The 49,547-nt window shown below is 35.9% G+C and carries 39 protein-coding genes and 1 pseudogene; 20 read left to right on the top strand and 20 right to left on the bottom strand.

Annotated elements, in window-relative coordinates; translation table 11 throughout:
* Positions 1-2,770: magnesium chelatase subunit H (locus tag F6K54_RS00505; RefSeq protein WP_293072980.1), on the bottom strand; the 2,770-nt coding region annotated here is incomplete at its 3' end.
* Between the two features lie 1,029 nt (positions 2,771-3,799).
* The gene (locus F6K54_RS00500; RefSeq protein WP_293072977.1) at positions 3,800-5,341 is read right to left on the bottom strand and encodes a response regulator; all 1,542 of its coding nucleotides are present in this window, start codon (positions 5,339-5,341) and stop codon (positions 3,800-3,802) included.
* A 243-nt stretch (positions 5,342-5,584) separates the two neighbouring features.
* On the opposite strand from F6K54_RS00500, the gene F6K54_RS00495 reads away from it, so the two are divergent.
* Both F6K54_RS00495 and F6K54_RS00490 read left to right on the top strand, forming a co-directional pair.
* Positions 5,585-5,758, top strand: coding sequence for a hypothetical protein (locus F6K54_RS00495; protein WP_293072974.1), 174 nt, complete (start codon positions 5,585-5,587; stop codon positions 5,756-5,758).
* Entirely contained in the window at positions 5,745-7,127 is a 1,383-nt protein-coding gene (locus F6K54_RS00490; RefSeq protein WP_293072971.1) for an IS200/IS605 family accessory protein TnpB-related protein, read from the top strand. Before F6K54_RS00495 ends, F6K54_RS00490 begins: the two co-directional genes overlap by 14 nt.
* 217 nt (positions 7,128-7,344) lie before the next feature.
* Here F6K54_RS00490 and F6K54_RS00485 read toward each other — a convergent pair whose 3' ends face one another.
* Positions 7,345-8,064, bottom strand: a complete 720-nt coding sequence (locus F6K54_RS00485; RefSeq protein ID WP_293072968.1) for a heme oxygenase (biliverdin-producing) — start codon at positions 8,062-8,064, stop codon at positions 7,345-7,347.
* 406 nt (positions 8,065-8,470) lie between these two features.
* Here F6K54_RS00485 and F6K54_RS00480 point away from each other — a divergent pair, with 406 nt between their 5' ends.
* Positions 8,471-9,523 (top strand): glycoside hydrolase family 10 protein, encoded by a 1,053-nt coding sequence (locus F6K54_RS00480; RefSeq protein ID WP_293072965.1) that lies wholly within the window; start codon positions 8,471-8,473, stop codon positions 9,521-9,523.
* Positions 9,524-10,043: 520 nt separating this feature from the next.
* Here the strand turns inward: F6K54_RS00480 and F6K54_RS00475 are convergent.
* From F6K54_RS00475 to F6K54_RS00465, 3 genes are all read right to left on the bottom strand, one after another.
* Entirely contained in the window at positions 10,044-10,718 is a 675-nt protein-coding gene (locus tag F6K54_RS00475; protein WP_293072963.1) for a YdcF family protein, read from the bottom strand.
* Positions 10,719-11,621: 903 nt separating this feature from the next.
* Positions 11,622-12,365, bottom strand: coding sequence for a Uma2 family endonuclease (locus F6K54_RS00470; RefSeq protein WP_293072960.1), 744 nt, complete (start codon positions 12,363-12,365; stop codon positions 11,622-11,624).
* Between the two features lie 266 nt (positions 12,366-12,631).
* Positions 12,632-13,438, bottom strand: a complete 807-nt coding sequence (locus F6K54_RS00465) for a hypothetical protein (RefSeq protein ID WP_293072957.1) — start codon at positions 13,436-13,438, stop codon at positions 12,632-12,634.
* A gap of 246 nt (positions 13,439-13,684) precedes the next feature.
* Between F6K54_RS00465 and ctpB the strand changes: the two genes are divergently transcribed.
* On the top strand, positions 13,685-14,992 hold the full coding sequence (gene ctpB / locus F6K54_RS00460) for a carboxyl-terminal processing protease CtpB (RefSeq protein WP_293072954.1): 1,308 nt from the start codon (positions 13,685-13,687) through the stop codon (positions 14,990-14,992).
* 450 nt (positions 14,993-15,442) lie between these two features.
* Here the strand turns inward: ctpB and F6K54_RS00455 are convergent, their stop codons facing one another.
* From F6K54_RS00455 to psb28, 5 genes are all read right to left on the bottom strand, one after another.
* Positions 15,443-15,952 carry a molybdenum cofactor biosynthesis protein B gene (locus F6K54_RS00455; protein ID WP_293072951.1) on the bottom strand — a complete coding sequence of 170 codons (510 nt, stop codon included), beginning with the start codon at positions 15,950-15,952 and terminating at the stop codon, positions 15,443-15,445.
* 158 nt (positions 15,953-16,110) lie between these two features.
* Positions 16,111-16,374: a transposase gene (locus F6K54_RS42535; RefSeq protein ID WP_366558001.1), complete on the bottom strand. Its 264-nt coding sequence runs from the start codon at positions 16,372-16,374 to the stop codon at positions 16,111-16,113.
* Positions 16,375-16,413: 39 nt separating this feature from the next.
* Positions 16,414-16,521: a transposase gene (locus tag F6K54_RS42530; protein WP_366558004.1), complete on the bottom strand. Its 108-nt coding sequence runs from the start codon at positions 16,519-16,521 to the stop codon at positions 16,414-16,416.
* A gap of 146 nt (positions 16,522-16,667) precedes the next feature.
* Positions 16,668-17,258 carry a transposase gene (locus F6K54_RS42525; RefSeq protein ID WP_366558000.1) on the bottom strand — a complete coding sequence of 197 codons (591 nt, stop codon included), beginning with the start codon at positions 17,256-17,258 and terminating at the stop codon, positions 16,668-16,670.
* Positions 17,259-17,529: 271 nt separating this feature from the next.
* Positions 17,530-17,865: a photosystem II reaction center protein Psb28 gene (psb28, locus tag F6K54_RS00445; protein ID WP_293072949.1), complete on the bottom strand. Its 336-nt coding sequence runs from the start codon at positions 17,863-17,865 to the stop codon at positions 17,530-17,532.
* 613 nt (positions 17,866-18,478) lie between these two features.
* Here psb28 and F6K54_RS00440 point away from each other — a divergent pair.
* Entirely contained in the window at positions 18,479-19,576 is a 1,098-nt protein-coding gene (locus F6K54_RS00440) for an ABC transporter ATP-binding protein (RefSeq protein ID WP_293072947.1), read from the top strand.
* A 311-nt stretch (positions 19,577-19,887) separates the two neighbouring features.
* On the opposite strand, the gene ltrA is transcribed toward F6K54_RS00440, so the two are convergent.
* Positions 19,888-21,576, bottom strand: coding sequence for a group II intron reverse transcriptase/maturase (gene ltrA, locus F6K54_RS00435; RefSeq protein WP_293072945.1), 1,689 nt, complete (start codon positions 21,574-21,576; stop codon positions 19,888-19,890).
* Positions 21,577-22,271: 695 nt separating this feature from the next.
* Between ltrA and F6K54_RS00430 the strand changes: the two genes are divergently transcribed.
* Together F6K54_RS00430 and F6K54_RS00425 are read left to right on the top strand one after the other, a co-directional pair.
* Positions 22,272-23,072, top strand: a complete 801-nt coding sequence (locus tag F6K54_RS00430) for an ABC transporter permease (protein ID WP_293072944.1) — start codon at positions 22,272-22,274, stop codon at positions 23,070-23,072.
* Between the two features lie 288 nt (positions 23,073-23,360).
* Positions 23,361-24,677: a hypothetical protein gene (locus tag F6K54_RS00425; protein ID WP_293072942.1), complete on the top strand. Its 1,317-nt coding sequence runs from the start codon at positions 23,361-23,363 to the stop codon at positions 24,675-24,677.
* Between the two features lie 200 nt (positions 24,678-24,877).
* Here F6K54_RS00425 and F6K54_RS00420 read toward each other — a convergent pair whose 3' ends face one another.
* Positions 24,878-26,263: a hypothetical protein gene (locus F6K54_RS00420; RefSeq protein WP_293072939.1), complete on the bottom strand. Its 1,386-nt coding sequence runs from the start codon at positions 26,261-26,263 to the stop codon at positions 24,878-24,880.
* Positions 26,264-26,865: 602 nt separating this feature from the next.
* On the opposite strand from F6K54_RS00420, the gene F6K54_RS00415 reads away from it, so the two are divergent.
* Positions 26,866-27,957, top strand: coding sequence for a hypothetical protein (locus F6K54_RS00415; protein WP_293072937.1), 1,092 nt, complete (start codon positions 26,866-26,868; stop codon positions 27,955-27,957).
* 44 nt (positions 27,958-28,001) lie between these two features.
* Positions 28,002-28,994, top strand: coding sequence for a hypothetical protein (locus F6K54_RS00410; protein WP_293072934.1), 993 nt, complete (start codon positions 28,002-28,004; stop codon positions 28,992-28,994).
* A gap of 77 nt (positions 28,995-29,071) precedes the next feature.
* Here the strand turns inward: F6K54_RS00410 and F6K54_RS00405 are convergent, their stop codons facing one another.
* The gene (locus F6K54_RS00405) at positions 29,072-29,905 is read right to left on the bottom strand and encodes a hypothetical protein (protein ID WP_293072931.1); all 834 of its coding nucleotides are present in this window, start codon (positions 29,903-29,905) and stop codon (positions 29,072-29,074) included.
* Between the two features lie 196 nt (positions 29,906-30,101).
* Here F6K54_RS00405 and F6K54_RS00400 point away from each other — a divergent pair, with 196 nt between their 5' ends.
* From F6K54_RS00400 to F6K54_RS00350, 11 genes and pseudogenes are all read left to right on the top strand, one after another.
* Positions 30,102-30,719 carry a hypothetical protein gene (locus F6K54_RS00400; RefSeq protein ID WP_293072928.1) on the top strand — a complete coding sequence of 206 codons (618 nt, stop codon included), beginning with the start codon at positions 30,102-30,104 and terminating at the stop codon, positions 30,717-30,719.
* A gap of 351 nt (positions 30,720-31,070) precedes the next feature.
* A complete protein-coding gene (locus tag F6K54_RS00395; protein ID WP_293072925.1) occupies positions 31,071-31,637 on the top strand; it encodes a Uma2 family endonuclease in 567 nt (188 codons plus the stop codon).
* A 690-nt stretch (positions 31,638-32,327) separates the two neighbouring features.
* Positions 32,328-34,070 carry a Gldg family protein gene (locus tag F6K54_RS00390; protein ID WP_293072922.1) on the top strand — a complete coding sequence of 581 codons (1,743 nt, stop codon included), beginning with the start codon at positions 32,328-32,330 and terminating at the stop codon, positions 34,068-34,070.
* 405 nt (positions 34,071-34,475) lie between these two features.
* The gene (locus tag F6K54_RS00385) at positions 34,476-35,237 is read left to right on the top strand and encodes a DUF4340 domain-containing protein (protein WP_293072919.1); all 762 of its coding nucleotides are present in this window, start codon (positions 34,476-34,478) and stop codon (positions 35,235-35,237) included.
* 90 nt (positions 35,238-35,327) lie between these two features.
* Positions 35,328-35,660 (top strand): annotated as a pseudogene (locus tag F6K54_RS00380) (Uma2 family endonuclease); the annotation flags it as partial.
* 459 nt (positions 35,661-36,119) lie between these two features.
* On the top strand, positions 36,120-37,268 hold the full coding sequence (locus F6K54_RS00375) for an ABC transporter ATP-binding protein (protein ID WP_293072916.1): 1,149 nt from the start codon (positions 36,120-36,122) through the stop codon (positions 37,266-37,268).
* A 27-nt stretch (positions 37,269-37,295) separates the two neighbouring features.
* Entirely contained in the window at positions 37,296-37,454 is a 159-nt protein-coding gene (locus F6K54_RS00370; RefSeq protein ID WP_293072913.1) for a hypothetical protein, read from the top strand.
* A 76-nt stretch (positions 37,455-37,530) separates the two neighbouring features.
* Positions 37,531-38,649: a PotD/PotF family extracellular solute-binding protein gene (locus tag F6K54_RS00365; protein WP_293072986.1), complete on the top strand. Its 1,119-nt coding sequence runs from the start codon at positions 37,531-37,533 to the stop codon at positions 38,647-38,649.
* A 659-nt stretch (positions 38,650-39,308) separates the two neighbouring features.
* Positions 39,309-40,223 (top strand): ABC transporter permease, encoded by a 915-nt coding sequence (locus tag F6K54_RS00360; RefSeq protein WP_293072909.1) that lies wholly within the window; start codon positions 39,309-39,311, stop codon positions 40,221-40,223.
* Between the two features lie 188 nt (positions 40,224-40,411).
* A complete protein-coding gene (locus F6K54_RS00355; protein WP_293072907.1) occupies positions 40,412-41,254 on the top strand; it encodes an ABC transporter permease in 843 nt (280 codons plus the stop codon).
* A 629-nt stretch (positions 41,255-41,883) separates the two neighbouring features.
* Positions 41,884-42,810 carry an Rpn family recombination-promoting nuclease/putative transposase gene (locus F6K54_RS00350; RefSeq protein ID WP_293072904.1) on the top strand — a complete coding sequence of 309 codons (927 nt, stop codon included), beginning with the start codon at positions 41,884-41,886 and terminating at the stop codon, positions 42,808-42,810.
* Between the two features lie 159 nt (positions 42,811-42,969).
* On the opposite strand, the gene F6K54_RS00345 is transcribed toward F6K54_RS00350, so the two are convergent.
* The 6 genes from F6K54_RS00345 to F6K54_RS00320 all read right to left on the bottom strand — a co-directional run bounded on the left by F6K54_RS00345 (position 42,970) and on the right by F6K54_RS00320 (position 49,327).
* Entirely contained in the window at positions 42,970-44,598 is a 1,629-nt protein-coding gene (locus tag F6K54_RS00345) for a response regulator (protein ID WP_293072901.1), read from the bottom strand.
* 11 nt (positions 44,599-44,609) lie between these two features.
* On the bottom strand, positions 44,610-46,562 hold the full coding sequence (locus F6K54_RS00340; RefSeq protein ID WP_366558003.1) for an ATP-binding protein: 1,953 nt from the start codon (positions 46,560-46,562) through the stop codon (positions 44,610-44,612).
* Between the two features lie 6 nt (positions 46,563-46,568).
* On the bottom strand, positions 46,569-47,891 hold the full coding sequence (locus F6K54_RS00335) for a 7TM diverse intracellular signaling domain-containing protein (RefSeq protein WP_293072898.1): 1,323 nt from the start codon (positions 47,889-47,891) through the stop codon (positions 46,569-46,571).
* Between the two features lie 352 nt (positions 47,892-48,243).
* The gene (locus tag F6K54_RS00330; RefSeq protein ID WP_293072895.1) at positions 48,244-48,726 is read right to left on the bottom strand and encodes a DUF3368 domain-containing protein; all 483 of its coding nucleotides are present in this window, start codon (positions 48,724-48,726) and stop codon (positions 48,244-48,246) included.
* The gene (locus F6K54_RS00325; protein ID WP_293072892.1) at positions 48,707-48,970 is read right to left on the bottom strand and encodes a UPF0175 family protein; all 264 of its coding nucleotides are present in this window, start codon (positions 48,968-48,970) and stop codon (positions 48,707-48,709) included. The genes F6K54_RS00330 and F6K54_RS00325 overlap by 20 nt, the downstream gene beginning before the upstream one ends.
* 180 nt (positions 48,971-49,150) lie before the next feature.
* On the bottom strand, positions 49,151-49,327 hold the full coding sequence (locus F6K54_RS00320; protein ID WP_293072889.1) for a hypothetical protein: 177 nt from the start codon (positions 49,325-49,327) through the stop codon (positions 49,151-49,153).
* Between the last annotated feature and the right edge of the window lie 220 nt (positions 49,328-49,547).

Genomic DNA, 49,547 nt, shown 5'->3' with positions numbered 1-49,547 from the left:
CGCCTCCGGGCCCGGGTAAAATATATTCCCCTTCCAACGCTCGTAACAAGGAACCTAACTCATTATCAGCACAAACCTGCTCTAAGCAAAATTCCAAATATTCAAACAGAGGTTTAATAACTTCCCCATCAACATCAGGAAAACCTGCTGCTTCCAAAGCTTCTATCCAAGGTGCTTTTTTCTTCATATTGAAGAAATTGAGTTTGCTGACCATAGAAACTCGACCATCGGCATCAGTTTGTTGGTGAACTAATGCAGCTACAGCACTGCGAGTCGCTTCAACAATTTTTTGCAGTAACTCAACATCGGCAAGAATACCCTTATTATTGTTTTGGTAAAGTTCCTCAATATCCCGATTGAGACTATTAGCAATAATCCGAGGTAAACCAGTTATCCCTTCCTCTTCTCTGTCTAGACTAGCAATATTTACCAAAGTAGCGATCGCCTCTTCAGAACTAGGAGGTTTACCAATAATATGCAAACCGCAAGGCAACAACCTGGACTCAATTTCCATCAACCTGCGGTAAACATCCCCAACAATGTTATCTCGTTCTTCAGCGCTCAACTCTTGAGCATCTTTTTCTGGCAAGGTAATATCTTGGTCTAAATTCACTATCCGGCATTTATCCATAATAGTGTTGACAATGGGAATACCTCGCCCACTATCTTTCAGAGTTTGATAGGAACCGATCAACTCGTTCAACTCCTGCAAACCCTTATATAAACCAGCATTTTCCGCAGGGGGAGTCAAGTAAGAAATAGTTTCGGCATAACTACGGCGTTTGGCAATAGTCGCCTCACTAGGATTATTCGCTGCATAATAATAGATGTTGGGAGTACTACCAATGAGATTATCTGGATAACAATCTCCAGACATTCCAATTTGCTTACCAGGCATAAATTCTAGGGAACCGTGAGTACCAAAATGCAGCACCGCATCAGCTTTCCAAATTTGTTCTAAATAGGTATAGTAAGCAGCAAAACCATGATGGGGACTTGCGGAACGGGAGAATAATAACCGCATGGGGTCGCCTTCATAACCAAATGTTGGTTGTACTCCAATAAAAACGTTGCCGAAACTCTTACCATAAATTAGTAAATTTTCCCCATCACTGTTGAGGTTTCCTGGAGGTGGTCCCCAATTTTCATGCAACCTTTCCGAGTATGGAGTCAAACGTTCGTATTGTTCTACTGACATCCGGTGAGCAATGTTCAACTCCGGACTTTGATATTGAGCAGTAGCATCGTGAATAACTTGCTTCATCAATTCTTCTGCGGAGTCTGGCAAGTCTTGGATATCGTAACCATTACCTTTGAGTGCCTTTACTACTTCATAGATAGATCCAAATACATCTAAATATGCAGCAGTACCCACATTTCCTTTATCTGGAGGGAAACTGAAAATAGTAATAGCAACTCTCTTATCTAGTTTAGGTTTGCGACGGAGACTTGCCCATTTCATAGCGCGTTGAGCAACAGCTTCGATCCGGTCTTGGAGAGCGATCGCTTTTCCGGTTGCCCCATCTCGCCCAGACATAATAATAGGTTCGATCGCTCCATCCAATTCGGGAATAGCGATTTGCAAAGCTACTTGTATGGGGTGCAGACCAAGTTCGCTTTCTTCCCATTCTTCGGTAGTTTGAAAAACTAGAGGCAAAGCTACCATATATGGCCTGTTCAACCGTTTCAACGATTCGATTGCTTTCGGATGGTCTTGTCTAGCAGGTCCCCCCACCAGTGCAAAACCTGTCAGGGAGATGACCGTATCTACTAATGGTGTTGGTTCAACTCCTTTAGCTGCAACTTCCCAGAAATAAGCATCGACTGGTTTAGAAAAATCTAACCCTCCGGCAAATACAGGTACAACTCGCGCTCCCATTGCTTCTAATTCTTGCAACATAGCAACATAGTGAGCATCATCTCCTGTAACTAAGTGGGTACGTTGCAATACTAACCCAACACAGGGAGCGAGGGGGTCTTTTAAATCTTCAGAAATGTCTTGGCGCTGGTTGTACCAGTTGAGATACTCTTTAACATCCTCAAACATTTTTGGTGCGAGGGGATGCCAGATACCCATGTCTGGATAAACTACTGGATCGACATATTGGAGAGAGCTATTTTTCTTGTCTTTGAAAACATATTTATCTGCCAACATCAGCAGGAAATTTTCCAGGTTTTCCGACGAACCCCCTAACCAATACTGGAAACTGAGCATAAAGTTTCTAGCATCCTGCGCCTTATCAATAGGCATATATTTCAAAACTTTAGGCAGAGTTTGCAGCAACTTCAGCATTCCGTCCTGGAAAGAAGAACCAGATTTTTCCTTCCGCTTCCGCATGAACTGAGCGATCGCGCTTTTGCTCTGACCTAGTTGTGCCATGGAAAAGCTACCCATTTTATTCAGGCGCATTACTTGTGGCATGGAAGGGAAAACAACAGCAGCGTCCAACTTATCTCGGTGAGGGGTTACAGCCTCCACTACTTTTTCGGCCAAGTCTTCAATGAAAATTAGGGAAGCGATAAAGATGTTAGCTTCAGAAACTTCTTTTTTAAAGTTTTCGTAATTTTGAGGGTCTCGTAATTCTTCTATTAAATAGCCACTTATTTCTATGGCCAAATTAGGATTTTTTTCGTTAATAGAGCGCACCGCTGTTGAGAGAGAACTCTGATATTGTGCTTCTAAAACGATATATACAACTTTTAAGAGCGATCGCCCTTTTAGGTCTTCTGGGACAATGTGGCGAACGGTGGGTTTAACGGATGTGAACATTTAAGTATTGCTCCTTGAGGATAATTGCTGATACTTAATGAGTATATTTACCAGAAAACGTTAATAAAAGGTAGAGTAAAGTCTTGATTTGATACAATTCGATAAGAAAGTCAAAATTTTTTGTTACATTGATTGACAAAATGCTGAATATGTACTATTGGAGGATGGCGGAAATAACTGACCAGTTATATCATGTCCGGTTGAATACTTATTATTAAGATAGTAGGGGAGTAGGGGAGTAGGGGAGTAGGGGAGTAGGGAAAATAGAAAGATTTACTGTTTAAGCACTCATGATAAGTTTTTTCCAGATCGCTCTTATCCGGACATGATATTACAAAATCCTAAAATAATGAGGGTTTGCGTATGGAAAGTCTTTTTGCTCTTTGTAGGGAGTAGGCAGTAGGCAGTAGGGAGTAGTTAAGAGGAGCGGATTTAGGGGAGTTGTAGAAGAGGTAGTCATTCAGGCGTTGCCCCTTAGTTTTTTTTCCATCATTACCCCAAAATCCTCACTTTTTTCCCTCCATCAACCGAAAAGCTGGTATTTCAGCAGTACCTAAAATTCTTCAAACCAATATCAGTCAATGCGCGCGATATTTAATCAGCAAGCCCTAATTAGGGTTTGCGTATGGAAAGTCTTTTTGCGCTCGACAGGCAGTAGGGAGTAGGGAGTAGTGAAGAGTCAAGAGTCAAGAGTCAAGAGGAATCAGGGGTTGTAGAAGACATACAAAGGAAAAATTATCCCAGGCCCAAGTCTACCCAATTCTTACTCAAATACTCAATTTTTGAGTATTCTTAGGGGAGTTCAGGGGTACTTTTTCACTACCTAAAAAGCCTAAAACCAATATCAGTAAAGACTTTTATATTTAATCAGCAAGCCCTAATTAGGGTTTGCGTATGGAAAGTCTTTTTGCTGGGGTAGGAGACAGGAGACAGGAGAAATGGGAATGAGCAAAGAGGTAATTATCAATTATCCATTATCAATTAATGTACTTCTATCCCTACTGCCTAATCCCTATTTTGTAGAAATATCTATTGAGCTAACAACCTTTGAATGGACGAGACTAACTGTTTGAGCCTAACTGGTTTACTGATATACAGGTTAGCACCAGCCGCTAGACAACGTTCTTGATCGTCTGCCATGGCAAAAGCTGTTAGAGCAACAATGGGAATGTTTTTAAGGTTTGAGTCTTGACGAATCCGCTGAATAGATTCGAGACCATCTAACTCTGGCATTTGAATATCCATTAAAATTAAGTCTGGATGGTGAGTTTGTGCCAATTGAATTGCATCAAGCCCATTTTTAGCCACAATTAGGCGATAGCCACGAGCCTTTAAGTAGAAAACCATTACACTAATATTCCTTTCGTTGTCTTCAGCTAACAAGATCAGAGGTAAATCTTTTGGTTGAACAGAAGATAGAGACAAATCAGGATTATAGGGAAGGTTGATACTAAAACAGCTACCCACACCGACTTCGCTCGTTAAACTAACCGTTCCCCCGTGAAGCTCAGTTATTTGTTTAATAAGAACTAATCCTAAACCTGTTCCGTTATATTTTCGATTTAGGGCACTATCAATTATGGAAAAAGGTTTGAACAATTTGGTGATTTGTTCTGGAGCAATGCCAATTCCAGTATCCGTTACACTGATTTTGATGTAGTTTTCAGCCGTCAATAGGCCAGACTCCCACACTAATTGATTTGGATTCTTGACTTTCTCAGATGGCTCTTGCGAGTCTAATGTTTGCCCATTTTTGTTCTGGCTATGACAACTCATCTCCAGAGTAACACATCCACCTTCAGGAGTGAACTTCACCGCGTTATTGAGTAACTTGCCCAAGCTCTGAAGGATGCGTCGCTTATCAATGAGCAGGTTTAGGGGATGGGGGGGGATAGTCGTATTGAGAGAAATTCTTTTTTTGACCGCTTGTTGTTTGACAAATGCCAGACTCGACTCACACAAATTACCAATATTAGTTACCTTTAAATCTAGTTCAACTTGTCCCGACTCAATTTTGCAGACATCCAGAATATCGTTGATTAGGTCGAGTAAATGGTAACCATTTCGTTCAATTGTTTTCAGACATTTGAGTTGCTTGTCTGTCAATGGACCAAAGATTTCCTCTTGCAAAGCTTCAGAAAAACCCAAAATGACATTAAGCGAAGTCCGGAGGTCGTTGCTCATATCACAGAAGATTCCTAATGCAGCCTTGTCAACTGCAAACTGGGTTTGGTGTATAATATCGTTAATTAGGTTTAGTAAATTGTTGCCACTTTGTTCAACTGTTTTCATACATTTGAGTTGCTCCTCAGTCAATGGACCAAAGACTTCATCCTGCAAGGCTTTAGATAAAGCCAAAATGGAGTTAAGCGGGGTCTGGAGTTCGTTGATCATATGACAGAAGATTTCTAATGCAGTCTTGTCAACCGCAAACTGGGTTAACTGGTGTAGCTGCAAATGGGTACGCACCTGTGCTAATAGTTCTGCTTCGTGAAAGAGCTTGGTTATGTAGTCTACGGCTTCGAGGGATAAGCCGGTGGTTATTTTTTCCGTATCTGAGAATACGGTCAAGAAAATAATTGGAATATGGGCCGTCTCAACATTATTTTTAATCTGTTGCTTGCTAACATCAAAAAATATGGACTATCCTAGACAAACATCTACAAAATGTCTAGGATATTACACAATGGCAAATAGGTAGAAAAATTAGGAACCAGACACGAAACTTGAGTTCATGTCAAAGCAAAGCGCAAATATTATTGACACAAAAAGGCAAGCTCTGCTAACCTTGAGTAAAGTAATTCAATGTGAGTAATGGCCAAATCTCACGGTTCCTTGACAGGAATAGAAGCTAAAATTGAATACCATCCCGTATTTGAAGAACTCGGAGCATTATATGAATCCTGGAAACGCTCTGCTGTTAACTGGATGCAAACTGAGAAATTATCAGAATCTGAACTAGAAAAGCGAAGTAATGAAAAAGTTTAACATTCAATGGGCTTATGCTGACTCAATTGCTACTGAAGCACGAACATGTTTAAACCAATTAAAAACAGCCAAAAAAAACCATATTTCTAAATTAGAGTTGCAATTAAGCGCCAAAACAACTGCGACAAAAAAACTCATCACCAAACTAGAAAAAACTTTAAAATTAGCAACAAAAAAAGGTTTTCCACATATACAAGCCCGAAATAAATTTTTTAATCAATTGCTAGGGTTAAAAAGTAAAATTCAGAAAATAGCTAGTCTGAAACAAAAATTAAAGCAGTTAAAAAAAACAGAACGTCTACATATTTGTTTTGGTTCACAGAAATTATTTAACGCTCAACATAATTTAGCAGAAAATGGATATAAAACCCGATCGGGATGGAGTGTAGATTGGAGAAAAAAACGCTCAGGCAGATTTTTCTGTGTGGGAAAATCTCAGCCAGGGGGTGGAACTATGCTCAAAGTTTTCCCATTAAAAGAGGATGGGTTATATCAACTACAAGTTCAACTACCTAGACCGTTACAGGATAAATATGGTCAGAAAATACAGCTAGAATTTAGTATTTCAGATAGGAATGGCAGATATAGAGCAACAGATTTAGATTATGCCATAAACAATTTAAAACCAATCACAACTTCTATTTTTCGTAGAGAACATAAACAGGATAATTGGTATGTACATCTTTCAACTTATGTACCAGAAATACCAGTAGTTCATACAAGAAAAAATGGTTGTCTTGGTATTGATTTTAATGCTGATTCAATTTCAGTTACTTATGTGAAGTGGGATGGTAACATTGAATATTTAGAAGAAATTCCGTATAAATGGAAAAATCAAACAACAGGACAACGACAAGCATCCATGAGAAATATTGTTTCTCAAATTGTTTTCTTAGCAGAATTTTTTGAATGTGCTATTGCCATTGAATCTCTAGACTTTAGTAAAAAAAAGGCCAAGATGAGCGAAGAAAGCAAAGTTTACAATGAGATGCTTTCCAACTTATCTACTGGAATGTTTAGAGAAACTTTAGAGTCACGTTGTAGAAGATTTGGGGTGGAATTAATTAAAGTAAATCCAGCTTTTACCAGCGTGATTGGGATGATTAATTATATGGCTAAGTATGGCCTAAATAGTGGCACTGCTGCTGCTTTAGTAATTGGCCGTAGAGCGTTAAAATTATCAGAAAAAATACCACACTGTTTGTTGAGACCAGAGGATGTCAACAAACATGATTGGAGTCATTGGAGGCGAGTTGCTAGTTTTATTAAACTACATCGTATCCGAAGGACTCAACTTTTTCAGTGGAGGAAAGCTCTTGAGGGTATCCTCACCCATAGTTTATGGGCGGAACATCAACTTTCACAGTAAGTACACATTGAAACGGGTGAGCCACGAAATCATTTGCAATCACCGATGGCAGATGTCTAGCTTTGTCTAGTTTTCAAGAAGGTGTCCTACTCCTGTTCAAAAGCAAAATGTTGGAGATTTGGTGACTCCTCTAGAGCCATCAAACCCCCAACATTTAATACAACTTAAAAGTGTTATACTTTCTACAAAGATGGAAATATTAACCAATTAACCGTTATTATTCAGCAGCAGGAGCTAACTCTGTACTACCTGAACTACGTCTTCTAGTTAAAGTATTGAACAACAACACACCGATCGCCTTAATTAAATTACCCTCTAGTTCATTGAACACTTTCATGTTCATGTCAAAAGCAGCATTCGCTTCATCAACCATTCTATCTGCTGTTGCCTGATCGATGGGTAAATCATTCATCGCCTGACGATACATATTCTTGAATGCCTTCTCATCAGAAATTTCTGTGAACTCATAGAAAGCAGTACCTTCCCCATCAGTTAAATTCATACCTCTCTGAGCAATTTTCTTGAGAATTTGACCGCCAGACAAATCTCCCAAGTAGCGAGTATAGGAGTGAGCTACTAACAATTCTGGTTCTTTTTCTGAAATTTCTCTAATTCTCTGTACATAAGCTTCACCCGCAGCAGAAGGAGCAATTTGATCGCGCCAACCAGCACCATAATAAAAGTGTAGGTCTTTCTCTAAACTCTGTTTACGGTTTAGCTCTGCAAAATAAACCTGGGAAAGGATGGGATGTTCCCGGTGGCGTTCCATCTCTTCTTCCATTGCGGAATAAACAAAGTAAAGATTCTTAACTAAATTCCGGTAGGACTTCTTTTCTACAACACCTTTTAAAAAACACTTGACAAAACCTACGTTTTCTGCATCTGTATGAGATTTTTTGGTTCCTTCACGCAATTGAGTTGCTAGGTTTACACTCATGTTAAATTTTCCTGACGAATACTAGATTATACAACTTGGCGTATCAATTCCTACAGAAATTTAGAAATTTATTGCCTATTTCTATAGATTAAAATGAATGGATCGGAATTTACATTAAGAATGATTAAGAAGCAACTGCTAGGATATATTAGACTTTCCCTAACTTCAGGAATAAGCAGTTGTGCATTTAAACTAAACTATACCTATGAATCGAGATATTAGCACTACAAAAACATGACAGTTTTGTTATATATAATTTAGATGTAAATACTTCACCTTACTTCTTCCTTAATTTATGGGATTATATCATGTCCGTTGAATTAGTGATAAAAAACTTCCTTCTTCTTCCCTCCTAACTCCTGACTTCTGACTCCTCCGTCGTTTATTTATAAGTATTCAACCGAACATGATATTACGCGGTATCTGGCTCACAAATGTTGATAGTAAAGTCCTCCATTCCAGAGATAATATCGCTGAAGCAATAGACTTTCTTGCTGAAACAGGATTTAATGTTGTATTTCCGGTGGTCTGGAATAAAGCATTTACTCTCTACCCCAGTCAACTGATGCAGACAATTTTTGGCAGAGAGATAGACCCCCAATACAAAGGTCGCGATCCCTTAGCAGAAGTAATTATAGAAGCACGGCGAGTCGGTATTAAAATTATTCCTTGGTTTGAATACGGGTTTGTCAGCTCTTACAAACAAAATGGAGGGTTACTTCTGGCAAAAAAACCAGAATGGGCAGCTCGTGACTGTAAGGGAAATTTATTGGTAAAAAATGGTTTTGAGTGGATGAATGCTTTGGATGAGCAAGTGCAGAATTTTCTGATCGATCTAGTATTGGAAGTTGTGAGAAACTATGACATTGATGGTATCCAGGGAGATGATCGAATGCCAGCATTTCCTTCAGAAGGTGGCTACGATGCTAAAACAGTGGAACGTTATCGTCAGCAATTTTCTTGTCATCCACCCCGAAACCATAAACATCACAAATGGTTACAGTGGCGTGCAGATATTCTGACAAATTTTCTAACTCGTTTACATCGGGAAGTGAAAGCAATTAAGCCTGAACTTTTGGTTTCAATGGCTCCCAGTTTTTACAAGTGGAGTTTGAATGAATACTTACAAGACTACCCCACTTGGATAAATCAAGGAATTGTGGATATTATTCATCCTCAACTTTACCGTCGTGATTTTGCTAGTTACAAATCTATTGTCCAACAGTTAGTGAAACAGCAGTTTATTTGTAGTCATTTAAGCAAAGTGTTTCCAGGGATTTTAATTAAAGTTGGCTCTTATCGAATTAGTGTAGATTATCTTTTGGAGGCGATCGCTTATAATCGTTCTGTAGGGATTAATGGAGAAGTGTTATTTTTCTATGAAGGTCTCAGAGAAAATGATTGTGCTTTAGCTAAAGCATTGCGAACAATTCCTTACAGCGGTTTTCCTGCACGGTAGACAACAGTAGGGACGTTCCATGGAACATCAATAACTTTTTAATCTTAATTGAGCGATCGCTATTGTAAGCATTCAGCTATTAGCCATCAGCTATCAGCAATAAGACCTTGTGCTTTACCGAAGAATTAATAATTAGGGTTTGCTGAAAAAGTCACGATGATACCGATGCGCATGGGCGCCTCCCTTTGCGGGGGACACCATCAGGCGCAGCGCGTTATAAGCTACTCGTTTATTAAAACCAGCCATTCTAGCAACCTGCATTTCAATCACTACAATAGAACCATCTCCCTCCCCTCCTGGGAGGGGCGAGGGGTGGGTTGTCTCCTGTCTCCTACCCCTACTAAAAGACTTTTGAGTGCAAACCCTAATTAATAATTACCTCAGCCTTAATACTAAGTATTTCAGAGGCTCAAGCCCAACTACAAACAAAAACTTTATTATAAGTGATATGATATTCGTTGGTATCGTTTTTGTAAACTCAAGGTTGAATATCTAAAGAAAATTGAGCTTTTTTTCTTTCTCAATAGCCTTCCTCCCTCTTCCGTCTCTCCTCTTCCCTCTTCCGTCTTCCGTCTTCCTTCTTCCTTTTTCCCCGACAAATTGACTTAGACTTCAATTTTGCTTGACGCTCGCAGCGAAAACCATGGTTGCACCATTGTGTCATATTTACCTGTGTAAGTTTTAGCACATCAGCACATCTTGGTTCTATTATCTTACTTCCCAAAGCCCAAAATAAACTACGAATTACATCCAAACCAGTCTTGAGAGTAGATTCTTTATTACCGGGCACACCTATTTCCTCAACAATATCAGTTTCTACCCATATCCCATTAGCACCCAGAATAATTTGTGCTAACCATTTAGCTCTAGGTAAATGACTAGCAGATGTCACAAGTTTAATATGCTCCACTCCCCATTTCTTGAGAATTGGCAAAGTAAAATACAAGTTACCAAAAGTAGATTTAGAGCAATATTCTAACCAAACCTTCTCTACAGGAGCATTTTCCCGTTGAAATAATCCCACAATACAAGGGTCTTGAGATCCACTAGAAATTAATATTGGGGTTTGAGGGTGTTGTTTAGCCACTTTAGCAATATACATTTCCCGTTTAATACTTCCACCTAAAACTAAATAAGTATCCACAGGAGATTTTGCTGCTGACTGGAGTGAAATAGTATTTCCAACTAGCCACACTAATAGACTAGAAAATATAGAAAAAAGGAACAACAACAGTATTTTCCTGATTTTATGATTGCCACGAATGTTTGGATTTCTGATCATAGAAATTATAGCGGGTTCTTTGAGCTTATCTCTAATCTGCCCACTGATCCTCCTGTTTCCTATTTTTTATAGAACTCTTATAATATCTTTGCATGCGGTATGTACTTTTGGCATAGGAGTAATATCATGTCCGGATAATTAGTGACAAAAAACCTTCTCCCTTTAAACCAATATTCCCTTCTGCCTTCTGCCCTCAGCATAGCTGCCTTCCTTCGTCCTAAGTATAACTATTCAACTGAACATGATATAAGTAGGGTTTGCGCTCAAAAGTCTTTTTGCTGAGGTAGGAGACAGGAGACAGGAGACAGCTATACTGGAGAAATGGGGAATTTAAAGGAGGCAGTAGAAAGAATTATCCCTTGATTTTTCTGCGATAGTCAACCCAAAATCCTAGCTTTTTGAGTTCCCTAGAACGAAAACCTTGTACTTTTTCAAGACCCAAAAAGGCACTTACCTTTATCTGTCAATGCTTTTATATTTATTCAGCAAGCCCTAAGTAGGGGCGTTAACGATAGTTATGAGTCAGCAAAAGGCCGTTTGCTAACGTAGAACTGCCACTTTACATATCGCGGAGCGTTAACGATAGTTATGAGTCAGCAAAACGCCCCTACAGAAGCCAGGAAATTCAGAAATATAATAGGGGGAAAAAGTGGATGCGACCCCGCATTGGTGTTAGACGCAAGCGGTAAGACCCCGCGTGGGTAGCAGACGCAAGGGAACGGGCACCAAGCAGGTAGAAAAATGCTCCCTACTCCCCTACTCCCTCACTTCTAGGCCGTAGTGCTATAACTATTGAATCGGATATAATTTCCCATATCAGAGCGAATTTGGATCGACACCCAAATCGCGTAATTTAGCAGCTAATTTTTCGGCCCGTTGCTTTTCCTGTTCGGCCCGTTGTTTTTCCTGTTCGGTTTGTTCGCTACTCCACAACAACAAATTTTCGGACTTATCCCACCATCTGAGCCAGCTAATATTTTGCCCTAGTCTTTCCCCTTGCCAAATTCCCAAGAACAACTCTAATTCCGGTATCCAAAAATGTCCATTCTCATTGGCTGAGGAAAAGCGATACTTTCCATTGTGCAAACTACGCACCTCTAAATTCCCTTCGTAGGGGTCATAAGTTATATAGGTTGGTACTTTGAGAATCTGTTCATAATAGTAAAGTTTGCCATATGGTGGAGTCGAACGCACTGATAGTTCCCCACATTCTGTTTCTGAGAGGAACTCCATCACTACAGCTACAGGAGCGCCTTCTAGATTGGGAGTGTAACTACGGCGAATGACTCCCTCTGCCACTGGTTGTACTTGGGGGACATAAAACCAATCGGGAGCTTTGACAACTATTTTGTTGTTGACGGTGGCTACTAATCCAAAATTTGAACCAATGAGCATTTGAGGTTGAATGAGCAATGCAGCTCCCAAAGCATCACTCAGAGCAGCAGCAAGGATAGGTTGTTGAATATTTTCCACTGGATCGTCTGGTAAGGTAAAGTCTGCTGGTAGTGCTTTCCAAGTTACAGTTGGTTCTGGTTTAGTGGGTTTTATTTGTAGAACCATTTTTAGTGTCTCTCTTATGACTAAGGGTGGACTGTATCTATATAATTATAGGGGTAATTAGGGGAATTTATAATTTGAAGTCATGTGAAATCTGATGGAAAAACTTTCTCCTACAATTGACATCTCCAATAATCAAAAATAAAATCAATTATTATCCATAGATGATCAATTATTCCCCTCCTGGGAGGGGTTAGGGGTGGGTTCCCTATTCCCTATTCCCTATTCCCTATTCCCTATTCCCTATTCCCTATTCCCTGTTCCCTCTTTTATTCAGAAGCTTCTGGCAAGACAAAACGAGTTTCTCCATTTTGATCGATTTCTACTTTCCCTCCAAGTTTGAGAATTTCTTTTTGAGCGCGATCGCGTACTCTTTGGTCTCTTGTTTGACCGTATACCCATAACCAAGCATTAAACTTGATTAATTTACTATCAGGGTCTTGCTTCAGAAATTTTGCTGTTTGTCTAAACAGAGATGTTAAGCTTTGATACGATGTATTTTCAGCCCATTCAGCTGCCATTTCATGAGAATCAATTGCTCCAGGAATATCACCTACTAACAGTAATTGATCTATACCTTTCCATCTCCATACTTGCCAAGCTTTCTGATCTATTTCTGGAGAAAGTACATCAGTACCACGAGTCATGTATTCTACAGCGACTTCTGGTTTACCTTCATATATAGATAAAGAGTTAGACACAAATAGATAGGTATCAACCCATCTTGGATCTAAGCGGGTGATGATATCAAAGTAATCTTCACTAAGAGAATAGCCTGTTTGATTTCTGGCAGAGTCGTCCCCAAAATATTGCAGAAATTGGAGAAACACCCAATCTGCAATCAAATTATCAAATCCAAAAGTCGGAGATGCCTTCAATAACTTTAGCTGTAGAGCTTCTTTTTCTTCAGCTTCTACTCTATCTGCCATGTCTGAAACGATTTCTTTTTTTAAGGGAGAATTTTCTGAGGGCCAGAATACCTGTAAAGTGACGATACTTCCTAAAGCTGTTATGAAAACTGCTAGATTTACGAATGAACCTAGCCAATTTGAAGTTTTGGCTTTTGTTTCCATCATGTCTTAAATTTTTATGTAAAGAAAACTACAGAAATTATCAATTCTTTCCCCCTATTCCCTACTCTATGCATGGAGGAAATGTCTATTTGACTGACAGTAAATTCCCTTGTCACTATAGATACAATAATCAATATATTCAGCTAATATTGTAGTATATTAGACTTCTTTCAAGAAAATATTATCCCATATATCATAAATTAGTGGGAATGTCAATATCAATAAATGTCCAACTACTAAAAAAATTCAATGAAATCAGCCTCAAAACGCAACTCCGTTCTTCAAGCCATTTTGTACAGTGCAGCGATCGCTACAACCACAGCTTTATCTTTATTGGCCCCTACCCTGAGTAAGCCTGCTGGGGCAAGCTTAGAAGATAGCCCGAAAGCAGTTCTGGATGAAGCATGGCAAATTGTCAATCGAGAATATGTTGATGGTAGTTTTAATCAGACAGATTGGCAAGAGACTAGGCGAACTTTGTTAGAGAAAAATTATACTTCTAGGGAACAAGCTTATGAGGCATTACGCCAAGCATTAGATGAACTTAATGACCCCTATACTCGTTTCCTAGATCCGGAACAGTTCAAAACTTTGACTAATCAAACATCTGGGGAAATGTCTGGAGTGGGAATGCAGTTAAAGGAGGATGAGCTGACCAAAGTAATTACGGTAGTGGACGTTGTAGAAAATTCTCCAGCTATGAAAGCAGGTTTATTACCAGGAGATCAAATCCTGGAAATTGACGGCAAACCTACTGCTAGTTTGAATGTCTCAGCAGCAGCAAAACTAATTCGAGGTGATGTGGGTACAGATGTTGTACTGCAAGTTATGCGTTCTGGAGAAGCAGAATTTGATGTAACTTTAACCAGGGCGAGAATAGAATTACAAGCAGTTCGTTACGAGCTTAAGCGTGAAGGGAATGAACGTATTGGGTATATCCATTTACAAGAATTTAGTGCCCATGCGGGAGAACAGATGCAGAAGGCGATCGAAAATCTGGATAATCAAAATGCTGATGGTTATGTTTTAGATTTGCGGGGCAACCCAGGGGGTTTATTGCGCATTAGTATAGATATTGCTCGGATGTTAATGGATAAAGGTGCTATTGTTAGTACCGTTGACCGAAATGGAGACAAGCAAGAATTGCGGGCAAACCGTTCAGCTTTAACTGATAAACCAATAGTGGTTTTGGTAGATGGTGACTCAGCGAGTGCTAGTGAAATTTTAGCAGGGGCACTGAAAGATAATGGTCGTGCTGTGATTATGGGAGATCAAACTTTTGGTAAAGCTTTGGTACAGTCAGTACATTCTTTATCAGATGGTTCGGGTTTAGCAGTAACTATTGCTCATTATTATACTCCGAAAGGAACTGATATTAGTAAAAAAGGTGTTACTCCTGATGTCAGTATAAATTTGACAGATTCTCAAAAACGACGTTTGTATAGGCAACCAGGGGCGATCGCTACTATATCAGACCCTTATTATTCTAGAGCGGTAAATCTCTTGAAAAATAAAATATTGTTACGTCCGTTAGTATTGCGGAACCAACAAAATTGAAGTCAGGAATGATGATTTGAGGCTGAGAAATTGCTCAAAAGAGCTATAAAAGTTGGAATTAGAGTAAATATAGTTATAGTTTTGTGGAATGGGCATCTTGCCCGTTCCTGATATTTTCATATCATGTCCGGTTTAAGAATTAGACTTTGGTGGAAGGAAGGCAGCTATGCTGGAGGCAGGAGGCAGAAGGTTTTCTCTTATTGTCACCTTAATTTTATACACGCTCCGATGCTACCGGACATGATATCATTCCCTGGCAGGGACAGGCAGGATGGAGACAGGCAGGATGCCTGCTCCCACTTATATGATGTTCGGTAGAACAGTTATAATTAAGCTCGTAGTTGGGCTTTAGCCCTAATAGTAACTATTGCAGAAGCTCAAGCCCAATTACAAACAAAAACTTTATTATCAGTAATTATCCGATAGTAGCGATCGCTAATTGTACTGGAATCAATCTCCACGCAACTGCCTTCTCAAGTGAACTATTTCTGGTAAAATTAGTTTTTCCATCCCTAGTCTGACTGCGTTACTAGAACCTGGAAGTGAAAACACTAATTTACCTTGATAAGTTCCAGCAACAGCACGAGAAGCGATCGCCCTGGAGCCAATTTCTTGATAACTCAGCCATCGAAATAATTCCCCAAAACCAGGTAAAGTTTTTTCTAATAAATTCTCAATAGCATCGTAAGTTGTGTCTCTGGGAGCTATTCCTGTACCACCATTCAAGATTACAGCATCTAGAAATTCTATCTGACATAGATGTTGCAGTTGTTTGACAACTTCCAATTTTTCATCTTTGATAATTATGTATGCTGCTACAGAATGACCAGCATTGTTCAACAATTCTTGGAGTAACTGACCACTTTTGTCTGTTTCTGGAGTGCGGGTATCACTAACTGTAATGACAGCACAACTTAAAGAAATATTTTCAGGAGTTGGATGAGGGATATCTATATCCATATCTATAAATTTTAGGAATTTCTCAAAATAACTTTATTCTAAATCCGTTCTTAGAAACCTACGATAATCTATAAAAATCTATGATGATCTGTTCCATTCCTGCTTCTACCTGGCAACGTCGGCGTTATCCAGTCCACAGGCTGACACGGACGTTCGCGTTAGCGTTGCGGAGCAAACTGCCCGCCATAGCTAAATTTAACGCTGCATTCAAATCTCGTTCGCGCTAGCGTTGCGGAGCAATCACAGCTAAAATTGCAGTGTTCACAGTTAAACACTCTTTCAGATAAAGACAGAGACTCTTTAACAAAACCACACCTACTGCAAGTCTTAGAGCTAGGAAACCATCTATCTACAACGGTGAGTTGAGAACCGTATAACTCACACTTGTACTCTAACTGTCTACGAAACTCATAAAAACCCATGTCAGCAACAGCCTTGTAGGGGCGATTCGCGAATCGCCCCTACTTGTGATTTGACATCATACCTGATACATTTAAGTCTTCTATTACTATTTGGCTGTGGTTTTTAGCCAAATAAGTAGTCAGTTTATGCAATGCATCTTTTCTGATGTTGGCTATCTTTGCGTGTAGTTTAGCTATTTCTAGTTGTGCTTTTTTCCAGTTAGAGCGAAAACTTGGTTTTATGTCTGTTAAGGTATTGAAGTTGTGATAGTTTAGATTCTAACTTTTTGTAAGATTTGGCACCAACAAAAACCTCAGAGCGTGGATAACGTAGCCAGAGATTTTACACCTAAATCTACACCAACTACATCTACTGATTTCTCAGTATTTATGGAAGCTGAGTCTATCTTAAAACTAACAAACCATCTATCAGCTTTTTTAGTTATAGTTACAGATTTAGGAGTAACATTATCTGGCAAGATTTCAAAGGTTTTTACCCAACCAATTCGAGGTAACTTTATACGATTAAAACCTAATGATATGGAACCATCTAAAGTGAAACTATCATCTCTACCTTTTTTCTTGAATTTAGGTTGACCAGAAATTTTGTTAAAGCAACGCTTCCAAGCTAGAGATAAATATCTTAAAGCATATTGAGGTGTACATTTAGACACTTCGTAGTACCAAAAGTTCTTAGGTTTAACCATTGCTACTAAAAGCTTATGCAGGTCGATTGCAGTAGGAAATTTAAGTTTACTATCAGGATTATTGGAATTATGACTAAGGATATTTCTAGTTAACCATAATCCCCAGTTCCAAGCATGACGAGCTACACCTGCGTGTTTAGCCAGTAATGTTTTTTGCTGCTTATTTGGGTGCAGTTCAGTTTTGAATCCAAGTAGCATAAACAGATAATACCAGATTTTTATAGATAATACCAGATTTTAGCCAACAGTTACAAGCCCCAGGTTTAAGAATTACTGACCTGGGGTTAAATAAGGCTTACTGAAAAATTTGAAGCTCTGATTATTTAAAGTAAAGTATTGAGAACTATTGAAAATTTCAAACAGTACAAGGTAAAGCTGTAAAGTCATGAAATTAAAGTAAGGCGAAAACTATTCCCTATTCCGGTGTTCCCTAACCTCACGCTTAGGACTTTTTCAGCCCCTAAATACATTAAGCTGGATTAAATTCTAAACCATAATCTTTAGCATAACGCTCCATGAACCGCATGAAGCGGTCCCAATCTTCTTTAGATTTCATCACATAAAGTCCCTCCAGCCCTTTCGGCTCACCATTAACAAATCTGGCCTTAACTTCGCGACTGCTAATTTGGCCTTCTTCATCAATCATATACATTCCTGTAATATTATCAGTAACATCCTGGCCTAAAGCCTTGGGATTCTCAAAAATAAACGTGGCCGTCCCCTGATTACCGCTACGAGAACGGGTTAGACGTACTTCTGGTATAGCCTCTTCATCAACACCTTGAATAAATTGAATTGCACTCATCAGTATCTTTTTAATCCTTAAGAAATCGTTAAAACATTATTATAAACACAATCCGATCAAGTTTCACAGAACATCAGTATCTAAAAAAAGTCAAGAAAAATATGGATTTGGCTAAAAACTTTAAATAACAATCATTTTAGATAAATCATTTAACTCTTATTAACAGAAAGAATTTATGACACTACTTCTGTTAGTTGGCATTAATAAAATTCCGATTTAATAACTCTAAAATATTTACCCAATCCTAGATTAGTTCTAAATGGTATAAATATCTTGATATTTAACTTTAAATATAGTGTTTTACCGAATAATTAATAATTAATAATTAAATAATTCTGGTTTCAAGCCGACCCTTTTAAGGGGAAAAAAGCGGTCGAGGGATGGATGGGTTTCCTAATCATATCCAATGGACCAAGAGAAGAAATAATATTTCCTTATATTCAATTCCATAACGGTTAAAACCCGAGGTAATTATCAATTATCCATTATCAATTATCAATTGTTCCCTGTTCTCTGTTATAATTAATAGCTGAATTTGAATGGAAATTGCTATTTTACCTATTGAATAGTTTATCATTAAAAGTTTATACTTAATAGCTTATTTAAGGTCATAATGATTGAAGTTGAGAAGTTAAGCAAAATTTATGGTTCAACCTCAGCAATTAAGGAGGTATCCTTTGCTGTACAACAAGGAGAAATATTAGGATTTTTAGGTCCGAATGGTGCAGGTAAAACTACAACAATGCGGATATTAGCTGGATATTTGCCTGCTACGAGTGGCACGGCTAAAATTGCTGGTTATGATGTCCATGAAGATTCTATGGCAGTACGACAATTGATTGGTTATTTACCAGAAATTCCGCCTTTGTATCCAGAAATGACTGTGGAAAGTTTTTTATTTTTTGTGACAAGAATTAAACGAGTTCCTGCGGGCGATCGCTCTGCTAGAGTTAAGTTGGCAATGAGAAGATGTGGCTTATTAAATAAGCAGAAAGTTTTGATTAGAAAACTATCGAAAGGATATAAACAAAGGGTGGGAATTGCTCAAGCTTTGGTACACAATCCGCAAGTAATTATATTAGATGAACCTACTGTGGGTCTTGATCCTAGACAAATTATTGAAGTGAGAAATTTAATTAAAAGTTTGGCTAATGACCATACAATTATTTTATCTACTCATATTTTGCCGGAAGTTAGTATGACTTGTAATCGAGTGGCAATTATTAATCAGGGGAAAATTGTGGCTACAGATAGTCCTGAAGAAATGAGTAATAAATCAGCAAGTGGGTGGGGATATGAAGTAGAAATTGAGGGAGAAAATCTGGCAATGGAAACAGGATTAAAATTATTAGCTGAAGTTCCGGGGGTTCAATCTCTAGAAAAAATTAAGTCAGATAATGAAAGTCGCTTCAGAATACAAATAAAATCTGAGCCAGATATGGAACCAGGAAAAGAAATTGCTAATACTATAATTTCTAATGGTTTGAGTTTATGCGAGTTGCGCCGAATTCGTGCTAGTTTAGAAGATGTTTTCTTAGGGTTAACTACAGGTGATATTCCTAAAAATTCATCGATTGAGGTATCGGCAAATTCTTTCATAGATAAAGTTAATAATGACCGAAATATTGAACTTCAGAAAAATCAAAACTTACTTCCCGATCCTTGGCAAGATGTGACAGAAACAGATGCTCAACAAGAAAAGAAAAATTGAGGCGATCGTTCAACAATTAATAATTAATAATTAATAATTAATAATTACCTCTCCTCCAAAAGAGTAGGGACGTTGCATACAATGTTCCTATAGGGAAATAATTGATAATTTCTGTGCCATATACGATAATTGATTGGATTTTTTATTATCGGAGATGTCTATTTAATCTCCCATCTCCCCAAATTCCCCTCCTGGGAGGGGGAGGGGCGAGGGGTGGGTTCCCTACTATTAATAGTCGAACCAGGATTACCCCTGGAACTCTACTTCAAAACCGGACTTGAGACTTTCACCTCATCCGGCTCCTCTCCTGCTTATCCGAGTCTGGAGCCATTCTCTCTCTTTTCTTTTATGTCCAGAGGAGTTTTGGTTTCGTGGCAATGTTTATGTACCAATTGAAGATTGCTCCATGTATTGGAACCACCGTTACATTTTGCTTTGATATGGTCTACTTCAATGGTGTCTGTAATTTTAAAGGGTTCTCCACAGATTGCACAGTTGCCCTTCTGTCTTTTGAGTAGATGTTTTTCTCTTTCAGTTAAGCAGTTATATTTGCTTAATCTTTGTCCCCAATATTTGGTGTCTCCATCGTAAGGACTTTTATCTCCTCTGACTTTGACGTGCCTTTCAATCTTTGTATCTCTATGCCATAACAAATTCCCAAAACACCAATTTCTATCCCCTTTCTTTTCAAAGTATTTTTCAACTATTTTCTTCGTTCCTGTTTTTGGACATTTGTAGTGTAGTATTCTCATAATTAGCTTGTGTACCATGTGGTCTAGCTTTGCGAATGCTCTTGCGCTGACCTGTTTTTGGTAATACTGACACCATCCTCTGATGATAGGATTCAAACCGGATATGATTGCTATTTTGGGAGCGTTCTTTAATTTTTGTGCCGTTTCTGCTAGACTTCTATAATGCTCTTGGATTGCTTTCTTTGTGGGTTTAATTAATATCTTGCATCCACTTTTGTTTGCGCGATACTTTCCAACTTTGTATGTCCTGACGTTAAACCCCAGGAAATCAAACCCTTCATTGAGCTTTGTCCATTTGGTCTTTTCCTGGCTTATTTCTAAACCGATAGGCTTTAGAGCTTCTTCTACTTTTCCCTGAATTCTTCTCTTCATTCTCTTTATTGGTCCGATACACGCTTTTTCACTCTCTTTTTTGATGAGTACGAAATCATCTGCATATCGAACGTAGGAGAAATCTTTTCTGATTCCAGTTCCGTTCATTGTTGTTTCTTTTTCCACTATTTCGTCCATTTTCTTGTCAAAGTAATCTAATGCTATATTGGCAAGAAGTGGACTTATGACTCCCCCTTGTGGGGTTCCTTCATATGTATCTAGTGAATTGTTGAATCCAACTTGTACTCCTGATTTTAACCAACTTCTGATTTGTCTTCTTAGTTTTGGGTAAGTGTTTAACCTATTTAGAAGAAAATCGTGGTTGATGTTGTCGAAGCATCCTTTAATATCTGCATCATATACATGACATTTATTCGGTTTTTGTCCGATTTGTATGTATATGTCGCTTATGGCATCGTGACACGTTCTCCCTTTTCGGAATCCGTATGAATTATTAGAGAATTTGGCTTCCCATTCTGGGTCTAGTAGAATATGGGCTAAGGCTTGTTTTGCTCGGTCTTCTATGGTGGGTATCCCCAACTTTCTGACCTTGCCGTTAGATTTGGGTATTTCTACTCTTTTGACTTTTTTGGCTTTGCCGTTCAGTTTCATACTCTTTGCTAGAGCAAATCTTTCCGTGGGTGTGAGGCTTTTGTTTCCATCTATTCCCGCAGTTTTCTTGCCAGAATTGTCTTGTGTGACTTTCCTTATAGCGCTGAGTTTACACCTGAAACTATTTTGGACTATATGCTGTAACCTGCGGACTTCCCTGACATTTCCACTTTTGCTGGCTAAGTATATTTTGTTTTGCATCTTGTCCACATATCGATTGATTATTTTCCAGTCGATATCTTTCCATCCTTTGATATTAGGCATTAAATGTTACTCCTCAATTTACTTTTCTGCAAGAGTTGACACGTCAGCTTATCCGTGAACATTACATTCAGGCATTTGCTTTTTGTCAAATCTTCTCCCTAAATATCTTGCGCTTGAAATGCTACCAACCTTTTTCGACCTTTGTAATTTTCAGATTGGAGATATTTAAGGGTTCCCACGTTCCTATACATAATTGTTTGATGACTTTAGACTCTCTCAATGCTCAGGGGTACTTATGGGGTGTTGTGTCGGGAGCTGAATTTCCTTTCACCTCTTCTCCTTGCCTTTTTGGCATAGCCCTACCCTGGATTTGGCTACTTCTAATAACTGAGCTTTTTAAGATTCACATATTGTTGGTCATATCATCTTGCTCCTGAATCTTTCTGTCCCAGTTAACTTCTTGATTCAGTTTTATCCCTATTGCTGATGTAGGTTCTTTGATGTTCAATCTCCCGAACCCAGGGATATGCTTTCAATCCAACACCCGGACGATAGGACTTGTATTCATATCGGATATGATATTCCTACTCACCTATATTATGTATAAGTTATCTATTATTCATTACGAATAATACCTCCTAATTCAGACATTTCTGTCCTTTTAAGAAACGTGTCGCACCTCAACTATATAATAAGTATTCAACCGGATTTGATATCATTTCCAGACTACAAAAAAATCAAAAGGAATTTAAGCGATGCTAGTAATAATTAGCAATATTTTGGCAATCTACAGAAAAGAATTACAGGGATATTTTGCATCACCATTAGCTTATGCAATTACAGGAATATTTTGGCTATTGGGAGGATATTTTTTAGTTGCTATTTTATTAGGACCAGATGGAATTATTCAACAAATTGCGACTAGAGACCAATTAGGAATTACTGAACCGCCAGTTGATGCACCATATGAATTTTTGAAAGCTTATCTGGGTATTATGGGTTCTCTTTCTTTGTTTTTACTGCCGATGTTATCTATGAGTTTATATGCGGAAGAAAGAAAAAGAGGAACTTTAGAATTATTAGCCACTTCTCCGATTACAAATTGGGCAGTAGCAACAGGAAAGTTATTAGCTGTATTAACGTTTTATACTTCTATGGTGTTGCCATTATTAGGCTTGGAAGCTATTGCTATTAGTGCTGCTGAACCACCTATTTCGCCAGTGTTACTTTTGTTAGGACATGGAGGTTTAATATTACTTGCAGGAGCAGTATTATCATTAGGAATGTTTATTTCTTCTTTGACAGATAGTACAATTTTGTCTGCCATTCTTACCTTTGCATTAGTATTATTTTTGTGGGTAATTGATGTTGTAGCAAATAATGTTAGTGGTCCTTTAGCAGAGGCATTAAGACATTTATCAATGCTGACACATTACACTAATATTATTCAGGGACTTGTAGATACTAGCAGTATAGTTATGTTATTGAGTTATATTGTTTTGGGAGTATTTTTAACTGCTCAATCAATTGATGCTTTACGGTTTCAGCGGTCTTAAATGGGAAGGAAGAATTCATTAATGGATAATTGATAATTGATAATTGATAATTACCTCTAGTTAAAACCGAGAGGATTGAATATAAGGAAATATTATTTATTTTTTTTCCCCTTAAAAGGGGAGGCTCTATACCATAATTATTTAATAATGAATAATGAATAATTAATAATTCGGTAAGAAGGAAGAGGGAAGAAGGGAAAGAAAGGTTTGTATCCCATAAAGACTCGATAAAACAGGAGGTAATATATGAATTAGTATCTCTAATTGTAGAGTTAGAGGTATAAATTTATGGCCTTATGGTCTGTAATAGTTTACGGTAGAACCAAAGAAGCAGATTATCGTTTTCTGGCCATCCCCGATGATTTTGGAACAGAAGAACAGAATTGGGCACGCAAATATATTCATGGGACTACAGTGTATCCAGAGAGGTTACAGGAGAATCCTCGTTGGTCTCTATTTAAGAATCATAAGCATTGTGTTTTCGGCGTAACTTGTATGGTTCAAGAGTTGGTTGGTTCTGAGCGACAATATGAATATATGGCCAAAAATGCTAGGGGGCGATCGCTCCATATTTTTGTTGGTTATGTTGCTCAGATAAACGAAGATTTTAATCCATTGAAAATTTTGCCTGACTTAGAAAACCTTGAATTTTTTAAGCCTGAGTATTTATTAATATCTTTAAAAAAATCGTGGAATCTCAAAGATTACCAAGTAATTAACAAAAAGATTTATGAATATCCTTATAACTTAGAACTAAATTATTCTAGGGTGACAGAATCTACAGGTTATACTAATAAATCTATCCCCCCGGAATTTATCCCATGTTTGGAAGGAGAAAATCGAGCTTTTATTTGCCCTGACAATCCAGAGAATAGACAAAAATTGTGGGAAAACTGTTGTAAATTCTTTGATTATCCATATAAATATATACCTCTCTCTCTTTGCCTGAGTCTTTCCCAAAAAAAAGATGTTTTAGAAGGACCGTTTTCAAATGCCACCACTTCTGATGCAACTCAACATATAAAGTTATCTAAGTTACTTAAACGGAATTCAAAAGTTATTAATGATTCCTCAAACATTACAGCAATTGACAACAGGGATAGTTCTAATAGAAGATATACCTCCAGTAATTCACTTGATACTCCTATAAAAGGGTTATTACATTCTATTTCCTGGAAACATATAATTACGATATTATTAATCTCAACTGTTATTTTTTTGATACTCTTAGTTATCAGGCAAAACTATATATTAGTTATAGCTATATTTATGAGTCTATTAATTGGCTTTTATCTAGGAATAATATTTGAACACATTACAATTAAAGATTATGCAATTCTAAATAGAAAGTTATCTAAAAGGAATTTAAAAGTTACAAATAATCCCTCGAACACTACAGAAATTTACAAAAGATATGCTTCCAAGACAACACATAATTCATCACACTCTTTTGACAGGAGAAGTTTTCTAATTAAGATGATATTATTAATCTCAATTTCTATTGGTTTGGTACTTTTAGTTATATGGAAAAAATATACCTTAGCGATACATATAATAATGAGTCTATTAGTTGGTTTGTATGTACAGCACGTTTCGGTTAAATAATGTACAGGGTAAATGGTAAAAATCATGTAGTGCGGGCATCTTGCCCGCGATAGGTGAACCTCATAACAATTTGCCCGCGATAGGTGTACCTCATAACAATGGGAAACGCTGTAATAATGAATGTTTCAAAGCACTATAACTACTGTTTTATTTGAGTAATATGAAATCCGCTTAATCACGAACTTAATCAGACATAACCCTTAGTTAGAATTAGGATTTACTGGTATCTTAAATTGGACAGGAGTTTCTTGAAGTTCAGAAAATCCAAAACCAAAATCTATCTCTTCCCCCATCTCTGCTTCCGAAAATTTTTGGCGTTTAATTTCTTTTTGTAGCCAATTTACAAGTTGATGATAATGTTCCGGTGGTACTACCCACTCAGTATTGTTGTTGTTTCTTACCACCCATGCTCTTCTTGGTTCTCTTAGTTTGTCAATAAATGCTCGGATTGGATTGTGCATATTCTCATCTGTTCTATATTTTTCTGTCAGTGCTGAATAATTAATAGTATGTGGTTCTATTTCCGAGATAGCATAGTAAAAATTGTTGAGAAAATCTGAACCTTTTCCTTTCACATTCAAAGTCACCATTTCTACCGCAGCTTGCAAATCCTCGTCTTCTGCTAGAAAAGACTCTCTACCTGCATTATTTACTTTGGCAAAGGATGTTCTAACCTCTCTAATAGAGGTAGCAATAGAATTACCAACAACAGCGACAGGAGAGCGACGTTCTTCCGGTGGTACCAACTTAGTAACAATTGCCGTTCCCAACATAATTGCCATTCCATCTACTCCTACTGCAATTAACAAAGCTATGAAAGCAGCTTCCTCCTGATTCCTTACTTTAAGATATGGAGCAAGTAAGGAAATTTCCGATCCTTCATCTATGTAGTCACCACGCTTTAATTCAGGATAATTATTACGAAATTCTTGTGGTGCAGAAGATAGAGCTTTTCTATCATTGTTCAGGATATCCTTTGGTTCGAGCTTTTCAAAATTGTATTCAAACAATGGACGCAGTTCATTAACTGTATTCTGAAAATTTTCAGCTTTAATCTCTTTGTCTAGAGCTAGCTTATCTAGTTTCCTTGCTTGCTGTCCATAACCAACCTCTCCGGTGGTAATGCCTCTTTGTTTTTCTGCTTCGGCAATTGCCCTCTGATTGTTAGCTTCTTGCTGTAAATCTCGAAGATGGTCTTTTATTGGCGTGTATACCTCTGAAACTAATCTGTTATGAGCTTCGATTGCGCGATCCATAGCCCGCTTTTCATTCGTTTCTTGAGCTAATTCTCCATAATAAGTAAAAAAGCTAGTATAAACACTGGCGCTAGCTAGTATGATAATCGCCAACCATTTGCGTAAAGGAGTACGCTTTGCGGTTAATCCAGCTTGTAAGAGAAACAACATTAGTTGAACAGCACCACCAACAGTCCAAGCTAAATATACTGGTAATATCTGTATCGCTCCCAAGATAGTTGTGGCACCGCTGCCAAAGTTAAAAAATGTTAGTACAACCATTAAGAGTAAGTCGCGCTCTTCTTGGGGTTGATTCTTACGACTAGAACGACGCTGAGAGATATTTGTCATAATTAGTTTATTTTTTTTCTGATATTAAAACAATTATAATATTGAGGCTCTTAACAATAGATATCTCTAGGAAAGAGGGAGTAAGGGCGATTTCCTGCGGAATGCTGCGCAAACGTGAATTCTCTGTACAGGAGTAAGGAAAAATAATTAATGAATAAGAGTGCGATAATTGATTTTATTTTTTATTATTGGAGATGTCTATTAGATAGATATCTCTCAAAATCATCAACCCTTTTTCAAACCTTTGTAAGATGTTGAATTTAACGCTCCTAGATTCTTTTTTGGAAATGCCTATATAGATAATTTTAATGGTAATATTCCAGATTTAACAATCAATTATCAAAATAATATGAGTCGCGCAACCCCGCCTTTTAAGGCGAAATATTTTTGGATAGTTACTCAAATCCCCTATTTCCCGTCCTAGGAGCTAGGGGTGGGTTAACTTCTGACTTCTGACTTCGTTAAAGCAGTTCCCATGATAGAAGAAAGGGGGTGTATATTTCCCCTCTTCTTGCAGGAGAGGTCTTCATTTGAAAATTCAATAAAAGAGTAGATAATATATGAAATGATGTCCCTAATTGTAGAGTTAGAGGTATAAATTTATGACCTTATGGTCTGTAATAATTTACGGTAGAACCAAAGAAGCAGATTATCGTTTTCTGGCCATCCCTGATGATTTTGGAAAAGAAGAACAGAATTGGGCACGCAAATATATTCATGGGACTACAGTATATCGAGAGAAGTTACCGGGGAATCCTCGTTGGTCTCTATTTAAAAATCATAAGCATTGTGTTTTCGGCGTAACTTGTATGGCTAAAGAATTGATTGGTTCCAAGCGAGGGTATGAACATATGGCCAAGGATGGTGGTGGGCGACCACTCCATATTTTTGTTGGTTATGTTGCTCAGATCAACAAATATAATTTTAATTCATTGAAAATTTTGCCTGGCTTAGAAAACTTTGAATTTTTTAAGCCTGAGTATTTATTAATATCTTTAAAAAAATCATGGCATCTCAAAGATTACCAAATAATTAACGGAAAGATTGATGAATATCCTTATAAGGAGGAACTAAACTATTTTAGAGTGACAGAATCTATAGGTTATATTGATAAATTTATACCCCCAGAATTTATCCCGTGTTTGGAAGGAGAAAATCGAGCTTTTATTTGCCCTGACAATCCAGAGAATAGACAAAAATTGTGGGAAAACTGTTGTAAGTTCTTTGATTATCCACATAAATATATACCTGTCTCTCTTTGCCTGGGTCTTCCCCAAAACAAAGATGTTTTAGAAGGACCATTCTCAAATGCCACAACTTATAATTCTGATCTAACTCAACATCTAAAGTTATCTAAGTTACCTAAACGGAATTCAAAAGTTATAAATGATTCCTCAAACATTACAAAAATTGACAACAGAGATGGTTCCAATAGAAGAGATACCTCCAGTAATTCACTTGATACTCTTATAAAAAGGTTATTATATTCTATTTCCTGGAAACGTATAATTACAATATTATTAATCTCAATTGTTATTTTTTTGATACTCTTAGTTACCAGGCAAAACTATATATTAGCTATAGCTATAGTTATCAGTATAATATTTGGCTTTTATCTAGGAATAATATTTGACCACATTACAACTAAAGATTCAATAACTTCAATAACTAAAAATAAAAAAAACCGTCGTTGATATTCAAATTTCCAAATATCATTAGTTGAGTCAAGAAGAGCAAAATGTCTGAGAAAATTAAAATTCTAATGCTAGGAGATTCACGTTCAGGCAAAACCTGCTTTATGGTAGGAATGTATACAGCTATTCAAGATAGCAGTACATTCAGCCTCAAAGCAACTGATCCAGATGAAGGCATTCGACTAACTCTTTTATGGTCAGCAATTGTGGACGGAACTGGTGATGAACGTTGGCCTCCAACTGCCGATCAAAATACAATCTACAACTTTGAACTTTGCTACGCATACAAACCATTGATAGATTTTGAGTGGCTGGACTACCGTGGTAGTTCTATGTTAGACCTATCTAGTGACGATAATGTTAGAGAACTTAGAGATTATGCTGCTGAATCTAATGGCTTTTTCTTCTGTATATCAGGTAAATATTTAAAAGATCCAGTTACTGATGCTAATCTGCAAAAGATTGCAATTCAAAGTAAAGCTAACCTCATGGGTAAGTATCTTCAATATTTGAGTATTGATAGAAGACCAGCTCGAAAAAAATCTTTTCCAATTATTATTATTGTTACTCAGTATGACTATTGTTATCGTAGAGAAAAAAGAGAATTAATGGAAGATGTCAAAAAAATGTTTCCTCCTTTATTTGCTCCCAATTCTGGTTGGTTAGTAATGATATGTCCAATTACTTTAGGTAAGGAGCTTGCTCAAGACAAAGATAATGGAAAAATTGAACCTAAAAATCTTGATGTTCCTGTAGCTTTTGTATTATATTGTATCTTGGCAGAACAGGCGCGATCGCAGCAGCAAGAAGTTAGAAAAATTGAGGATCAACTTGATATTTTAGAAAGTAGTAATCTAATTAAGAAATGGATTAATAGAGCTGAAATTAGGGCGCTGGATAGAAAGTTAAAAAAAGCGGATATACAACTAAAAAAAACTATACAAATGATAAAAATACTAGAACAAGATTTAAGTAGTAATTTAAGTAGTACAGATATTTATTTAAGTGGAAAAAAAATCAAAATTGATTTGAATTAATTTTAGTAGTTGTGCAAAATAAATTTACTCATCGAGAATAGCAACAAGCAATAAGGGATTAATGTGTAATAATTTTTTTAGATTTCCCACATATCTTTTTTTTCTCTAGAGTTTCCACCTTTGGGTTGTTGCAACTTAAATAACTCATTTTTTACATCTGATAGTTCTTGATTTAGCTGTTTTATTTGAGACAAAAAATTTTTCCTTTCTTGCTCCAACCTCTCCTTTTCAGTTTGCAAGTGAAAAGATTTGTAATGAGACAAGTTTAACTGCTCTTCTAATTCTTTTTTCTGAGTTTGTAAGTCAGAATATTGTTGATTTAACCCTTCTATTTGGGATGAAAATACTCTATTCTCTGACTCCAGTTTGTCTATTTTACTTTGCAGTAGGGAACGATTAGACTCTGAATTTTCTAATTCCTTTTCTAATTCTTCTTCCTGAGTTTGTAAGTCATAATATTGTTGAATTACCCCTTCTATTCGGCATAAAATCCCTTGATTTTCTGCCTCCAATTTGTCTATTTTACTTTGCAGCAGGGAGTGATTAGACTCTGAATTTTCTAATTGCTCTTCTAATTCTTTTTTCTGAGTTTCTAAGTCAGATTGTACTTGATTTAACCATTGTGTTTGAGACAAAAGTCCTCTATTTTGTACCTCCAATTCTACTCTTTTTGACTGTGCCTCAGATAATTGAAATTGTAGTTGAGAGAGTTGAGATTTATATTGCCCTAATTGAGATTCCATTTTCTGCCATAAAGTCCTAGCCCAAGAAATTTTATCTTGTTCCTTCTGAGCAAAATACTCTGGTAATTGAAAATCTATCGGATATGGAGTTAAATCCCAACCACAAGTAGAACAATACTTAACCTTTCCTGTAGTAAATTTAGTATCACATATCGGGCATTGTTCCATAGTATTTAATTTTTTCTATGAGTCAATTATATTATTTATAGACGTAGTTGTAAATTTTTTCACTTACCTACTTAATTTCCGACCTAAAAAATAGTATTGAAGCCATTTATCCTGACCAATCAATGAAGTTAATAGTCCCTGATTCCAGAAGGGACTGATAACTGATAACGGATAACTGAATTAATGGAGTCTCGCGATGCCTAAAATCAAAATATTACAAGAAGATCAATCTTATACTTTTCAGTCTTACTTTGACTTACCTTATGAAGCTGATGAAATCTTAGCAGAGTTAAATTATTCATTAGTTAAATCTCGTTTATCTTTGCCAAGGACAACCAAAACATTAGAAATTTTATCCGAAGTACAGAATAAACTAGAGAATATTTTACCCTTTGTTAGTTTAAGTAATGAAACTGCTAGACGAGAAATTTTAGTCTCTCCAATTTTATTGGAAATTGTTCATTATTGTCATTGTCAGTTAAGAATTGAATATTATCTGAAAGTCAATGATTGGTTGAAAGGTAATTTGGATTATTTATTACGTTCTACCAATAGTTTATTAGTTATTGAAGCGAAAAATGATGATTTAACTAGAGGTTTTACTCAGCTAGCTGCCGAGTTAATTGCATTAGCTGAAGTCGAAGAAAACAATATTTTTTATGGCGCAGTCACAATGGGAGATATCTGGCGTTTTGGTAAATTAAATAAAGCCGAAAAACAAATTACACAAGATATTAATTTATTTAAAATCCCAGACGATATAAAAGACTTGGGGAAAGTTTTAGTGGGTATTTTGGAAGGAGTAGAGAATTAAAATATTTTAATTATAAAAATTAATATGGCATTTCCCGATGTTATCAGGTACACCCATCGCGGGCAAGATGCCTATATGTTATGAGGTAAAACCATCGCGGGCAAGATGCCCGCACTATAAGACTTTACTCTTCATACCTTGTACTTTATTTATCCGAAATTTGCTGTATATTATTAATGTTTAATTATCATTAACCTCGATAGGGTATTTCAACTTATGAGCAAACAATAATGTCTCAAGTCTTCTCTTTACAAAGGGATGAAAAAAATATTCGATTCAATATTTTAAGCCTCTAGCTTTCCTGCGGAATGCTGCACAAACAACCAGAGATACTGATAACTGATAACTGAAATGACTACTGTATTAAATCTTAATCCAATTACAAAACTAACTAGAGAACAATTTGTTCAATTGTGTCAAGCTAATCCTGAATTACAATTAGAAAGAAATACTCAAAGAGAATTAATTATTATGTCCCCAGTAGGTGGTGAAAGTGGTCAAAAAGAAGCTAATTTGATTGTTGATATTAGCCTTTGGAATCGTCAAACTCAGTTAGGAATAGTTTTTAGTTCTTCTACTATATTTAGTTTACCAGGAGGAGGCGACCGCTCCCCTGATGTTGCTTGGGTATCTTTAGAAAAATGGGAAAATCTTACTCAACAAGAAAGAGAAAGTTTTCCTCCTATTTGTCCAGATTTTGTGATTGAATTACGGTCTAAATCCGATCGACTTCCACCTTTACAAGCAAAAATGAGAGAATATTTAGCATCAGGTTTATTGTTAGGTTGGTTAATTAATCCTCAACAAAAACAAGTAGAAATTTATCGTCAAAATCAAGAGGTAGAAATTGTAACTATGCCTATTATGTTATCAGGTGAAAATGTTTTACCTGGATTAAATGTGATGTTAGATTATTAAGAAGTAAGCATTTCCTGGGGACTGCTGCGCAAACAGCTATAGCAATCCTATTTGGGTGCATCTCAATGCGTGAATAAAGCCAAAAAGTTATTGCTTTTAGGGAACAGGGAACACCGGATCTGGGAACAGGGAATATATAGGAAAAAAGTATTTTTGCTTGCTATGAGATGCACCCTCCTATTTTATTTGTGTATAAAAATCTTACCGCTTTTAGGGAACAGGGAACAGGTAGGGGTTTCAGTTTTTTTATCTACTTTTTGGTTTTTTACAACTTATTTAGGATTGTTATATTAGCAGTCAGCTATCAGCTTTTGAACTTATGCAAGCAACGACTTTGTGCTTTCAAGATAATGAATTATATAATAACTCATAGGGTGCATCTCAATGCGTGAATAAAGCCAAAAATTTATCGCTTTTAGGGAACAGGGAACACCGGATCTGGGAACAGGGAATATATAGGAAAAAAGTATTTTTGCTTGCTATGAGATGCACCCAACTCATAGCTAATAGCTAACCGCTGAATGCTTTTTTTTTAAAAGTTAATTATAATAATTCTCTATTAGCTTTTCTAAATCAGATTAGGTATAAACTATTGCATTGCATAAATTCCTAAATTTATTTATAATATCATTTATATGTTATTCCTAATTTCCTATTCGAGACAATTTAGAGATTGAAAAAAAAGATAATATGAAAATTATCAAAGGTACTTGGAATTATTTATTTTGGTTAGGACCAATTTTAACTATTATCGGTGTATCAGCAGGTGTTGTTTCAGGAACTTGGGAACCTATACCATTAAGTTTAATAACTACTGGCATAGTCATAATTGGTTTGTGGATTTTTTATCAGGTTTATTCAGTAGAACAAAACTCAACTACAACCTGGTGGAGTGGCCGAGCAACCGAAGCAGGTACAAACGCAATTTTTGCCACGATTTCTGTATTAGTAATTCTGGGATTAATTAACTTTCTAGCAGTTCGCTACGAAACTAGAATAGACTTTACTGAAAACCAAAAATTTACATTATCACCACAAACTATTGAAGTATTAGAAAATCTCGAACAACCAGTCAAGCTTTGGATATTTGACCGAGGGGAAAATCCTCAATACACTCAACTGATAGAAAACTATCAAAGACAGGGAAATGGTAAATTTAATTTTGAGTTAGTAGACCCCCAGGAACAACCAGGAAAAGCTAACGAATTTGGAGTTCAACAGTTAGGAGAAATGCATCTTGAAGCAGGAGAAAGAAAAGAAGTTATTATTAATAGAAAACTAGAACCTCTCACAGAATCTAAACTAACTAATAGCATAGAAGAAATACTCGGCGACAAAGTTTTAAAAATATACTTTATTCAAGGTCACGGTGAAAGAGAATTAGAAGAAGGGCAAAGAGGCTTTTCCGAAGCTCTGAAAGCTCTTGAAAATAAAAAATATATAGTAGAGTCGATAAATTTGGCAAGTATTTCTCAAGTACCTGAAGATGCAGATGTAATAATTATTGCCGGTCCGCAAAGAGAATTTTTAGAGGCAGAAGTTACCGCTTTAAGAGACTATTTAGATCGAGGTGGTGGTCTGTTTATCATGTTAGATCCAAGCACTAACCCTGGGTTAGATGATTTATTTGAAGAATGGGGAGTATTAGTTGACGATCGCCTGGCAATAGATGACCCAAATATTGGTCGGTTAGTAGGTCTTGACCCTTGGGTGGTATTAGTTAGCAGCTATGGAGAACATCCTATTACTGATGATTTTAGTAATGGTATTTCATTGTATCCTTTTGCACGGCCTATAGAAAGTGAAACCGTGGATGGAATAGTAGAAAGTCCTCTAATTTGGACTAATGACCAAAGTTGGGCCGAAACAGATTTAAGGGGTCAGTTACAGTTTAATGAGGGTCGCGATCGCCTTGGACCATTATCTATAGGTGTAGCTTTTACTCGTTCTTCTGCTGTGGAAAAAAGTAATGAAACAGGATTGGACCTTACTCCTATTCCTCCACTTCCTGGTCAACCACCGAATGAACCTGTGGCAAATTCTAATTCAGAGTTAGAAGAGCAAAAAGAGATAACTTCAGCAGAAGTTATTCCCCCACTTCCTGGTCAACCACCAGATGAATTTGACCCTACAGAAATAGTAGAAAAATCAGAAAATACATCTGAAGAAGCGCGTTTAGTAGTGTTAGGAAATTCTCAATTTGCAACAAATGGTTGGTTTCAACAACAACTCAATAAAGATGTTTTTCTTAATTCAGTTTCTTGGTTAGGTAAATCAGAACAAGAAACTCTTTCTATTAGTCCGAGAAAAAACACAAATCGTCGTATTGCAATGAAGTTGGTACAAGCTAGATTTTTAAGTTGGATGGCAGTAGTTATTTTACCACTTTTAGGGTTTACAATTGGCGGAATAATCTGGTGGCGAAGACGATAATGAATTTAGAATTTAGAATTTAGAATTTAGAATTCTGAATTCTGAATTCTATAGCTACTCCAGTTCATTAATGAGCTGGATTAGCTATTTTTAAGCATATCCGATCGAGGTCTACCTTTTTGTAGCATTCTTTTTTCAAATTGGTAGTACAACTGACGTTCGGGAATATTTTTACTGAATAATTAACGTTTAAAGTCTCTCCTTTAAAGGAGAAAAAAGCGGTCGAGGGATGGCTAGGTTTCCTCACTATATCCAATGGACCAAGAGAAGAAAAAATTTTTCCTACCGCGTCAATACTCTTCTTTTAAAGGAGAGGTGATTATTAATTATTAATTATTAATTATTAATTATTAATTATTAATTATTAATTATTAATTATTAAACTGCTCCCTCAAACTAAATAATATGAAAATCAAGAGAACAACTTTAACATTAATATTAACAGCACTTGCTTTAGGTGGGTTTGTTTATTTTTATGAAATTAGAGGTAAGCAGCAACAAACTGAATTGCAAGAACAACAAAAGCAGGTATTTGATTTTGATTCAGAAGAAATTCAGGCTATTTCTATCAAACAAGAATCAGAAATATTAACTTTAACAAAGGATGAAAATGCCGAAGAAACAACTTGGAAAATAACTGCACCTGTAGAAAAAGAAGCAGCTCTACCAACAGTAGAATTTTTGTTAGACCAAATAACAGGATTAAAAAGCGATCGCTCTATTAATACTCCTGTTTCTCAGTTATCTGAATATGGTTTAGAAAAACCAGAAATTACTGTAGAAATTAAACTTCAAGATGAGCGAACTAGGAGATTGTTTTTAGGAAAAGCAGATTTTGATGGTACTTCTATATATTCTCAAGTAGAAGCAGAAGGAGAACCACCAAAAGAGGTGTCTGTTTTATTATTATCTGTCAATTTCAAAAATGTTTTAACTAAACCAGTTGCAGAATGGGAAAAACAAGAAAAATCGGAAGAATCATCTACAGAAACAGAAGAATCTATCGAGAAAAAAGATGAACCAGAAACAGCTAAACCATCCTCAGAAAAATCTACCGAGCAGTTAGAAGAATCTACTGAAAAAAAAGACGACCTGCAAATAGAAAAATCATCTCCTAAACCGGAGCTATCTCCTTCACCTAATGATGATTATTTACTGACAGAATAGACATCTCCAATAATAAAAAATAAAATCAATTATCACACTATATAAATCAATTATTTCCTCCTACATTGTTTTGGATAAATCTGCTTTAAAAATGAGCCTTTATGGAAAAAACGTTCCACAATTACTCAAGGAAAAACAATTAAGCTAATTATTGAAGTTGTGAGTACAAATTGGCGTGATGATTATGGTCATAAATTAATTGATTATGAGAAATTAGAAATACCAGAATATTGGATAGTTGATTATTTAGGATTATGAGGAAAACGTTATATCGGCGACCCCAAACAGTCAACTTTGTCAATTTATCAGTTAATTGATGGGGAATATCAAGTACAACAATTTAGAGGAGATAAAAAAATTATTTCTCCTACATTTCCAGAGTTTAAATTAACTGCCCAAAATATTTTTGCAGTAGGAGATTAAAAAAATAGAAAATCTGATTTTTGATATCCTAGTGTCGCTACGCGGAAGTTAAAAGTCAAAAGTATTGATTTGTAATTGTTTTAGGATAATGAGTTACAGTTGTTTTTCTTCTTTATCGATTCCTACGGAACCATAATTACTACTCCCTACTCCCTACTTCCTAAAACCAAGGAGTTTTGCACCTCACGCTTTTTGGGAATTGCTATATGTTAATTATTTAATTATTTAATTATTTAATTATTTAATTATTTAAGTGTTACTTAAGTATAGTATTCTTTCTTCAAATTGGAATAACAGATGTAATAAATGTCTGTATTATCCTCCAGTTAATTAAGCTACTTTTACTCGAAATAGATGAAACGTAATAGCCAGAACTGCTAAAATATTGAAAAACATTAGACTTAAATTCAATAAGACCCAAATTTCCAGAGTAAATTCCCCGATTATGACATAACAACCATGACTCAAACTGCACTTAATCTAGGGACAACAGTAACCGACACCCAAAACGACGTTGAACTGCGTAAAGTATTCAAAGTGTTTGAAGGCCATACAGCAGTAAGAGGTGTGGACCTGAATATCCGTCAAGGAGAATTTTTTAGTATTCTTGGCCCTTCTGGCTGTGGCAAGACCACAACATTACGCTTAATTGCTGGGTTTGAATCCCCATCAGCAGGTGAAATAATGATTAGGGGAGTATCCATGAATCAAACTCCCCCTTACCGTCGCCCTGTAAATACTGTTTTCCAAAGCTACGCTCTATTTAATCATCTCAGTGTCAAAGATAATATTGCCTTTGGACTAAAAATTAAACGTTTAGGAAAAACTGAAACTGAGGAAAAAGTGGCACAAGCTTTACGACTGGTAAAAATGGAAAAATTTGCCGATCGCTATCCCAATCAAATATCTGGTGGGCAACAACAAAGGGTAGCTTTGGCAAGGGCATTGGTAAATCGTCCTGCAGTATTATTATTGGATGAACCTCTTGGTGCCCTAGACTTGAAATTACGCAAACAAATGCAAATGGAATTGTCTAGCTTACATCGAGATTTAGGCGTTACATTTGTGATGGTAACTCACGATCAAGAAGAAGCTATGAGTATGTCTGACCGTATTGCGGTGATGCACGAAGGTAGAATAGAGCAGATAGGTTCCCCTCAAGAAATTTACGAGCGGCCTGAAAGTCCTTTTGTAGCAGATTTTATTGGAGAGACGAATTTATTTCAGGGTAGAATTGAATTTATCGATCATTCAAATATAGTAGTTGAGACAGATCGTGGTATTCAAATTGTTGTACAACAGTCAACAGTTAGTGAAGAAGCAAAAAATGGAGAGATTTATGTAGGTGCTTCCGTAGTCGTCAGTGTGCGGCCAGAAAAAATAGATCTAAGTCTTTATTCCCCAGATGTATCAGAAAATTGTTTTGAAGGTAGGTTAATCAATGTAATGTATATGGGAACTCATGTATATTATCATGTAAATTTGTTGTCAGGCGATCGCATGACGGTAAGACAACCCAATACAGAAGGAACTTTGCCCAGCGCAGATACTCCTATCTATCTTTATTGGGCAAAACAAGATTGTTTAGCTCTCAGCGAGACAAGATAACAAATAACGTAAACTAAATTTTCACTATTGATTGAAAAATTACCGATCCTTTACAAGGAGAAAAAAGCGGTCGTAGTGCAGCTTCCCGTAGGGTGGGATGGCGAGGTCTCCTCGACATATCCAATCGACCAAGAGAAGAAAAAATTTTCCTTCAGCGTCAACCCTCTTCTTTTCAAGGAGAGGTAATTGTTAATTATTAATTATTAATTATTAATTGTTAAAAGTGCCTCCAACTAATTTCGAGAAATATCGGGGAAATGTGATTGCTACATCTGTTGACAAGCAAGATGCTGGCACTTCTAGACGTCAATTTCTCAAAACGTCAGTAGCTACCATCGCAGCTTCAGCTCTTTCTAGTTGTGGTTGGAGATTAGCTGAAGTCAAATCCAACCCCCGAATGCAGGGAGATTCAGATTTACTTTATATCTATACTTGGGCAGGTTATACAGACCAGGATTTGCTCGATCGCTTCTACGATGAAACAGGAATCAAAGTAGTTGCAGATGTGTTTGACTCTAATGAGTCGATGCTAGCTAGAATACAAGCTGGAGGTGGTGGAGCATATAGCATCATCTATCCATCTGATTATATGGTGCAAAAAATGGAATCTCTGGGTTTGTTGACAGAGTTAGACCATTCTCTAATTCTGGGTTTAGACGATCTGTTCCCAGAATTTCAAGACCCTATATATGACCGTGGTAATACCTATAGTGTACCCATAAGTTGGGGTACTACTGGTTTAATTTACAATAGCAAACTGTTACCAACTGCCCCCACTGACTGGGAGTATCTCTGGGAAAATCAAGATTTAATATCGAAGCGCCTGACTCTAGTTAATGACGTGCGGGAGGTGATGGGGTGTGCTTTGCGAAAGCTGGGATATTCCTATAACTCTACCAATATAGAAAGTATCAGGGGAGCTTATGAAGAGTTACTCATACTTAGACCAGCGATCGCTTCTTTTACTACAGATGGTTGGCGTTCTCAAATTTTGGTAGAAGATTTATTGATAGCCATGTGTTATTCTTCTGATGCTGCAGAAATTAAACCAGAAAATGAAGACTTAGAATATATTACTCCCCGCAGTGGTTCATCTCTGTGGATGGATACATTAGTAATTCCGAAAAATGCTCCTAACCCTGATGGTGCCTATCAGTGGATTAACTTTATGTTACAGCCAGATATAGCTGCTGAAATTGTGGAGAGACTCAGTTTTGCTACACCTTCTCGGATAGCTTATCAAAAATTACCGGAAGAACTAAAAGAAGATCCTACTTTGTTTCCCCCAGAGTCAATTATTGAAAAGTGTGAAAGTTTAGCTCCACTGGGTGAATATGAAGAGGTTTATGATGAATACTGGACGAAGTTAAGAAGTGGATAACGAAGTCAGAAGTCAGAAGTCAGAAGTCAGAAGTTATTTTTGTAACGGGGATTTGAGCAACCCTCCAAAAATATTTCGCCTTAAAAGTCAGGGTTGCGCGACCCATATTATTTTGATAATTGAAAGAAGGAGGAATTCAATAATTGATAATTGATAATTGATAATTGATAATTACCTCTCCCTAAAACGGATAGGATTGAATAAAAGAAAAATTTTTTCTTGTTTATCCACGGCGAGTGAGAGGCTTTAAACCTTAATTATTCGGTAAAGAAGAAGGAGGAATTCAATAATTGATAATGGATAATTGATAATTAATAATTATCTCTCCCTAAAACGGATAGGATTGAATAAAAGGAAAATTTTTTCTCGTTTATCCACGGCGAGTGAGAGGCTTTAAACCTTTGAATTTTGACTTGACAAAAGAACCCAATGCTTGAGAAATTTTCCAATTTCGATAATATTATTTTTGAATTTTGACTTTTGAATTTTGACTTGATAAAAGAACCCAATGCTTGAGAAATTTTCCAATTTCTACAATATTATTTTTGAATTTTGACTTTTGAATTTTGACTTGATAAAAGAACCCAATGCTTGAGAAATTTTCCAATTTCTACAATATTATTTTTGAATTTTGACTTTTGAATTTTGACTTGACAAATATGACTACACCTACTAAATCATCTGCTCCAGCTTTCCCTAATTTTCTGTCCAAACATGGTATAAGTCAAACATTTTCTAAACTGTTGGGTCCTTTAGTTTTATTGGGCCCGGCAGGTTTATGGTTACTGTTAATATTAGTTTTGCCAACTTTAGTAATTTTCCAACTGAGTTTAGTAGAAAATATTCGGCCGGGAGATTTAGTAAATCCTGATGGTATTGGCAACTATTTACGAGTATTTGACCTGATTAATTTAAAAGTAATTTGGCGTTCAATTTATTTTGCTACAGGTACAACAATTTTATGTTTATTATTGGGATTTCCTGTAGCCTATTGGATTGCTTTAATGTCACCCAAACAGTGGCGAAATTTACTTTTATTAGGTTTTGTTTTGCCCCTTTGGACTTCATCTTTATTACGCTCTTATGCTTGGATTACAATTTTACGACCCACTGGTGTATTAAACTCAGTTATTGGCATTATCGGATTACCTCCTTTAGAAGTATTGAATCGAACTCCGGCTGTTTTTATTGGTATGAGCTATAGTTATTTACCTTATATTGTGACTATTCTTTATGCTTCTTTAGAAAAGTTAGACCGGAGATTATTAGAAGCATCGGCAGATTTAGGAGCAACCCCTATACAAACTTTTTGGAAAGTGACTGTTCCTCAAAGTTTACCTGGTATTGCTGCTGGTTCTTTATTAGTTTTTATTAGTTCTTTAGGAGATTTTGTTGACCCTGAATTATTGGGTGGTGCTTCTAGTATGACGGCTGCTCGATTAATTTATAATCAATTTTTAGGAGCTACTCAAAATTGGGGGTTTGGCTCTGCTTTAAGTATGGTTATGATTTTTGGGGTAAGTATAGCGATCGCTCTTTTACTAAAATTTGGCGATGGTAAACCCTCTAAGTAAAGTCAAAAGTTAGAAGTCAAAAGTTAAAAGTAATATAGCAGTTCTTTAATCTATGAGGTACAGTATAAAGTCAAAAGTTAGAAGTCAAAAGTTAAAAGTAATATAGCAGTTCTTTAATTTATAAGACTACTCCCTACTCCACACTCCCTATTTTCAACAAAAAATCAAGATTAACTAACGACTTAAAGATGACAAATACTTTAATAAATCCAGAAGATAATATCCCAATAGATATGTCTAAATCTCAATCAAAATTTCAGATTTCTTGGCAAGTAATATTTACAATTTTAATGTTCTTTTTTATGTACTTGCCAATTTTTGTCTTGACTTTTTATAGTTTCAATAAATCTAAATATAGTGCAGGATGGGATGGTTTTACCCTGCAATGGTATGTCAAGCTTTTTCAAGATACTAGGGTTTTAAATGCTTTACAAAATAGTTTAACTGTAGCTCTTTGTGCTGTAGCTGTTTCAGCAATTATTGGTACTTTAATGGCAGTAGGTTTAGCAAAATATAAATTTAGAGGCAAATCTTTATATTTAGGTGTTTCTTATTTACCATTAATTATTCCTGATATAGCGATCGCTGTTGCGACTTTAGTCTTTTTAGCAGCATTGGCAATTAGATTAAGTTTATGGACAATTATTGCAGCTCATATTGTTTTTTGTCTAGCTTATGTGGGTTTAGTTGTCTCCACAAGATTAGCAGATTTAGACCCTAATTTAGAGGAAGCTGCCCTGGATTTGGGGGCAACTCCAGTACAAGCTTTTTTACAAGTATTGTTACCTCAATTAATACCAGGAATTGTATCTGGATGTTTGCTAGCTTTTGTACTAAGTATGGATGATTTTTTAATTGCTAGTTTTACTTCAGGAAGTGGGGCAACAACTTTGCCAATGGAAATTTTTAGTAGGATTCGTACAGGGGTAAAACCTGATATTAATGCCCTGAGTGTAATTTTAATTTTAGGCTCAGGAGCGATTGCAATTGTTGGAGAATTTTTGCGGACTAGAAGTGAGAAAAAAAATTAGTCAGTAGTTCAGGAGTCATTTCAGTTATCAGTAGACATCTCCAGAAAAGAGGGAATAGGGAATAGGGAATAGGGAATAGGGAATAGGGAATAGGGAATAGGGAATAGGGAATAGGGAATAGGGGGAAATAACTGATAATTTCTGTACGATAATTGATTTTATTTTTTATTTAGGGCTTGCTGATTAAATATAAAAGTCTTGATATATAAAGGTTTTGCCCTGTTGAGGTAGTGAAAAAGTAGCAGGTATTTGCCTAATACCATTTCTCAAAAGTTTTGCTACATTTCCTTGGGAGTAGGGAGTAGGGAGTAGGGAGTAGGGTTTAAAGGCATAAGATATTTTTGATTAATGCCGATAATCCTTGCAAACATTACTGAATCATTATTATTACTTAATAACTGAAGTTTATTGGAAGTATAGCATTATTTTTGGGAATTGGTATAAGAAAGCTCAAAAAGTGAGTATTGGGGTAAGATAGATACAGAAAAATCTTGGGATAATTTTTCGGAGTACATCCTCTACAACTCCTGATTTCTCCTAACTCTTCACTACTCCCTACTCCCTACTCCCTACTCCCTGCCGAGCGCAAAAAGACTTTTGAGCGCAAACCCTAATTATAGAGTAAAACCATGAGATTTATTAGTCCTAAAACAGATTTTGCCTTCAAAAAAATATTTGGTTCAACTGAGAGTAAAGATATCTTGATTAGCTTCTTGAATGCCCTGATATATAATGGTGAATCTGTGATTCAAGATTTGGAAATAATTGACCAATATAATCCGGGAGATACTATGAGTTTAAAAGATAGTTCTCTAGATGTGAAAGCTATCTTAAATGACGGCTCCAATGTGATTATTGAAATGCAAGTATTGAATGTTCTGGCTTTTGAAAAACGAGTAGTTTATAATCTATGTAAAACTTATGGCAATCAATTAAAAAATGGGGAAGGATATCGCAAGTTAAAACCAGTAATTTCTTTAACAATTACAGATTTTGAAATGTTTGAAGAAACAGCTAAATATATAAATCATTTTGTATTTAAAGAGAAAGATCAGTTATTTGACTATAGAGACGAAGAAGTTGCCATGATATTTGTAGAATTACCGAAATTCCCCAAAGAGTTAGAAGATTTAGAAACTATTACAGATAAATGGATATATTTTATGAAGTCAGCTCCAAGTTTAGATATAATTCCTAATACTTTGGCAGAAATAAAAGAGATAAAGCAAGCTTTAAATATTGCCAATCAAGCAAATTTATCTAGAAAAGAATTAGAGGAAGTACACAAGCGGGAATTTTTTTTGGAAGATCGTACAGGTGAAGTTCTATTAGCTCGAGAGGAGGGACTACAGGAGGGACGGCAAGAGGGACTGGAAGTTGGTAAGTTATCAATGCAAAGATTAATATTAGGTCAACTGGAGAGAAAGTTTTTAGGAGAAGTAACTGAAAAAATAACAGAAAATATTCAACAATTATCTATGGAAAGGTTAGAAGATTTAGGAGGAGCAATTTTAAGTTTTATTAGTTTGGAGGATTTGTCGAATTGGTTGGAATAATTGGAGATAAGGTGAAGCGATCGCTATTTTAATTTGACTCCTAATATTATGTCCGGGTAAGAGCGCGACCAAAAAACTTTCTCCTTTTTCTCCTCTTCCTTCTTCTTCTTTCTTCCCTCCTGACTCCTGACTCCTGACTCCTGACTCCTTCTTTCTTTTTTAACTTTTTCTACTGCTATTAAGAGTAAAATAAAAAGTTGTTCCTTGTTCCACTTGAGAAATACACCAAATTAAACCTTGGTGACAATTAATAATCCTTTTCACAATTGACAAACCAATACCAGTTCCTTCAAACTCATCATCTGAATGGAATCGCTTAAAAGGAGTAAATAATTCTGTGAATATTTCCATATTAAAACCAGCTCCATTATCTTTAATAAAATAAATTACATCTAATTTTTGTGCACATAAGTTTTTGTCTTTGTAATATAAAAAGCATTGATTAATGATTGAATCTAATTTTTGATTATCTGCGGATAAAACTCCAAATTCAATATGAGTAAAATCTTTTTTAGATGAATATTTCCAAGCATTATCAATTAAATTTTCTAAAGCTATTGTTAAAAATATTAGATCTGCTGTAGCTTTAATATTAGGCTGAATTACTAACTCAACTTTTCTGTGTGGTTCTTTTATTTGCAGTTTCCTTAGTATTTCTTGAACTATATTACTAAAATGCACTAATTCCAGAGTTATTTGACTTTTTTTAATCTTTGACAGCGTGAGTAAATCTTTAATAATTTGCTGTGTCCGAGCAGTCGATTTAAACATCAAATCAAAATAATCTTGAGCATTTTGAGTGGTATAATTATCATTTTCATATTCTTCTTGGAGAAAATGAGTTAATGACTCAATGGTTTCTAATTGGTTGCGGAAATCATGAGCTATACTATAACTAAAAGCTTCTAATTCTTTATTAGTTTCTTCCAGGGTTAATTCTAAATTTTTCCTTTCTGTAATATCTCTAACTGTAATCGCAAAACCATCCCCTAATTTAACAGCTATGAAATGATACCATTTTCCTTCTTTTTGGTCACTATAATAAATATCCTGCTCTAAAGATTTTCCAGTTTCTACTACATTAACTAAATCTGTAAATAAATCATCATTAATTCTATTTAAAAACTTTTTCAGCACTAATTTACCAATTAAATCTTGTGGTTCTCGATTAAAAGCTCTAGCAATAACTGGATTAAGAACTAAACAAGAAAAATCAATAATATTTCCTGTTCTTTTATCTCTCAATGCTTCCATCGCTGCAATACCATCAAGAGAAGAATTTAAAATACCAGAAATCAATGCTCTAGATTGATATAAAATCGCCTCTGCTTCTTGGCGTTGTTTAATTTCTTGTTTAAGATTTTCTCGTTCTATTTCTAATAGTTTTCTCTGTTTTTGAATAATTAACTGACTTTTAACCCTTGCTAAAACTTCCTCTTCTTGAAAAGGCTTAGTAATATAGTCTATTCCTCCTACTTCAAATGCTTTTACTTTATCAAAAACTTCATTTAAAGCACTAATAAAAATCACTGGAATATCCTTAGTTTTAGGATAATTTTTTAAACGTTCACAAACTTCATAGCCATTCAGATCGGGCATTTTTATGTCTAATAAAATTAAATCGGGAATGTCCGTTTCGATAGAAATTAATGCACTCTCTCCATCAATGGCTTTTTTTACCTTATAATTATTATCTTTTAAAAGAGTAGCTAAAATTTTCAAATTAGAAAGTTGATCGTCAACGATTAAAATAGTTCCTTCTGAGTTTTTTTCTGATATATTATTCATATTTTTATGATTTATCCTGATTTAAGAGATTCAATTAATTGTCTAATGGTCTTAAATTGAAAATTATCCACCAAATTAGTTAATTTTTCCGCTAATAAAGATTCTTCAACCGGAATTTGTTCTATTAATTCCAAAATCCTATCATCATCTAAAGCTTTGGCTGCATCATACAGTTCTTCTAACCATTCTATCGGCATTTTCTGTAAATCTCCTACTGTTAAACTTGGCAATTCACTGGGAGTTTTATCTGGACTTTCTAATTCATAAATATATTCCACTCCTAAATGCTTTTTCATAGTTTCAAAAATCATGGCTTCTCGGAATGGTTTTCTGACAAAATCATCACATCCTGCTGATAAAATAATTGACTTTTCTTCTTCTAATACCCTTGCTGTTAAAGCAATTATTGCTGTGGCATTTCCTTTGGTTGTGCCTTTAATTATTTGGGTGGCTTCGTAACCATCCATTACTGGCATTCTCATATCCATCCAAATTAAATGAGGTTGCCATTCTGACCAAATTTCTATTGCTTGTTTTCCATTTTCTGCTTCTTTTAATTCAAATCCTAATGGTTGTAATAATTTAATTAATAATAAACGATTTGTAGAACGGTCATCCACTATTAAGATTCTATAACGGGGTTGATTGGGCTTTAAAGCTATGACATGACGTGGATTTTCTTGAGTTTTTATATTTGTTTTATTGGCAATTTTAACTTGGATATCAAATCGAAAAGTTGTACCTTTTCCTACTTTACTTTTGACGGTAATATCTCCTCCCATTAACTGTACAAATTTACGACTAATGGGTAATCCTAATCCTGTTCCTTCTTGACTATTTTTGCCTGTTTCTGTTTGGGCAAATGCTTCAAATAATTTGCTCATTTCAGCTTCAGCTATTCCTGCTCCTGTATCTCTGACTTCAAAAATAATTGTGGCTTTTCCATGATTTTTCCCCCTTTCTAAGAATGGATTTTTTCCATGATTTTTCCCCCTTTCTAAGGAAGGATTAAGGGGGGATTCTTTTTGCCTTTCTAAGGGAGAATTAAGGAGGGATTCTTTTTGCCTTTCCAAGGAAGGATTAAGGGAGGAAAAAATCCCCCTTTCTAAAAATGGATTTTTTCCAGAACTTTCCCCACTTTCTAAGGAGGAATTAAGGGGGGATTCTTTTTGAATTTCTAAGGGAGAATTAAGGAGGGATTCTTTTTGCCTTTCTAAGGAAGGATTAAGGGAGGAAAAAATCCCCCTTTCTAAGAATGGATTTTTTCCAGAATTTTCCCCCCTTTCTAAGAATGGATTTTTTCCAGAACTTTCCCCCCTTTCTAAAAATGGATTTTTTCCAGAACTTTCCCCCCTTTCTAAGAATGGATTTTTTCCAGAACTTTCCCCACTTTCTAAGGAGGAGTTAAGGGGGGATTCTTTTTGCCTTTCCAAGGAAGGATTAAGGAGGGATTCTTTTTGCCTTTCCAAGGAAGGATTAAGGGGAGATTCTTTTTGACTCACAACTGTGACACTCACACCCCCTTCAGATGTAAATTTAATCCCATTATTGATTAAATTAATTAAGACTTGACGGAGCTTAGTTTCGTCAGTATAGATATATTGAGGTACATCATTCTGGTAGTCAAAAATTAATGTTAATCCTTTATTTTCGGCGGTTATATGTAATAAGTCTTCCAGTTCGTTTAAGAAAGAATAAAAGTCAAAATTATGGGGATAGATTGTCATTTTCCCGGCTTCAATTTTAGATAAATCTAAAATATTATTAATTAAGGTTAATAAATAGTTGCCACTTTTATTGATAATAGTTGTATTTTCTTTCTGTTCTTGAGATAAACTTTGAGAGCGCATCATAATTTGAGAAAAGCCTAAAATAGCATTTAAAGGAGTGCGTAGTTCATGACTCATATTAGCGATAAAATTGCTTTTTGCTTGATTGGCAACTTCCGCTTTTTCTTTAGCAATGGATAATTATTCCGTTCTTTCTCCAACTTTTTTTTCTAAAACAATATTTTGTTCTTGAATTAATTTTTGATTAAGTTCAGCATTTTTCAATGCTTCATTTTGTGCTTTCTCTCTTTCATCTTGAATCAGATTAATTCTATCTGCTAAAGCAAAGGAAAATAATAAGACCGATAAACTAAAAACGAAATTTGAACGGTTCTGTAGATAAAAACCATAAGGTATAAAACCAAGGGCACTAAAACAACGAATAATTATTCCTAAAAGAGGGGCAAACATAGCTAATAAAAAATATTTACTTGGCTTATATCCTTGTCTCCATCTGATCAAAGCAGTTGTTAATATTATGACACTAATAACTATGCCATTAAAAATTACGATAATATTATTCCATTTTGTTGGCATGGATATAATAATTACTATAACTAGAACTAAAGATATAATAAATAAAAATCTATCTATTTTAGGAAGATATTTTTTAGTTTTTAAGAAAGATTGGGTGAATTTTATCAAGAAAAAATACATTGATAAGACTCCGAATGATTGAATCTCAAAATAGCTAGGAAAGTCATACCAAAATAATTGATGTCCTATTTCCTCTCGACACAATTTAAAACATAAATAACCTGTAGTAAACAAGACAAAATGCAGATAACTTATGTCTTTTAAAGAAATAAATAAAAACAAGTTATAACCAATCATTATTACAATAATTCCATAACCTACTCCTAAAAATAAAAGTTGATATTGATCCTCCTGGAAAAATGTTTCTAAGGAATAAATATTTAAGGAAATAGCTAAACCTGCTTTTGAAGTTAAGCGCAGATAAATAGTTTTTTCGTTATTGTCGGTAAAAGGCAAACTGAAGATAAAAAAACGATGGTTAAATTCTCTAGTGCTAAAAGGTAAAAATCTGCCTGTTTTAATGGTTTTAAATCCTTCTTTATCTCCTTGAGGAAAATAAAAATCTACTGTACCTGTACGAGTATCATTGAAACTTAATATCCATTTTTGTGTTAAACTTGCTTGATTTTTGACTCGAAAACGAACCCAGATTGCTGATGTTTTGATACCTAAATTGGGGATATTTTTATCACTAGGAGTAAATTCTTGATTGACAACATCTTCAATAGTTAATTCCCTAGTCTGATCTTCAAATATTTCTAAATGTAATCCCAAAGGATATTTTGTATTTTCATCCGTTAAAATAACAGGATTATTGATATGTTTTAAGTTCTGATTATTTTGAGCATAAATCTTAGATGCAGAAATCAATAAACAGAAACCAACAATTATCAAAATCAAGAGTCGTTTAATAAAAGTTTTATTCATGTTATGTTACCTAATTAGGTAGTCCTGTATATGTATAGCAATGAGCGCTGGCATATTTACAAATTGCTGGAGGTGTCCAATAGCTGAAAGTGTTATATGATAAGCTTTTTATTCCCCCTGTTGCCTGTTGCCTGTTGCCTGTTGCCTGCGCACAGCGCTATAGTGATAAAATTATGGTGAAACGATCGCTTCATTTAATACCAGCCAAACTATTTTTTTTTAGTAATAATTTATCAATCAATTCTTTGGTTTGGTTGTTGATATATACTTTGGAGTTATTGGGAACAAATTGTCTTTTGCAGGCTTGACATTGATATTTCTGTAGGGGCGATCGCTCTTTGCCAGAGGCGAATTATTCTCCTGCCAAATCTAAAACTCGTTGGCGCAAGTCTTGGGAAATCCACATACCAGAAGTTTGTAAGCGTTCTACCGAGGGAGCTATTCGATCAGTTAATCCTTGAGATTTAGCTTCTAACAAAATTTTGAATGTTCCCCACACTGTAAAACTTAGATTTTGGGCTGCCCATCTGGCTAACCCATCGTCGAGTAGTAGCAAACTCTGGGTGTTAGATATGGCTAAAGCTAAAACTGCTGATTCGCCATTGCCTAAGTCGAGATTGGCTATTTCAGGTGGGATGGTAACTGGTTCTACTACTTGCAACCAAGGATATATGGCTAAATCTGGTACGTCATAGCCTCGACGCTTTCCTTCTGTTAGTTCTATAACTACTGCTTGGGGAACCGAGATACTATCGAATAAAGTTCTCAACCAATCTATGGAGCTTATTCTATGCAAATAAAGCAGGGGAGATGTATTACTGATGGCTGCTGGCACGTTCTGCCTCCAATTCTTGTAATTCTTGAGTGAAGGGAAAGACTTGATATTTATCTAAGTTGAGTAGGAATTCTACTCGGGACATTCCTGCTAGTTCGGCGGCTTTGCTATCAGACAAGCGAGTCATTTCATAGAGTTTTACTGCTGCTAGTACGCGCATTTCTTTAGCAAATGTCGCTGCGTCTGCGTTGGTGGCTTCTAATACTGATTCGGGAATTTCGATTGATATTTGGCAAGCTTTCATTGGGCTTAGATTATTTTGAATATTAATGACGATTTTATCCTAGCATATTTGGGAATTCTACGGAATATTGAATTCAGGTGTTTGTTTCGCATTTTTGGGCGATCGTGCTTACTATTGTCCAATAGTTTCTTTTCCATAACTCACCTTTTGAAGTTGAAAATCTAAATGTCTCTCAGCATCTCAATTTTCCTCGCCTACGACTAAATACCACAGCACATCAATACCTCTGCCGACATATTCTGAGTCCTGATGTTGTTGAATCCATTGAACAATAGTGGAAAAGAACATTGAAAAATAGTGTTTGTTTGGCATTTTTAGGCGATCGCCCTTACTATTGTCCAATAGTTTCTTTTCCATAACTCACCTTTTGAAGTTGAAAATCTAAATGTCTCTCAGCATCTCAATTTTCCTCGCCTACGACTAAATACCACAGCACATCAATACCTCTGCCGACATATTCTGAGTCCTGATGTTGTTGAATCCATTGAACAATAGTGGAAAAGAACATTGAAAAATAGTGTTTGTTTGGCATTTTTAGGCGATCGCCCTTACTATTGTCCAATAGTTTCTTTTCCAT

It is taken from the genome of Okeania sp. SIO3B5 (assembly GCF_010692555.1).
Classification (GTDB): Bacteria; Cyanobacteriota; Cyanobacteriia; order Cyanobacteriales; family Microcoleaceae; genus Okeania.
Note: the sequence above shows the minus strand (reverse complement) of the source record. Positions and strands in the feature narration are given on the sequence as shown.

What these genes read in the sequence shown, in the direction of transcription:
- ltrA (WP_293072945.1), bottom strand. Translation starts at nt 21,576, where the DNA reads ATGCCTAATATCAAAGGATGGAAAGATATCGACTGGAAAATAATCAAT.
- F6K54_RS00355 (WP_293072907.1), top strand. Translation starts at nt 40,412, where the DNA reads ATGACAAATACTTTAATAAATCCAGAAGATAATATCCCAATAGATATG.
- F6K54_RS00485 (WP_293072968.1), bottom strand. Translation starts at nt 8,064, where the DNA reads ATGAGTGTAAACCTAGCAACTCAATTGCGTGAAGGAACCAAAAAATCT.
- F6K54_RS00495 (WP_293072974.1), top strand. Translation starts at nt 5,585, where the DNA reads ATGGCCAAATCTCACGGTTCCTTGACAGGAATAGAAGCTAAAATTGAA.
- F6K54_RS42525 (WP_366558000.1), bottom strand. Translation starts at nt 17,258, where the DNA reads ATGCTACTTGGATTCAAAACTGAACTGCACCCAAATAAGCAGCAAAAA.
- psb28 (WP_293072949.1), bottom strand. Translation starts at nt 17,865, where the DNA reads ATGAGTGCAATTCAATTTATTCAAGGTGTTGATGAAGAGGCTATACCA.
- F6K54_RS00325 (WP_293072892.1), bottom strand. Translation starts at nt 48,970, where the DNA reads ATGAAAGCTTGCCAAATATCAATCGAAATTCCCGAATCAGTATTAGAA.
- F6K54_RS00385 (WP_293072919.1), top strand. Translation starts at nt 34,476, where the DNA reads ATGAAAATCAAGAGAACAACTTTAACATTAATATTAACAGCACTTGCT.
- F6K54_RS00405 (WP_293072931.1), bottom strand. Translation starts at nt 29,905, where the DNA reads ATGGAACAATGCCCGATATGTGATACTAAATTTACTACAGGAAAGGTT.
- F6K54_RS00420 (WP_293072939.1), bottom strand. Translation starts at nt 26,263, where the DNA reads ATGACAAATATCTCTCAGCGTCGTTCTAGTCGTAAGAATCAACCCCAA.
- F6K54_RS00360 (WP_293072909.1), top strand. Translation starts at nt 39,309, where the DNA reads ATGACTACACCTACTAAATCATCTGCTCCAGCTTTCCCTAATTTTCTG.
- F6K54_RS00490 (WP_293072971.1), top strand. Translation starts at nt 5,745, where the DNA reads ATGAAAAAGTTTAACATTCAATGGGCTTATGCTGACTCAATTGCTACT.
- F6K54_RS00400 (WP_293072928.1), top strand. Translation starts at nt 30,102, where the DNA reads ATGCCTAAAATCAAAATATTACAAGAAGATCAATCTTATACTTTTCAG.
- F6K54_RS00345 (WP_293072901.1), bottom strand. Translation starts at nt 44,598, where the DNA reads ATGAATAATATATCAGAAAAAAACTCAGAAGGAACTATTTTAATCGTT.
- F6K54_RS00470 (WP_293072960.1), bottom strand. Translation starts at nt 12,365, where the DNA reads ATGGTTCTACAAATAAAACCCACTAAACCAGAACCAACTGTAACTTGG.
- F6K54_RS00410 (WP_293072934.1), top strand. Translation starts at nt 28,002, where the DNA reads ATGTCTGAGAAAATTAAAATTCTAATGCTAGGAGATTCACGTTCAGGC.
- F6K54_RS00395 (WP_293072925.1), top strand. Translation starts at nt 31,071, where the DNA reads ATGACTACTGTATTAAATCTTAATCCAATTACAAAACTAACTAGAGAA.
- F6K54_RS00430 (WP_293072944.1), top strand. Translation starts at nt 22,272, where the DNA reads ATGCTAGTAATAATTAGCAATATTTTGGCAATCTACAGAAAAGAATTA.
- F6K54_RS00335 (WP_293072898.1), bottom strand. Translation starts at nt 47,891, where the DNA reads ATGAATAAAACTTTTATTAAACGACTCTTGATTTTGATAATTGTTGGT.
- F6K54_RS00440 (WP_293072947.1), top strand. Translation starts at nt 18,479, where the DNA reads ATGATTGAAGTTGAGAAGTTAAGCAAAATTTATGGTTCAACCTCAGCA.
- F6K54_RS00320 (WP_293072889.1), bottom strand. Translation starts at nt 49,327, where the DNA reads ATGGAAAAGAAACTATTGGACAATAGTAAGGGCGATCGCCTAAAAATG.
- ctpB (WP_293072954.1), top strand. Translation starts at nt 13,685, where the DNA reads ATGAAATCAGCCTCAAAACGCAACTCCGTTCTTCAAGCCATTTTGTAC.
- F6K54_RS00390 (WP_293072922.1), top strand. Translation starts at nt 32,328, where the DNA reads ATGAAAATTATCAAAGGTACTTGGAATTATTTATTTTGGTTAGGACCA.
- F6K54_RS00350 (WP_293072904.1), top strand. Translation starts at nt 41,884, where the DNA reads ATGAGATTTATTAGTCCTAAAACAGATTTTGCCTTCAAAAAAATATTT.
- F6K54_RS00415 (WP_293072937.1), top strand. Translation starts at nt 26,866, where the DNA reads ATGACCTTATGGTCTGTAATAATTTACGGTAGAACCAAAGAAGCAGAT.
- F6K54_RS00425 (WP_293072942.1), top strand. Translation starts at nt 23,361, where the DNA reads ATGGCCTTATGGTCTGTAATAGTTTACGGTAGAACCAAAGAAGCAGAT.
- F6K54_RS00465 (WP_293072957.1), bottom strand. Translation starts at nt 13,438, where the DNA reads ATGATGGAAACAAAAGCCAAAACTTCAAATTGGCTAGGTTCATTCGTA.
- F6K54_RS00375 (WP_293072916.1), top strand. Translation starts at nt 36,120, where the DNA reads ATGACTCAAACTGCACTTAATCTAGGGACAACAGTAACCGACACCCAA.
- F6K54_RS00455 (WP_293072951.1), bottom strand. Translation starts at nt 15,952, where the DNA reads ATGGATATAGATATCCCTCATCCAACTCCTGAAAATATTTCTTTAAGT.
- F6K54_RS00480 (WP_293072965.1), top strand. Translation starts at nt 8,471, where the DNA reads ATGATATTACGCGGTATCTGGCTCACAAATGTTGATAGTAAAGTCCTC.
- F6K54_RS42535 (WP_366558001.1), bottom strand. Translation starts at nt 16,374, where the DNA reads ATGGGTTTTTATGAGTTTCGTAGACAGTTAGAGTACAAGTGTGAGTTA.